50 protein-coding genes and 3 pseudogenes (2 of these 53 running past the window's edge) are annotated in these 57,671 nt (G+C 67.2%); 29 read left to right on the forward strand and 24 right to left on the reverse strand.

The window, feature by feature from the left end:
* Both GD627_RS05220 and GD627_RS05225 read left to right on the forward strand, forming a co-directional pair.
* Positions 1-590: the 3' portion of a zf-HC2 domain-containing protein gene (locus tag GD627_RS05220; RefSeq protein WP_152271575.1), read on the forward strand. Its footprint begins 343 nt before the window's first position; only the last 590 of its 933 coding nucleotides appear in the window; the start codon falls outside the window, past its left edge; its stop codon occupies positions 588-590.
* Between the two features lie 48 nt (positions 591-638).
* Positions 639-1,094 carry a twin-arginine translocase TatA/TatE family subunit gene (locus tag GD627_RS05225; RefSeq protein WP_152271576.1) on the forward strand — a complete coding sequence of 152 codons (456 nt, stop codon included), beginning with the start codon at positions 639-641 and terminating at the stop codon, positions 1,092-1,094.
* A 32-nt stretch (positions 1,095-1,126) separates the two neighbouring features.
* Here the strand turns inward: GD627_RS05225 and GD627_RS05230 are convergent, their stop codons facing one another.
* The 3 genes from GD627_RS05230 to GD627_RS05240 are packed head-to-tail and all read right to left on the reverse strand — an operon-like array spanning position 1,127 to position 4,185.
* A complete protein-coding gene (locus tag GD627_RS05230) occupies positions 1,127-2,311 on the reverse strand; it encodes an Mrp/NBP35 family ATP-binding protein (protein WP_246165316.1) in 1,185 nt (394 codons plus the stop codon).
* Positions 2,312-2,315: 4 nt separating this feature from the next.
* Positions 2,316-2,906: a DUF1003 domain-containing protein gene (locus GD627_RS05235; RefSeq protein WP_146361326.1), complete on the reverse strand. Its 591-nt coding sequence runs from the start codon at positions 2,904-2,906 to the stop codon at positions 2,316-2,318.
* Entirely contained in the window at positions 2,899-4,185 is a 1,287-nt protein-coding gene (locus GD627_RS05240) for a magnesium transporter MgtE N-terminal domain-containing protein (RefSeq protein ID WP_152271577.1), read from the reverse strand. Before GD627_RS05240 ends, GD627_RS05235 begins: the two co-directional genes overlap by 8 nt.
* A gap of 118 nt (positions 4,186-4,303) precedes the next feature.
* Here GD627_RS05240 and GD627_RS05245 point away from each other — a divergent pair, with 118 nt between their 5' ends.
* On the forward strand, positions 4,304-5,245 hold the full coding sequence (locus GD627_RS05245) for a YflT domain-containing protein (RefSeq protein WP_194265963.1): 942 nt from the start codon (positions 4,304-4,306) through the stop codon (positions 5,243-5,245).
* Between the two features lie 97 nt (positions 5,246-5,342).
* Here the strand turns inward: GD627_RS05245 and GD627_RS16760 are convergent.
* Positions 5,343-5,515, reverse strand: a pseudogene (locus GD627_RS16760) (IS30 family transposase); the annotation flags it as partial.
* 1 nt (position 5,516) lies between these two features.
* Positions 5,517-6,590: pseudogene (locus tag GD627_RS05255) on the reverse strand (SulP family inorganic anion transporter); the annotation flags it as partial.
* Positions 6,591-6,648: 58 nt separating this feature from the next.
* On the opposite strand from GD627_RS05255, the gene GD627_RS05260 reads away from it, so the two are divergent.
* The 3 genes from GD627_RS05260 to GD627_RS05270 are packed head-to-tail and all read left to right on the forward strand — an operon-like array spanning position 6,649 to position 7,468.
* A complete protein-coding gene (locus tag GD627_RS05260) occupies positions 6,649-6,828 on the forward strand; it encodes a hypothetical protein (RefSeq protein WP_152271578.1) in 180 nt (59 codons plus the stop codon).
* Positions 6,829-6,854: 26 nt separating this feature from the next.
* Positions 6,855-7,133, forward strand: a complete 279-nt coding sequence (locus GD627_RS05265) for a hypothetical protein (RefSeq protein WP_194265964.1) — start codon at positions 6,855-6,857, stop codon at positions 7,131-7,133.
* A complete protein-coding gene (locus GD627_RS05270; RefSeq protein ID WP_152271579.1) occupies positions 7,130-7,468 on the forward strand; it encodes a hypothetical protein in 339 nt (112 codons plus the stop codon). Before GD627_RS05265 ends, GD627_RS05270 begins: the two co-directional genes overlap by 4 nt.
* A gap of 199 nt (positions 7,469-7,667) precedes the next feature.
* Here the strand turns inward: GD627_RS05270 and GD627_RS05275 are convergent, their stop codons facing one another.
* Positions 7,668-8,180, reverse strand: coding sequence for a universal stress protein (locus GD627_RS05275; RefSeq protein WP_152271580.1), 513 nt, complete (start codon positions 8,178-8,180; stop codon positions 7,668-7,670).
* Positions 8,181-8,842: 662 nt separating this feature from the next.
* Here GD627_RS05275 and GD627_RS05280 point away from each other — a divergent pair.
* Positions 8,843-9,436 carry a fluoride efflux transporter FluC gene (locus GD627_RS05280; RefSeq protein WP_152271780.1) on the forward strand — a complete coding sequence of 198 codons (594 nt, stop codon included), beginning with the start codon at positions 8,843-8,845 and terminating at the stop codon, positions 9,434-9,436.
* Positions 9,433-9,810 (forward strand): fluoride efflux transporter CrcB, encoded by a 378-nt coding sequence (gene crcB, locus GD627_RS05285; RefSeq protein ID WP_152271581.1) that lies wholly within the window; start codon positions 9,433-9,435, stop codon positions 9,808-9,810. Before GD627_RS05280 ends, crcB begins: the two co-directional genes overlap by 4 nt.
* A gap of 319 nt (positions 9,811-10,129) precedes the next feature.
* Here crcB and GD627_RS05290 read toward each other — a convergent pair whose 3' ends face one another.
* On the reverse strand, positions 10,130-11,416 hold the full coding sequence (locus tag GD627_RS05290) for a DUF3500 domain-containing protein (protein WP_152271582.1): 1,287 nt from the start codon (positions 11,414-11,416) through the stop codon (positions 10,130-10,132).
* Between the two features lie 283 nt (positions 11,417-11,699).
* On the opposite strand from GD627_RS05290, the gene GD627_RS05295 reads away from it, so the two are divergent.
* On the forward strand, positions 11,700-12,281 hold the full coding sequence (locus GD627_RS05295; protein ID WP_152271583.1) for a GNAT family N-acetyltransferase: 582 nt from the start codon (positions 11,700-11,702) through the stop codon (positions 12,279-12,281).
* A gap of 468 nt (positions 12,282-12,749) precedes the next feature.
* Here GD627_RS05295 and GD627_RS05300 read toward each other — a convergent pair whose 3' ends face one another.
* Complete coding sequence (locus GD627_RS05300; RefSeq protein ID WP_246165317.1) at positions 12,750-14,333, reverse strand: aminopeptidase P family protein; 1,584 nt, start codon at positions 14,331-14,333, stop codon at positions 12,750-12,752.
* Positions 14,334-14,445: 112 nt separating this feature from the next.
* Here GD627_RS05300 and GD627_RS05305 point away from each other — a divergent pair, with 112 nt between their 5' ends.
* Positions 14,446-15,303: a PHP domain-containing protein gene (locus GD627_RS05305; RefSeq protein WP_152271584.1), complete on the forward strand. Its 858-nt coding sequence runs from the start codon at positions 14,446-14,448 to the stop codon at positions 15,301-15,303.
* Positions 15,304-15,346: 43 nt separating this feature from the next.
* Here GD627_RS05305 and GD627_RS05310 read toward each other — a convergent pair whose 3' ends face one another.
* Both GD627_RS05310 and GD627_RS05315 read right to left on the reverse strand, forming a co-directional pair.
* On the reverse strand, positions 15,347-16,243 hold the full coding sequence (locus GD627_RS05310) for a DNA-methyltransferase (protein WP_152271585.1): 897 nt from the start codon (positions 16,241-16,243) through the stop codon (positions 15,347-15,349).
* Positions 16,244-16,262: 19 nt separating this feature from the next.
* Complete coding sequence (locus tag GD627_RS05315) at positions 16,263-17,963, reverse strand: DEAD/DEAH box helicase (protein WP_194265965.1); 1,701 nt, start codon at positions 17,961-17,963, stop codon at positions 16,263-16,265.
* A 341-nt stretch (positions 17,964-18,304) separates the two neighbouring features.
* On the opposite strand from GD627_RS05315, the gene GD627_RS05320 reads away from it, so the two are divergent.
* Together GD627_RS05320 and GD627_RS05325 are read left to right on the forward strand one after the other, a co-directional pair.
* Complete coding sequence (locus tag GD627_RS05320) at positions 18,305-19,024, forward strand: ferritin-like fold-containing protein (RefSeq protein ID WP_152271586.1); 720 nt, start codon at positions 18,305-18,307, stop codon at positions 19,022-19,024.
* 82 nt (positions 19,025-19,106) lie between these two features.
* On the forward strand, positions 19,107-19,970 hold the full coding sequence (locus GD627_RS05325; RefSeq protein ID WP_152271587.1) for an SGNH/GDSL hydrolase family protein: 864 nt from the start codon (positions 19,107-19,109) through the stop codon (positions 19,968-19,970).
* 99 nt (positions 19,971-20,069) lie between these two features.
* On the opposite strand, the gene GD627_RS05330 is transcribed toward GD627_RS05325, so the two are convergent.
* The 3 genes from GD627_RS05330 to GD627_RS05340 are packed head-to-tail and all read right to left on the reverse strand — an operon-like array spanning position 20,070 to position 21,269.
* A complete protein-coding gene (locus GD627_RS05330) occupies positions 20,070-20,369 on the reverse strand; it encodes a hypothetical protein (protein WP_152271588.1) in 300 nt (99 codons plus the stop codon).
* A 12-nt stretch (positions 20,370-20,381) separates the two neighbouring features.
* The gene (locus GD627_RS05335) at positions 20,382-20,606 is read right to left on the reverse strand and encodes a DUF3107 domain-containing protein (protein ID WP_152271589.1); all 225 of its coding nucleotides are present in this window, start codon (positions 20,604-20,606) and stop codon (positions 20,382-20,384) included.
* Between the two features lie 48 nt (positions 20,607-20,654).
* On the reverse strand, positions 20,655-21,269 hold the full coding sequence (locus GD627_RS05340; protein ID WP_246165318.1) for a TetR/AcrR family transcriptional regulator: 615 nt from the start codon (positions 21,267-21,269) through the stop codon (positions 20,655-20,657).
* Positions 21,270-21,387: 118 nt separating this feature from the next.
* Here GD627_RS05340 and moeB point away from each other — a divergent pair, with 118 nt between their 5' ends.
* Positions 21,388-22,578, forward strand: coding sequence for a molybdopterin-synthase adenylyltransferase MoeB (gene moeB / locus GD627_RS05345; protein ID WP_152271590.1), 1,191 nt, complete (start codon positions 21,388-21,390; stop codon positions 22,576-22,578).
* 6 nt (positions 22,579-22,584) lie between these two features.
* Here moeB and GD627_RS05350 read toward each other — a convergent pair whose 3' ends face one another.
* Positions 22,585-23,931 carry a glutamyl-tRNA reductase gene (locus tag GD627_RS05350; RefSeq protein WP_152271591.1) on the reverse strand — a complete coding sequence of 449 codons (1,347 nt, stop codon included), beginning with the start codon at positions 23,929-23,931 and terminating at the stop codon, positions 22,585-22,587.
* Positions 23,932-24,075: 144 nt separating this feature from the next.
* On the opposite strand from GD627_RS05350, the gene hemE reads away from it, so the two are divergent.
* From hemE to hemL, 8 genes are all read left to right on the forward strand, one after another.
* Positions 24,076-25,137, forward strand: coding sequence for a uroporphyrinogen decarboxylase (gene hemE / locus GD627_RS05355; protein WP_146361357.1), 1,062 nt, complete (start codon positions 24,076-24,078; stop codon positions 25,135-25,137).
* Positions 25,138-25,140: 3 nt separating this feature from the next.
* The gene (gene hemG / locus GD627_RS05360; protein WP_152271592.1) at positions 25,141-26,646 is read left to right on the forward strand and encodes a protoporphyrinogen oxidase; all 1,506 of its coding nucleotides are present in this window, start codon (positions 25,141-25,143) and stop codon (positions 26,644-26,646) included.
* Positions 26,647-26,720: 74 nt separating this feature from the next.
* The gene (gene hemQ / locus GD627_RS05365; protein ID WP_152271593.1) at positions 26,721-27,428 is read left to right on the forward strand and encodes a hydrogen peroxide-dependent heme synthase; all 708 of its coding nucleotides are present in this window, start codon (positions 26,721-26,723) and stop codon (positions 27,426-27,428) included.
* A complete protein-coding gene (locus tag GD627_RS05370; protein WP_152271594.1) occupies positions 27,425-28,618 on the forward strand; it encodes a ferrochelatase in 1,194 nt (397 codons plus the stop codon). The genes hemQ and GD627_RS05370 overlap by 4 nt, the downstream gene beginning before the upstream one ends.
* Positions 28,618-29,577, forward strand: coding sequence for a hydroxymethylbilane synthase (gene hemC, locus GD627_RS05375; protein WP_152271595.1), 960 nt, complete (start codon positions 28,618-28,620; stop codon positions 29,575-29,577). The genes GD627_RS05370 and hemC overlap by 1 nt, the downstream gene beginning before the upstream one ends.
* A 24-nt stretch (positions 29,578-29,601) precedes the next feature.
* The gene (locus GD627_RS05380) at positions 29,602-30,465 is read left to right on the forward strand and encodes a uroporphyrinogen-III synthase (protein ID WP_152271596.1); all 864 of its coding nucleotides are present in this window, start codon (positions 29,602-29,604) and stop codon (positions 30,463-30,465) included.
* Between the two features lie 34 nt (positions 30,466-30,499).
* A complete protein-coding gene (gene hemB, locus GD627_RS05385; RefSeq protein ID WP_152271597.1) occupies positions 30,500-31,483 on the forward strand; it encodes a porphobilinogen synthase in 984 nt (327 codons plus the stop codon).
* Positions 31,483-32,814 (forward strand): glutamate-1-semialdehyde 2,1-aminomutase, encoded by a 1,332-nt coding sequence (hemL, locus tag GD627_RS05390; protein WP_152271598.1) that lies wholly within the window; start codon positions 31,483-31,485, stop codon positions 32,812-32,814. The genes hemB and hemL overlap by 1 nt, the downstream gene beginning before the upstream one ends.
* Before the next feature lie 97 nt (positions 32,815-32,911).
* Here the strand turns inward: hemL and GD627_RS05395 are convergent, their stop codons facing one another.
* The 4 genes and pseudogenes from GD627_RS05395 to GD627_RS05410 all read right to left on the reverse strand — a co-directional run bounded on the left by GD627_RS05395 (position 32,912) and on the right by GD627_RS05410 (position 36,640).
* Complete coding sequence (locus GD627_RS05395) at positions 32,912-33,751, reverse strand: MetQ/NlpA family ABC transporter substrate-binding protein (protein WP_146361373.1); 840 nt, start codon at positions 33,749-33,751, stop codon at positions 32,912-32,914.
* Between the two features lie 252 nt (positions 33,752-34,003).
* Positions 34,004-34,681: pseudogene (locus GD627_RS05400) on the reverse strand (methionine ABC transporter permease); the annotation flags it as partial.
* Positions 34,678-35,658 carry a methionine ABC transporter ATP-binding protein gene (locus GD627_RS05405; RefSeq protein WP_152271600.1) on the reverse strand — a complete coding sequence of 327 codons (981 nt, stop codon included), beginning with the start codon at positions 35,656-35,658 and terminating at the stop codon, positions 34,678-34,680. The gene GD627_RS05405 and the pseudogene GD627_RS05400, both read right to left, overlap by 4 nt.
* 259 nt (positions 35,659-35,917) lie before the next feature.
* A complete protein-coding gene (locus GD627_RS05410) occupies positions 35,918-36,640 on the reverse strand; it encodes a 3'-5' exonuclease (protein ID WP_152271601.1) in 723 nt (240 codons plus the stop codon).
* A 76-nt stretch (positions 36,641-36,716) separates the two neighbouring features.
* Here GD627_RS05410 and GD627_RS05415 point away from each other — a divergent pair, with 76 nt between their 5' ends.
* From GD627_RS05415 to GD627_RS05425, 3 genes are read left to right on the forward strand one after another with little or no spacing between them, the layout of a single operon-like run.
* On the forward strand, positions 36,717-37,115 hold the full coding sequence (locus tag GD627_RS05415; protein ID WP_210250455.1) for an MGMT family protein: 399 nt from the start codon (positions 36,717-36,719) through the stop codon (positions 37,113-37,115).
* A 12-nt stretch (positions 37,116-37,127) separates the two neighbouring features.
* The gene (locus GD627_RS05420) at positions 37,128-40,478 is read left to right on the forward strand and encodes an ATP-dependent helicase (protein ID WP_152271603.1); all 3,351 of its coding nucleotides are present in this window, start codon (positions 37,128-37,130) and stop codon (positions 40,476-40,478) included.
* Positions 40,475-43,927 carry an ATP-dependent helicase gene (locus GD627_RS05425; protein ID WP_152271604.1) on the forward strand — a complete coding sequence of 1,151 codons (3,453 nt, stop codon included), beginning with the start codon at positions 40,475-40,477 and terminating at the stop codon, positions 43,925-43,927. Before GD627_RS05420 ends, GD627_RS05425 begins: the two co-directional genes overlap by 4 nt.
* A 34-nt stretch (positions 43,928-43,961) precedes the next feature.
* Here the strand turns inward: GD627_RS05425 and GD627_RS05430 are convergent, their stop codons facing one another.
* The 4 genes from GD627_RS05430 to GD627_RS05445 form a co-directional block, all read right to left on the reverse strand.
* On the reverse strand, positions 43,962-44,651 hold the full coding sequence (locus tag GD627_RS05430; RefSeq protein WP_152271605.1) for a hypothetical protein: 690 nt from the start codon (positions 44,649-44,651) through the stop codon (positions 43,962-43,964).
* Positions 44,648-45,586, reverse strand: coding sequence for an ABC transporter ATP-binding protein (locus GD627_RS05435; protein ID WP_152271606.1), 939 nt, complete (start codon positions 45,584-45,586; stop codon positions 44,648-44,650). The genes GD627_RS05430 and GD627_RS05435 overlap by 4 nt, the downstream gene beginning before the upstream one ends.
* Positions 45,583-45,963, reverse strand: a complete 381-nt coding sequence (locus tag GD627_RS05440) for a GntR family transcriptional regulator (RefSeq protein WP_152271607.1) — start codon at positions 45,961-45,963, stop codon at positions 45,583-45,585. The genes GD627_RS05435 and GD627_RS05440 overlap by 4 nt, the downstream gene beginning before the upstream one ends.
* Before the next feature lie 182 nt (positions 45,964-46,145).
* Positions 46,146-47,525, reverse strand: a complete 1,380-nt coding sequence (locus tag GD627_RS05445; RefSeq protein ID WP_425481882.1) for a phosphotransferase — start codon at positions 47,523-47,525, stop codon at positions 46,146-46,148.
* A gap of 193 nt (positions 47,526-47,718) precedes the next feature.
* Here GD627_RS05445 and nudC point away from each other — a divergent pair, with 193 nt between their 5' ends.
* Together nudC and GD627_RS05455 are read left to right on the forward strand one after the other, a co-directional pair.
* Entirely contained in the window at positions 47,719-48,645 is a 927-nt protein-coding gene (nudC, locus tag GD627_RS05450) for an NAD(+) diphosphatase (protein WP_246165319.1), read from the forward strand.
* Positions 48,642-50,768: an ATP-dependent DNA helicase UvrD2 gene (locus tag GD627_RS05455; protein WP_152271610.1), complete on the forward strand. Its 2,127-nt coding sequence runs from the start codon at positions 48,642-48,644 to the stop codon at positions 50,766-50,768. Before nudC ends, GD627_RS05455 begins: the two co-directional genes overlap by 4 nt.
* Before the next feature lie 29 nt (positions 50,769-50,797).
* Here GD627_RS05455 and GD627_RS05460 read toward each other — a convergent pair whose 3' ends face one another.
* A complete protein-coding gene (locus GD627_RS05460; RefSeq protein ID WP_152271611.1) occupies positions 50,798-51,895 on the reverse strand; it encodes a ThiF family adenylyltransferase in 1,098 nt (365 codons plus the stop codon).
* Positions 51,896-52,054: 159 nt separating this feature from the next.
* Between GD627_RS05460 and GD627_RS05465 the strand changes: the two genes are divergently transcribed.
* Positions 52,055-52,681 (forward strand): M48 family metallopeptidase, encoded by a 627-nt coding sequence (locus GD627_RS05465; protein WP_152271612.1) that lies wholly within the window; start codon positions 52,055-52,057, stop codon positions 52,679-52,681.
* 69 nt (positions 52,682-52,750) lie between these two features.
* Here GD627_RS05465 and GD627_RS05470 read toward each other — a convergent pair whose 3' ends face one another.
* Positions 52,751-54,250 carry a zinc-dependent metalloprotease gene (locus GD627_RS05470; protein WP_152271613.1) on the reverse strand — a complete coding sequence of 500 codons (1,500 nt, stop codon included), beginning with the start codon at positions 54,248-54,250 and terminating at the stop codon, positions 52,751-52,753.
* A 264-nt stretch (positions 54,251-54,514) separates the two neighbouring features.
* Here GD627_RS05470 and GD627_RS05475 point away from each other — a divergent pair, with 264 nt between their 5' ends.
* Entirely contained in the window at positions 54,515-55,720 is a 1,206-nt protein-coding gene (locus GD627_RS05475; protein ID WP_152271614.1) for a YlbL family protein, read from the forward strand.
* A 213-nt stretch (positions 55,721-55,933) separates the two neighbouring features.
* Positions 55,934-57,671 carry the 5' portion of a UPF0182 family membrane protein gene (locus GD627_RS05480; RefSeq protein ID WP_425481883.1) on the forward strand. The gene runs 1,268 nt beyond the window's last position, so the window shows 1,738 of its 3,006 coding nt (coding positions 1-1,738); the start codon lies at positions 55,934-55,936; its stop codon lies beyond the right edge, outside the window.

Here is a 57,671-nt window from a genome sequence, read left to right on the forward strand (position 1 = left end):
CCTATATTGCCGGAAGCATCCTGGCGGTTCCCGCACAGACCGGTACCAGGGCAGCCATGGCGGCCGGGTGGGAGGAAGTTTCGGGAAACGGATCCCTCGCCGCGGACCAGCTGCAGGTGCTGCGTGCGCACGGCTGGTCCTGCCCGGAACTGGCGGATCTTGGGCTGAGCCTGGAGTCCGCCCGTTCCCTCCGGGTGCACGGGCGTCCTGCGGTTGAAATGACCTTCACCGCCGACGGAGAGCGGCTGCGGCTCGTGGAACAGCATCCGCTGCCGGGCGAGGACGGCCAGCCTGTGATCAACGCCGTGACCGGCAGGTCCGTTGCTGCGGACGGCTTTTCCGCAGCGGGGCCGCAGGCGGGCGCCGCAGTTTTCGGCTCGGATGAATATCCCGGCCAGAAGGTGGTCGCGGCGGGCAACGTCACGTACACCTTTGAGTCCAGCCTGCCCGTCAAATCGCTGCCCCGGGCCGTGGAGGAGCTGTCCATGCTCGAGTCGGCCCGCCTCGCCCGTTCCGGCGCGGATCCGGAGCCGATGGAGCGGATCGTCCGGGGACTCACCATGTTTACGCGCGCCGGCTGGAGCCTCTGACATGGCCCCAAGTGGCTCCCCGCTCCCGGGAAAAGGTAGTCTTCAAGAGTGGTAGGAATCAACGGTTACGAGTTCATCCTTCTGGCACTGATCGCCGTGGTGATACTGGGTCCCGAACGCCTGCCCGAATACGCTTCGCAGCTGGCCCGGCTGGTGCGCGAAGTCCGCAGGATGGCCTCGGGTGCACGTGAACAGCTGCGCGAAGAAGTCGGTCCGGAGATTGACGAGGTGGACTGGCGGAAGCTGGATCCGCGCCAGTATGACCCGCGGCGCATCATCAAGGAAGCACTGCTGGATGATGTCCACGACGCAGTCAAGCCGGTCAGCGGGCGGCCGTCGGCGGCGCCCGGCACATCGGCTCCGGGCACCCAGTCCCCGGGCGCTCCCAGCCCTTCTCCGGCGCCTGCAGCGGCCCCGGGAACAGCAGGCCGGCCTCCCGCAGTGAAGCCGCTGGAACGCCTCGGTGCGGGCCAGCCCGCTCCGTTCGACATCGAAGCAACCTAGGCGCCGGCCGCTAAACCGCCCCGTCTGCTGCCCTAAACCGGGCTGACTCCGAGGCTGCGTCCGGCCAGGCCGCGCGGCCGGCGTGCCAGTTCCCGGGCTATCCGCCGCAGTTCACCCGCAGCCGTCTCTCCGCTGTCCTGTGCGTCGACGGCATCCGGCGCCCCGTCCGCGCCGGCATCGGCCAGGACCACCGGCAGGCCGCCGTCGCCGCCCTCCCGAAGCGCAACGTCGAGGGGGATGCTGCCCAGCAGCGGAACGGGATACCCCAGGGTGTCGCCGAGCCGTCCGGAGACCGCAGCGCCTCCGCCGGAACCGAAGACCTCCAGGCGTTCTCCGCCGGGCAGCGCCAGCCAGGACATGTTCTCGATCACGCCGGTGACCTTCTGCCCGGTCTGCCGGGCGACGCTGCCCGCCCGCTCGGCGACGTCCGCCGCGGCGCTCTGCGGAGTGGTCACCAGCAGGATCTCGGATCCCGGCAGCAGCTGTCCGACGGAAATGGCGATATCCCCGGTGCCCGGAGGAAGATCCAGGAACAACACATCCAAGTCACCGAAATACACATCGGTCAGGAACTGTTCCAGCGCGCGGTGCAGCATGGGTCCGCGCCAGGCCACCGGCTGGTTGCCGTCCACGAACATGCCGATGGAAATGGTCTTGATGCCGTAGGCCACCGGAGGAAGGATCATCTCGTCCACACGCGTGGGCGGGCGGGTAATGCCGAGCAGGCCCGGAACGGAGAAGCCGTGCACATCGGCGTCGACAATCCCCACCCGCAGTCCCTGCGCTGCCATGGCCGCGGCCAGGTTGACGGTGACGCTGGACTTGCCCACACCACCCTTGCCGCTGGCTACGGCATACACCCGGGTCAGGGAATCCGGCCGGTTGAAGGGAATGGTCCGCACCGGATCGCCGCCGCGCAGCCGGTCCTTGAGCGCGGCGCGCTGCTCCGGGGTCATCACATCGAGGGTCACGCTCACGGCACCGACCCCGGGCACCGCGGACAGTGCCCGCTCGACGTCGGCCGTGATGGTGCCGCGCAGCGGACAACCGGCAATAGTCAGCAGAACCTCCACCGCTACGGCGCCGGAGGCATCGATGCTCACGTCCTTGAGCATCCCCAGTTCGGTGATGGGACGGCGCAGCTCCGGGTCCTGGACGGTGTCCAGGGCGCGGCGCACCTGCGCTTCCAAGGCGGAAGCCGATTCGGAAACTGGCACGGCCTTAGCGTTCCCTTCCGCCGGGATTCAGTTTCGGCATGCCGTCGGTGCTGTCCGGGGTGCGCCGTCGCCTCCGCGTTCCACCGTCCTCGCGGTCATCGCCGGCTTCCAGAAGCTCTTCCAGCAGGGAGCGGATTTCCGACCGGACATAGTCGCGGGTGGCAACCTCGCGCAGGGCGATCCGCAGTTCGGCAATTTCCCGGGTGAGGTACTCGGTGTCCATCAGGTTGCGCTCAGCGCGTTCACGGTCCTGCCGGACGGAGACGCGGTCCCGGTCATCCTGGCGGTTCTGGGCCAGCAGCAGCAGGGGAGCGGCGTAGGAGGCCTGCAGCGAAAGCATCAGCGTCAGGACGGTGAAGCCCAGGGCGGCGCTGTCAAAACGGGCCGCTTCGGGACCCCAGGTGTTCCATGCCAGCCACACGATGCAGAAGACCGTCATGTAGACCAGGAACTGCGGGGTGCCCATGAACCGGGCAAAATTCTCCGTGGCATGGCCGAATGCATCGGGGTTCGGGGAGAGCCGCGGCAGCCATCGGGTTCGTGCAGAACGGGGAGTGTCGAGGCCGGTGGTGGTTGACTTGATTTTCTCAGCCATGTGTCCTTCCCTGCTGCGTTGTCGGGCCGGTTTCATCGTTGATGCGCCAGTCATCCGGCAACAGATGGTCCAGCACGTCGTCCACTGTGACCGCACCGACGAGGCGGCCGGCGTCGCTGATAACCGGCAGTGAATTGAGGTTGTAGGTGGCCAGCATCCGCGACACTTCGCTGATGGTGGCGTAGTCGCGGACCGGTTCCAGGTCCGTATCCAGGATGTTGCCCAAGGCCTCAGGCGGTGCCGAGCGCAGCAGCTGCTGGATATGCACCACGCCGAGGTATTTACCCGTGGGGGTTTCCAGCGGCGGCCGGCAGACGTAAATGGACGAAGCCAGCGCCGGCGTGAGCTCTTCCCGGCGCACATGGGCGAGGGCCTCGGCCACGGTGGCCTCGGGCGGCAGGATCACCGGCACCGGGGTCATCAGCGACCCGGCGGTGTCTTCCTCGTAGTTCAGCAGGCGCCGCACATCCCGGGCGTCTTCGGGCTCCATCAGGGCCAGGAGCTCTTCCTTCTGCTCCTCGGGCAGTTCGTTGAGGAGGTCCGCGGCGTCGTCGGGGTCCATTTCCTCGAGGACATCGGCTGCGCGTTCGACGTCGAGGGACTGCAGGATCTGGACCTGGTCATCATCCGGAAGTTCCTGGAGGACGTCCGCCAGGCGTTCATCCTGCAGCTCGCTGGCTACCTCGATCCGGCGCTTGCCGCTCATTTCATGCAGGGCATCGGCAAAGTCCGCCGCCTTCAGATCGTCATTCTGGGCGACGAAGGACGTGGCGGCCTGGGGGCCGGTGGCGTCCCAGTGCGCAATGTCCTTCCAATCCAGGATCATCTGCTCGCCGCGCCGGCGCAGGGACCGCAGCCGGGAAGGGGAGCCGCCGCGGCGGACGAAGAGATTGGAGACATACCAGTCCCCGGCGCGGTTCTGCTCAATGGCGATGTCCTCAATGGTGGCGTCACCGCTGCCATCGCGCAGCTTCACACGCCGGTCGAAGAGTTCCGCGACCACCAGCATCTCGGCCCCGCGCTGTTCAAAGCGGCGGAGGTTGACCAGGCCCGTGCAGATGATCTGACCCGGATCCATGGAGGTAATCCGGGTGAGGGGGACGAAGACGCGTTTCTTGCCGGGAACCTCCACCACAATGCCCACGGCCTGGGGCGGCAGGCCCGGGCCGCGGTCAAGCACAACGGCATCGCGCAGCCGGCCGAGACGGTCGCCCAGGGGATCGAAGACGTCGAGGCCGAGCAGGCGCGCAATAAAGACTCGGGTTGGATTTGTGCTCACGTTCTTAGGCTACTTTGTGCCCGCTGCTAACGCCGTATTAAGAGGTACGCCGACGGGTGCCCGTTCACTGCGAGCGATACGTTGCCCTTCTTTGGCGTGGATGCGCGAGAATGGAGCAATGTCGAACCTATTTGGTGCCACTCCTCCGCACGATGCGGGCCGCAGCCTGCCGAAGGGTGAAACGGTGGGCCGGTACACGGCCTACCTCGATGCCCAGAAGGCCGTGGACTACCTTGCGGACAGCAAGTTCCCGGTCCAGCTGGTCTCGATTGTCGGCAATGAGCTCAAATCCGTTGAACGGGTGACCGGCCGGCTGACCTATCCCCGCGTGGCGCTATCCAGTGCGGCCACGGGCGCCTGGTTCGGACTTTTCGTCGGACTGGCCCTGATGTTGTTCGGGGGCAGCGCCGCAGCCATCTCCCTTATTCCGTCCATGGCCCTGGGTGCCGTGTTCTGGCTGCTCTTCGGCGTCCTGGCCTATGCCCTGCAGCGCGGGCGCCGGGACTTCACCTCCACCAGCCAGGTGATCGCCACCAGCTATGACGTGGTGGTGGCCCATGAGGCCGCCAATGACGCCCGGCAGCTGCTGCACAGGCTGCCCATGGTCGGCCAGGCAGGGCATCCGCAGTCCGCAGGCACCCGCCCCGACGCGCTGCGCCCGCCGGCCGGCGGACCGCAGGCACCGGAACGGCCCTCGGGCTGGGCCAAGCCGTACGGGAACCCCGCCCCGGACTCCGAGCCCGCCGGGCAGGCTCCGGCCGGCCGGCAGCCCGCAGCCGGAACGGATTCGGCAGCAGCCGGCCGCACCGGCACGACGCCGCGGGGCCAGTTCCCGGACCTTCCCGACGGCCGCCCGCAGTACGGTGTCCGCCGTCCCGCCCAGCCCGCCGTGCAACCGGATTCCGCGCAGTCCGGGTCCGCCCAGCCGGTCCCGGGATCAGTGCCTGCGCAGCCCGCTTCGGGGTCAGCGCCCGGTCTGGACAAGGCACCCGAAGCCTCCGGCAGCCACGGCGTGCAGCCGGGCGGCAACACCCCCGGTGACGAGCAGCCCCGCCAATAGGGTTTGCCGGCGACCGCCGGACGTCACAAGGCCCGCACCCGCTCCTTGGATTCTAGGAACCGCTGCAACACCTGGTGGCCAGGCGGTCAATAGTAAGTCACGCAAAACGCTCGGTTGGGGTTTCCCAGCCGAGCGTTTTGCGTGGACGCCGCCCGTTGAGCTGCTCGGCGACGTGTTCCAGTTCTTCGACGCTATGGACGGAGAGACCGGCGTCCTGGGGAAGTACCGGCGCAGCAACCCGTTGGTGTTCTCGTTGGATCCGCGTTCGAATCTAGTGACCGCCGCCAAGCTTTCCGGCCATGCGGGTGCGCATCAGCACGCTGGCATCGTTCAGCCCGGTAATTTCCACATGCTTGCCCTGTCGACGGTATTTCTCCGTGATCGCGTCCAGCGCTGCGATGGTCGAGGCGTCCCAGAGATGTGAGGCGTGCATATCGATGATTATTATCTGCGGGTCGTGGGCGTACTCGAACTGCGTGTACAGGTCGTTGGAGGAGGCGAAGAACAGTTCACCGGTCACCGTGTAGGTTGCGGTTTCCTTCCCGTCCCGCTTCTCGATCGTCCGCTCGACGCTTACGAAGTGGGCCACTCGGTTAGCGAAGAGAACCATTGCAGTGAGCACGCCGATGCCGACGCCGATGGCGAGGTTGTGGGTGGCGACGGTGACGACGACGGTGGCGAGCATGACGATGGTTTCGCTCTTGGGCATCATTTTCAGGGTGGACGGGCGGATGCTGTGCCAGTCGAACGTGGCGATGGATACGAAGATCATCACGGCCACCAGGGCGGCCATTGAGATCAGGGCCACGATGTCTCCGAGTGCGACGACGAGGATCAGCAGGAACAGGCCGGCGAGAAAGGTGGAGATCCGGGTGCGGGCGCCGGAGGCCTTTACGTTGATCATCGTCTGGCCGATCATGGCGCAGCCGCCCATGCCGCCGAAGAACCCGGTGATGATGTTCGCTGCTCCCTGGCCCCAGGATTCCCGGGTTTTGTTGGACCGGGTGTCGGTGACGTCATCAACCAGTTTGGCGGTCATGAGTGATTCGAGCAGCCCGACGAAGGCCATGGCCAGCGCGAAGGGGAAGACGATGCGTTGGTGAGTTTTGGCAGTCCGAAGACGATCAGCAGGCCAAGTGCGGTCAGTGGGTAGACGAGCCAGGGAACGCCGAGCAGTTCGGGAACCTGGGACTATGAAAATCAGGATCCCCAGGGCGTTGACGAAGCCCACCATGACCGACCGCGGGATGAATCGCATCAGCTTCGCCACTCCGAGCACGCCCAGAATGATCTGGAAGATCCCCGCGAGGATCACGGCGGCGATGAAGTAATCGATGCCGTGGCTTCTGGAACGCCTCTTAGTGATCCGTTCTATGAAGCCTCAAGGTTTCACGCTGTAGGAGATGACGGAGCTGCTGCAGATCGTCGACACGCTGGCCACAGCAGGTGATCATCGCGCCGAGCGGGACGAGCTCGACGCGTTCATAGCGGAGGCCGAACGCAAGCGGGACAAGCTCGCCCTCAATCTGGCTCGTGCTGAAGAGTTCATAGCCGAGCTGGGCATGCGACGAGCAGCTGGCTGATTATTGCGCCTGCGGGCCTCGGTACGGTGGCGACCTCGCTGGCTCCGGGGGAGGAGAGCTTCACGTTTCGCCTGCTGGGCCCCTTCCCCTGGCTGGGTTTCCTGCCCGGGGAACAGCGAGAGGCGTTCGCGGCGGAAATCGTTGAGGTCGCCCGTGCCTGTGCCGCGATTTCCAGTTTCGACCGGCTCTTTATTGTTCACGCCGCATGGAAAGCTACTGCCGAAGCTGTCGCTGCCGGCCACACGCATGACGACCAGCTCGATTGGCTGGATGAACCGGCAACCGTCGAAGATCCCCGCGGATGAGCCCGAGGCAAACATCCGTACCCCGCCCGCTACGCCGCAGTGAGTACCAGATCACTTTCGGCACCAGCAACGCCCAGCAGGGTGGGACGGATGTTTTAGCCACGCAGGGCAATGCCGTCGTGGCCGCCTGGGAACGTCTTACTGTCGATCCGCTGGCAGATGACACGACCTGCCACGGGATGAAGGGAGACTTGGAATTCATCACCCGCGCCGGAAAGACGCACCGGAGGCGACAGTACGAATTGAGCAACGGTGCCCGGATCTGGTTCTACGGGGATGAACGGTCAGTGGTCCTTACCGACGTCCATACTCACCACCCGAACAGCACGAAGTAACCGCCTATAAGTTTGGGGCGCCAGGTTATGGTGCCGCTCGGATGCTGTGGTGGATGCGCGGAATGAACGCGCAAAGCTGCCGGCTGTGGAGGGTGTAGCGGTGCTGGACCGGCTTGCGGGCAGATGGTGCTCCCTTTGCATACGGGGCAACCTCTGAGCGCGACTCGGTGCGCCGAGAAGCAGGATGAGTGTCTCTGATTTACTCCTCCCTTTTCCAAGGTAGGTCGGCATCGTCTATAACCGGGTGTAGCGGGACCATCACAACCGGACGGCGTTGGTGGTGGGCGAGATGCACCGCAACTGAACCGTTAAGAAACTTTTCAACTTCACCCCGGACACTGGATTCGCGCGTGCCGACCACGATCATGATCGCATCCAGCTCACCGGCCAGCCGGGCGAGTTCCTGCCCTGGACCACCCGCCAGCGCGCGGACGGACCATTTTACGGGCCGCGGGTCCAAGATTTCCGCGATTCCTGCACGCAGCCTGGGATCAAAAACCTCGGTCTTTTCGAAGGGCAGGTCCGGGTTGATGGGTGCCGACACCACCGAGCCGTCAGGCCGTTCCTCGACCTTCTCACTGGAGTCATCTACATTGGCGCAAACCAAATCTGCCCCGAAATGCTCGGCGAACGCTGCCGCTTCCTCGATCACGGCGGCAAAAGTATTCCCGATTGCGACACCGACCAGGACCTGAGGCTTGGGACTGGACATGATGTGGACTCTCCCTGTGTCGGGCCGTCGTCGGCAGTAGCGGGTTGCTGGTGGTGGCCTGAATCGCCAGATACTGCAGGGGACTCCTGCCTTCGGCGTACTAGCGGTAATGGGATAAGGACAGTCGTCGAAAAACCAACCCTCAACCGCGCGGATTGAGGGAGCGAGCGAGCATGAGAGGATGAAAGCGATACCGGTAACTTATGGTGTCACGGCGGTGGGGCTCACCGGAACCAACCTCGGCATATACGCCGACAACAGTCCCTATCTCAGCATTTGCATGCCCAGAGATAGGAAATGACGACCGTGAAATCGAACCCCATCGGCCAGCCGGTGCCACTGCTCCTGGGCGTGGGCCCAGAGCAAGAACCTGACGCCATGGAAACCGCTGCGAATCTGGCACGCGTCTTGGGTGCACGGATCGCCAGCGCCGCCCCGTACTCGTCACTGCTCAGAATCCCCCGCAGGAGGATCCTCACTCTGGGAAGGCCCGGCGTGTGGGCAACAATGATGCTGCACCCAGCGCACCGCAATACCGCTGGACACCCTTGGACCCATGGTTTTCTCACGCCCGGATGCTAAACCAAACCCGCCCCGGCGCTATCTGCCTAATGTCTCCGACCACGAAATATTTGGTGCCACCAGCACTTTGGGCACGAGGCATGGAACATCCGGACCGAAACAAGGAGGAACCTGACTTGCACGACCATGCCGGCGCCCACCCGGACGCTGCACAAGGCCGAGGCTGGCACAGCCAGTTCCCCGAAAGACAACAGATTGACACTGCGCAGCTGCCGGTCGATATCGACGGTGCAGACGACAACGCTGCGGACGCGCCTCCACCGGCGCATGTGCAATGGCGGTATGTCGCCCTCGTTGCCGCCGGCGGGGCCGCCGGAACCGGGCTGCGTCAAGGGCTGTCCCTGCTGTTTCCCCCTCCCGGGGAGGAAGGGGTCCCCTTCATCATTGCCGGGATTAATATCTTCGGTGCTTTCGTTCTGGGTTTTCTCCTTCAATCCCTGCTAAGCCGCGGCGACGACACGGGCCGGCGCCGGGCTCTGCGCTTGTTCGGTGGTACCGGTGTCTTGGGTGGCTTCACAACCTACAGCGCGTTGGCCACCGATACCGCCCTGCTCCTGCACCACCATCCCGCAGGGGCGGTGGGTTATGCCCTTGGCACCGTGCTGTTGGGTGCCGCGGCTTCCTTCGCGGGGATCGCCGCCGGGACTGCCCGAAACCGAAAGGAAAACCAGTGACACCGCTGCTCTTCGCCGGGATCTGCGCCGCGGGCGGGCTGGGCGCAGCGCTGCGGTTCATACTCGACGGGATCATCAAAGCCCGCACCCAAATTTCTTATCCGGTCGGCACCACGTTCATCAACGTCACCGGTTCCCTGCTCCTGGGAATCGTCACCGGAATGGCGGCCACCCTGCTGCTGCCCGACCCTGCAAGGCTGATCATTGGCACAGGGCTGCTCGGCGGATACACCACCTTCAGCACCGCCAGCTTCGAAACCATCCGTCTTGCTCAGGAACACCGCGTCCTGCCTGCCCTGGCCAATGGGCTCGGCATGCTTATCCTCAGCACAATTGCCGCCGCCGCCGGTTACCTGGTGGGAACACTTCTATGACCTCCAGCTGAACCAGCCGGACATACCGTTCCTCCGATCAACGAGAGTCCCGACAGTTGATAGGCCCGTACATCACCAAATCGTCCTCCCGATGACCGATCTCGATCCGTTTGTACCACTGAGGGAAGGGTTACGAACTGCTCATCAGCGGTGGTTAGTCATTGAAAACGGACCAACAGGTACTGTTCCTGCGGTTTTGTCCAGGTGGACCGGCATTTTCCGCTGTGACTCACAGTGGGGCATGTCGCTCACCCTTCGCCGGACCGCGGAATCGCCCGACAGTCCGGAGCCTGTCGGGCGCCTCCGCTCGGTTGAGAACCTAGTTCGAGGGTGGGCCACCGTTGGGCGGGGTTCCGCCGCCGGGCGGGCCGCCGCCGGGACCGGTGCCGCCACCCATACCGGAGGCAGCCTGCTGCGTCACGCTGTTGGCATAGTCGTTCGTGGGGTCGCGGTAGATGGTGTGGACGTGTCCCCAGCCGGAGGTGGACACTCCTTCGACATCTGCGCCTGCCGAGCCCTGCTGCGCTTGGAAGGCGACGTAAACGTCCGGCCCGGAGATCGAGAACGAGATGCCGTCCCCGGTGCTCATGTCGTATGTGGTCTCCCCGGACCACGCGATGACGGTGTCATCGAGTGTGGCCTCGATCTTCGCCCGGGAGTCGGCAGTGGTCTGCTCGTCAGCCATACCGGACCAATTCACGATGAGATCGAGGAGCAACTGCTTCTGCGCGTTGGTCAGATCGGCGCCGGTGAGGCCGGCTCCGGCGTCGAAATCACAGGTATCGCCAGGTGCACACATGCTGACGTCGCCCGAGGTGATCGTCGCCTGCTGTCCCTCCGTCAAGCTGTCAAAGAAGGCGAACGCATCGGTATAGATGCCGTCGAACGGCCGCACTTCGTTGCCGCCGGCGTCGGTGTAGGCGGCAGGCTGCACACCCAGGTGGGTGGGCGCGAATGTGATCGAGTCAGTAGCGCCGTCGAGGGTCGCGTTGATACCGAGATGATGGCCGCCGAACTGCACTTCGAACGCGCTGGTGTCAGACGGGTCGCCGAAGAAGGCGATGTAGTACTGGCCGAGCGACTGTTCGGTGCTGCTGCTGCTCTGCTGCAGGTACTCGTCACCGCCCATAATGCCGGACACGGTGTTGTACGCTTCGTCGCTGAGCAGCGCCTGCAGGACCGCCAATGCTGCGGTCTTCTGCTCGTCGGTCAGGTCGGCGAGATTCAGACCGGCGCGCTGGACGAAGGTCACGGGGAAGTTTGACCAGGATGTTGTTTTCGTCGCGTCGTCGTAGTCGTACAGGACCGTCTCGCGTTGCTCATCGCTCAGCGTCCCCAGGAACGCCTCAGCCGCAGCTGACGTGGAGGAAATCGTCTCCTCGGTTGTCGTCGAGGACGTCGTTCCCGCGCCAGGTTTCGGGTCCGCCGCCGTGCTGCTGCTCGTGCCACTCACCGCAGAGGGGGACGCCGCGCCGGAGGTGGAAGCGACGTCGGCGCAGCCGGTCAGGGCGAGGCCGCCTGTCAGGAGGAGTGAGACGGCCCGCAGGGAACGCCGTCGTACCAACGATGGCGCGGACAGGGTATCGGTGGTTCTGGAAGTTCTCATAGAGCACACAGTAAAAAAACCGGCTTGCCATTCGCTTCCCAGCAGCTGAGAGCCTCCTGAAAGTGGATGTCTTGTATCCGGAGAGGGACCGGCTAACGGGCGTAGACTGCTGGCCGGATTGTCGAGGCCCTCACTGTGGCTGGTTAGCACTGACCTGGACGCACTATCCGCGGAGCATCCCCCAGGCGACCCGAGTGGCCATGACGCCGTCGGGGTTCTCCGAGCGGATACGCCCCTTATCCATGGGTCGAGTGCCCGAGTGAGTCTTGATAGGCTCCGCTTCATGCCCATACTTGCCCGCCCGACGGTCACCTTTCATAAGTCATGGCTAGACGCTAAGGGAGAGTGGGGCGGCGGGCATCAGGATGGTGCGGGTATCCGCCCTGGTGATCGATTCGAAGCCATTGAGGACTTCGAAGCCTGGGTAAGGCGCCTCGCCATGCAAAACGACCCTCTTATGCTGTTCAGTGGGGTGCAAGTGAACACGAGTAGGTTCTGGGTCATTGAGCACGACACGTACCTCGGAGCTATCGAACTCCGGCACGTACTTACGCCTTTCATGTTGGAGGCGGTCGGTCATATTGGCTATAGCGTCCGGCCATCAGCTCGCGGACGTGGCATCGCAACATGGGCCCTTCAAGCCATCCTCCCTCACGCCCGCAGTATCTGCCTGACGCGGGTACTGCTTACCTGCGATGAGCAGAACCTGCCGTCAGCACGAACAATAGAGAAAAACGGCGGTGTCCTTGAAGACATACGCAACACGGAACTTGGCGTCAAGCGAAGGTACTGGATCGAACTAGCAGGTTATGCGAGCGATCGAGCAAGTGCGGAATCGAGCCGTAGCGGCAGAAACCGCGAGTAGCCCTCCAATTCTTCCTACCTCGGAGTGCATTCAGGCGGTCGATTTGGAGCGGATGCCGAATCCTGGCCTGCATGGGCCGGAATTAGGTATTTGGCAGGGTCCCGCAGAGGGCGCTTACGAGAGAGATCAGCCGGCCGTCCGGTTAAGACAGTGGAGCCTTCGGCTGCGCCGAGGGCGGCGGCTCCTGTGTGCCTGGTTGTCCTGTCCGAGGTTGGAAGAACGAGGGGCTCCGGAGGCATTGCAATGACCGCTAGAACTCGCCTTCAGGGTGCGGGCCTTGAGCGTTCTCGGCGGTCCCGTCGTTCGTTCCCCGACGGGTACCGGTGTAGGGCTGGTGCGTGTGGTGCGGTGACCGCACTGCGGCCGAGTCAGCAGGCAAGGAACCCGGCGCACCGCCCGGCAGGAACGCAGCAGGGTCCGCATCCTCTGAGGATGCGGACCCTGCCGGCGGGATGCCTTCCCGGAAGGTTACTCGGCGGCGTAGATGCCCGCCATCCAGTCCTCGACCTCGCCTGGCTTGCGCGGCAGGGCGCTGCTGAGGTTCACGGGACCGTCGGCGGTGATGAGGACGTCGTCCTCGATCCGCACGCCGATGCCGCGGTATTCCTCGGGCACCGAAAGGTCGGTGTCCTTGAAGTAGAGACCGGGTTCGATGGTGAAGACCATGCCCTCGGTGATGGTTCCGTCCAGATACAGTTCGGCACGGGCCTGGGCGCAGTCATGCACGTCCATGCCCAGGTGGTGGCTGACGCCGTGCGGCATCCACCGGCGGTGCTGCTGGCCTTCGGGGGAGAGGGCTTCCTCCAGGGGTACAGGCAGCAGGCCCCAGGCATCCAGGCGTTCGGCGAGGACCTTGACTGCGGCGGCGTGCACGTCGCGGAACTTCGCCCCCGGCTTGGCGGCTTCGAATCCGGCGTCAGCGGCGTCGAGGACCGCCTGGTACACCTTGCGCTGGACCTCGGTGTAGGTGCCGTTGACCGGCAGGGTGCGGGTAACGTCCGCGGTGTAAAGGCTCTCGGCCTCCACGCCGCCGTCGAGCAGCAGCAGGTCCCCGGCGTTGACGGCGCCGTTGTTGCGGATCCAGTGCAGGACCGTGGCGTTGTTGCCGGAGGCGGCAATGGTGTCATAGCCCAGGTCATTGCCCTCTTCGCGGGCGCGGGCAAAGAAGGCGCCTTCGACCACGCGTTCGCCGCGCGGGTGGGAGATGGCCCGCGGCAACGCCTTGACCACTTCGGTGAAGCCGTTGACCGTGGCGGCCACGGCGGCCTTCATCTGCTCGATTTCCCACTCGTCCTTGATCAGACGGAGTTCGGAGAGGGCTTCGGTGAGTTCGCCGTCGAGGGCGTCCAGGGCGCTCAGATCGGCGTTCTCCGGGTCAAGTGCGGTGTTGTAGCGGACGGTGTCCACCAGGGCATCGACCATTTCATCGACGCTGCGCAGCAGGCGGACGGAGATGCCGCCGAACTGGGGATCGCCGACGTTGTTGGTGATGGCGGTTTCCGCCTCGTCAAGGTGCCGGGTGGGCAGGCCGATCAGGCTGCTGACGGCTTCCAGGCCCAGACGGTCTCCGATCCAGAACGAGCCGTAGCGGGCGTTGGAGTAGAACTCGTCACTGTCGGTGCCGGCCAGCGGACGGAAGTACAGGACGGCGGTGTGGTTGCCGCCGTCGTCGCCGGTGCCGGGTTCCACAGGCTCCATCACCAGCACGGCGTCCGGCTCACGGTCCAGGCCGAGGCCCGTCATGTGCGCAAAGCCGGAGTGGGCGCGGAAGCGGTAGTCGGTGTCATTGGAGCGGACCTTCAGCGGACCGGCCGGGATGACCAGCCGTTCACCGGGGAAACGCTCGGAGAGGGCGCGGCGGCGGCGTACCGCGAACGGCGCCACTGCGTCGGGTGCAGGCAGCTCGCCGGATTCCGCGGCCCAGCCGGAAGACATGAACTTTTTGAAGGCTTCCGAGGAGGGGCGCTGGGACCGGTTGTTCACCCGGTCTTCAAGCGGCTGGCCTTCGGAGGGCTCGGGCAGGGGTGTCGTCGAATTCGCTTGAGTACTCACCCTTCCATGGTCTCACTGCCTCCGGGGCGGGCAAAACACTTCGGCAGAGCCGGTGACACCCCCGCCGGCGGACCGGCGCGGTGCACGGGCCGCGGGGGCGTAGATTAAGAGCGTGAAAATCGATCTGCACACCCACTCCTGCGTGTCCGACGGGACCGAGCAGCCGGCAGACGTGATCGCTGTCGCCGCCGCGGCCGGGCTGGATGCCGTAGCCCTCACTGACCACGACACGACGGCGGGCTGGGACGACGCCGCTGCGGCCGCCGAGGCGCTCGGGATCACGTTCGTGCCGGGCATGGAGGTGTCCTGCCGCAGCCGCGAAGGGATCAGCGTCCATGTGCTGTCCTATCTGCATGATCCGGCCCACCCGGGCCTGCTGGAGGAAATTGCCCGGTCCCGGGCAGCCCGCGTCTCCCGGGCGGAGCTGATGGTGCAGCGGCTTGCGGAGGATTTCCCCATTGACTGGGAATCGGTGCAGGAACAGGTGGCCCCGGGAGCGACCATCGGCCGGCCGCACATTGCCGACGCCCTGGTGGCAGCCGGCGTCGTGCCGAACCGGTCGGCAGCGTTCAGCGGCATCCTGACGGCACGGTCGCCGTATTTCGTGGCGCATTACGCACCGGATCCGGTGCGTGCCGTTGAACTCATCCGGCAGGCCGGCGGCATACCGGTCTTCGCGCACCCGGTGGCGTCTTCCCGGGGCCGGGTGGTGGGGGAGGACACCTTCTCCGAAATGATCGACGCCGGCCTGCTCGGCGTGGAAGTGGACCACCGGGATAACCCCGAGCAGGGCAGGGCATGGCTGCGCCGGCTGGCCAAGGACAATGACCTGCTGGTCACCGGATCCAGCGACTACCACGGCACCGGGAAACCGAACCGGCTGGGCGAGTTCACCACGGAGCCGGCGGTGCTGGAGCGCCTCGCGGGGCTGGGAACCGGTGCCGCCGTCGTCGGCCCCCTGCCGGGCTAGGCAGCAGACCCTGGCCCCTCGCCCGCCTGGCGCCCAGCCGGTTCTAGATACCGGCGGCAGGCAGGGGTAACCCGGTTTCGGCGGAAACCACGGTGGCCGCGGAACCCAGCCGCCGCGCCATCACATCGATGGCCTGCGGATTGGCGTCCACGCAGACGAATTTGCGGCCCAGCTTGGCCGCAACGGCGCCCAGCGTGCCGGACCCGGCAAAGAAGTCCAGCACCCAGTCGCCCTCGCGGCTGCTCGCCGCGACGGCGCGGCGCAGCAGTCCCTCGGGTTTCTGCGTGGGATAGCCGGTTTTCTCCCGGCCGGTGGGGGACACAATGGTGTGCCACCAGACGTCTGTGGGCAGCTTGCCCAGCGCCACCTTTTCCGGTGTCACCAGGCCCGGTGCCATGTAGGGCTCACGGTCCACCTCGGCGTTGTCGAAGTGGTAGGTGTCCGGGTTTTTGACATAAACCAGGATGTTGTCGTGCTTGGCCGGCCAGCGGTTCTTTGCCCGTCCGCCGTAGTCATAGGCCCAGATGATTTCGTTCAGGAAGCAGTCCCTCCCGAACAGGGCATCCAGCATCACCTTCGCGTAGTGCACCTCGCGGTAATCCAGGTGCACGTACAGGGTGCCGTCGTCAGCCAGCAGCCGCCAGGCCTGCGCCAAACGAGGTTCCAGGAACGCCCAGTAGTCCTCGAAAGCGTCGTCATAACTGGAAAGCAGTCCCTTGACCGTGCTGTAGCTGCGGCCCTTGAAGCCGATCCGGTCACCGCCGCCGTCCACGTTGCGGACCATGGTGGTCTGCTGCCGGCGCTGGGCCCGCCCCGTGTTGAAGGGCGGGTCCACGTAAATCATGGTGAAGGAGCCGTCCGGCAGGGTCGGGAGGTATTGCGCGTTATCCGCGTGTACCACCAGTGACCCGCCGTCCGGCGTCCACAAAGGGGTGCTCATGGCCGGGCCTGCGCCGCAGCTATTCGGCGGCCGGGCCGGTCTTGGGGACAACCTCGCCGTTGCGGCGGCGGGTCCGGCTGCGGCGCGGGCGGTCGGCGCCGTCCGCGGCAGGTGCAGCGGCCCGGGTTTCGGCCGGGCGGGTTTCCGGCGCCCGGTCGGCGGTCCGGGATTCGCCGGAGCGGGACTCGCCCCGCCGGGACCCTTCACGCTGTCCGCCGCTGCGGGCACGGTCGGAGCTGCGGCCCGAACCGGCGCGGCCGGCGCCGGCACGTTCCGGACGCCCGGAACCGGAGCGGCTGCCCTCGCGGGAGGAGCTGCGTCCACCGGACTTGCCGGTCTCGCCCAGATCCTCGATCTTTTCGGCATCAATGCCGGCGTGGGTGCGCTTGTTGCGCGGCAGCCGGCCCTTGGTGCCCTCGGGGATGTCCAGATCCGTGTACAGGTGCGGGGAGGAGGAGTAGGTTTCCACCGGCTCCGCCTGGTCCAGGCCCAGCGCCTTGTTGATCAGGCCCCAGCGGGGGACGTCGTCCCAGTCCACGAACGTGACGGCGGTGCCCTTGTTGCCGGCGCGGCCGGTGCGGCCCACGCGGTGCAGGTAGGTCTTCTCGTCCTCGGGGCACTGGTAGTTGATGACGTGCGTGACGTCGTCGACGTCGATGCCGCGGGCGGCGACGTCGGTGGCCACCAGCACGTCCACCTTTTCGTTGCGGAAGGCACGCATGGCCTGCTCGCGGGCGCCCTGGCCCAGGTCACCGTGCATGGCGGCGACGGCGAAGCCGCGGTCCACGAGTTCTTCGGAGAGCTTGGCTGCGGTGCGCTTGGTCTTGGTGAAGATGATGGTCCGGCCGCGGCCGCGGGCCTGCAGGATGCGGGCCACCACCTCGGCCTTGTCCAGGTTGTGCGCCCGGTAGACCACCTGGCGGATGTCCTTCTTGGTCAGGCCTTCATCGTCCGGGTCCGCGGCACGGATGTGGGTCGGCTTGGTCATGTAGCGGCGGGCCATGGCGACGACGGCGCCGGGCATGGTGGCCGAGAACAGCAGGGTCTGGCGCACGGCGGGCGTGGCAGCCATCAGGGTTTCCACGTCCGGCAGGAAGCCCAGGTCCAGCATCTCGTCCGCCTCGTCGAGGACGACAATGCGGACGTTCTTCAGGGACAGGTGCTTCTTGTTGTACAGATCGATCAGGCGCCCGGGGGTGCCGACCACGATTTCGACGCCGGCCGCCAGGGCCTCCGTCTGCGGCTCGTAGGCACGGCCGCCGTAAATGGTGACGATGCGGACCCCGCGGCGCCGGGCGGCGGTGGTGAGGTCACCGGCTACCTGGACTGCCAGCTCACGGGTGGGCACCACAATCAGGGCCTGCGGGGCGCCGGGAACGGCGAGCTCTGCGTACCCCTCATCATCGGGGCCCACCACGCGCTGCAGGGCGGGAATGCCGAAGCCGAGCGTTTTGCCGGTGCCGGTCTTCGCCTGGCCGATGATGTCGTGGCCGCCGAGGGCAACCGGCAGCGTCATGGACTGGATGGGGAAGGGGTGGGTGATCCCGGCGTCGGACAGGGACTCCACAATGTCGGAACGGACACCGAAATCGGCGAACGTCAGTTCGCGGATTTCCTCCGCCCCGGCGCTGACGGCCAGGGTGTCGGCGACCTTCAGTTCTTCGGTGCTGTCATCGGCAGTGAGGTGACGGTCGTCAACCTCGGAAAGTTCAGTGTTCAATTAAATACCGTTCAGTTTAGGCAGCGCGGGGTGCCAGGCTCGACGAGGGGGCTGTAAGAGCCCATCCCGGAGCGGATGGCACGCACGCGGTGCGTCCAGCGGAAGCCGATCGCGGGCTAACAACTGCTGGCCGCCTGTGCTCCATTGGCCACGGCGGCGGCCGAAAATTCAAGATCGCGTAGGGTTTGCGGGTCTGGTCAGTACAGCAGAAATGACAATTTCAAGGACAGACGACCGGGCATCCAATAACTACTTTCCCAGTCTACCTGCCAGCCGCTGATCGCCGCGCATCCGGGGTACGGGCGCGGCCCGCGTCGGCGCCGGCGGGTACGCTGGCGGGTATGACTAACGGGCACCATTCGGATCATCCGGCTGCTTCCGGGGCAGCCGCGCAGCACTCCGGTGATACTTACCAGCGCTTCCTGACGGACTTTTTCGGAGTGATCGCCTATGGCGAGCTGTCCGCGTTTGAACGGATGTCTTCGGATGCACGGTTTTCGCCGACGCTGCATGACCGCGCAACCCTGGGACGCCTGGCGGTGCAGGAATACGCGCACTTTGAACTGATCACGGCCCGGCTCAGTGCCATGGGCGTGGATCCGGAGGAGGCCATGCGCCCCTTCCAGGCTTCCGTGGATGCGTTCCATGACCGCACCCGGCCGGCGGACTGGTACGAATCGCTGATGAAGTCCTTTGTCACTGACGCCATCTCCGATGATTTCTACCAGGCGGTGGCGTCGCGGCTGGATGCGGAAACGAACAGCCTGTTCCAGGGACTCAAGGCCGCGGAGCAATCGGGTGAAATCCTGCTCGGCAGGCTGCGCGAAGCCCTCGCGGATGATCCGCGGCTGGCGTCCCGGCTGGCCCTGTGGGGCCGACGGCTGGTGGGAGAGGCGCTCACCCAGGCCCAGCGGGTCCTGATGGAGCGGGCCTTCCTGGGCGGGCTGCTTGATGACCAGGGCCCGGACGCCGGCTCGGTTGACGCAAAGGTCAAGTCGCTGACGGCGCAGCTGACAAGAAACCATTCGAAACGCATGAGTCTTCTCGGCCTGACGGCCTAGTCCCGGGTTACGCTTCCCCCGGACGGCAGCGGGTACTGCGGCCGGACACGGATCGCGGGGGAGTGTAGTGCGGGGGAACATATTGCGGGGCAGAACGGGCGGGACGCGTGCAGCGCGTGCCCTGGCATGGGCAGCCCTGGCGTGCCTGGTGCTGGCCGTAACACCGGTGGTTCCGGCGGAGGCGCCGGAGCGGGTTGCCGTGGCCGTTCCGCCTGCCGCCGGCGCCCGTGCCGGAGCCCTGCCGCCGCCGCCCGCGCTGCGGACTGTCCGGCCGGCGGACGCCGTCACCGGTGCGCTCATCCCGTCCGCCGGGTCCCTGGTGTACATGCCGCAGACCGGCAGGATGATGTCCGTGGTTCCGGATGTGGAAAACTCCGTCCTGGTGATCGGGGATTCGCAGGCCGGACCGCAGACGTGGGTGGGGCAGGGCGTGGAACAGGCCGGATACCATGCCGTGATCCGCGGTGCCGGCGGCACCGGATACGTCCGGGGAAACGGTGCGGTCTCCGGATACGCCCGGGCACTGGAATCACAACAGTGGCTGCTCCCGTGGGGGACGCCGCGGCTGATCCTGCTGCAGGGCGGCGGCAACGACACTGCCTACCCGGCAGCAGAGATCCGTGCCGGGGCGCTTCGGCTTATCGGGGACCTGCGGCAAAGCTACCCGTCCGCCCGGATGGTCATGGTTGGGGTGATCGGTGACGGCACCGGGCCCCGCAGCGACGTGGACCGGGTGCTTGCCGCGGTGGCCCGAGAACAGGGCATCAGCTTCCTGACGCCGGGGGACTGGTGGGCCAGGTACGGGCTGAACGGAGAGCTGCGTCCCGACGGGCGGCACCTGAGCCCTGAAGGACACCGGGTGGCCGCAGAAGTGTTCGGGCGTGAACTCGCTGCGCTGGTGCCGCCGGCTGTTCCGCAGATGCCCCCGCGGCACGCCGAGCCGTAACCGAACCGGACCGGTCCGCCGAACGAAGCAGGGGCGGTGCCGAAGCACCGCCCCTGCAGCGTTGGAACCGGAGTCCCGGCCAAGGTCAGAGATCAGAGATCAGAGACGCAGGATGCGCTCGGTCTCGGCTGTGTCGGCCCTGGCGCGGCTGCGCCCGATGAACACCGCAGCCACGATCGGCGCCAGGAGGGACACGGCCACCGGAACAGCCCAGCCGATCCAGTCCGCTTCGAAGGAAGCGGCACCCGCGGCCCGCAGCGCCAGCCAGGTGATCAGCGCAGCGGACACGGCGATGCCGGGCAGCAACAGCGCCCCGTAGAGGGCGCGGCGGCTGTCAGCCGCCCACACCGCGAAACCGGCGGCAACGGCGGTCAGCGTTACCAGGATCAGGCTGAGCATGTCCGCGGCTGGCTAGAGTGCCCCGAAACCGACCCGGCGGACTTCCTCGGCACCGATTTCGACGTAGCCGATGGAAGCACCGGGAACAACGATCAGCCGGCCCTTGATGTCCTTCAGGCGCAGCAGGGCGCCGTTGGCGAGGGACTGCTCGACGGCGTCGGCAACCTCATCGGCGCTCTGGCCTGATTCGAAGACAATCTCGCGGGCTACATTCTGAATGCCGATTTTTACTTCCACCGTGCTGCCTCCTGATTAACGATTTACGAACTAATCCGAAAATCTACTCTAGATCTCTTTGGGGAACCGGCTGATTCCGCGCCAAGCTAAACGGTAGACCAGCTCGCTGGCCGCATCGATGTCCAGGTTGCCGTCCGTTTCCAGCCAGTACCGGGCACTGACCTGCGCCATGCCGGCCAGGGCCCGGCCCAGCAAGGTGGCTTCCAGGGGGGAAAGCCTGGTGTCTTCGGCAATGACCCCGGCGATGCTGTTGGCGAACCGGGCATTGAATTCCTCAATGCGGGCACTGACCTCGGCATCATTGGTGAGGTCGGATTCAAACACCATCCGGTGGCCCTGGCTGTCCTGCGCCACGAAGCGGAAATAGGCCCGCATGGTCTCCCGGACCCGGAGCTTGTTGTCCGTGGTGGAGTTCAACGCATTCGCCAGGAACTCGGTAAGGGTGTTCAAATGGTTATCCAGCAGGGCCATGTACAGCTCCCGCTTGCCCGGGAAGTGCTGGTACAGCACGGGTTTGCTTACGTGCGCCGCTTCGGCGATTTCGTCCATGGCCGCACCGTGGAAGCCGTGGCTGACAAACACTTCCTGCGCGGCGTGCAGCAGTTGCCGGCGGCGTTCCTCCCGCGGGAGCCGAACCGGTTTGCCGGCTGCCTGGTTACTCACTGGTGGACCTCTCAACAGTTCCGGAGCACAACGCTGCGCGGACAATGACCCTTAGTTTACCTGCGGGTATTCGAAGCGACAGGGCCCGCCGCCATACCCGTGGCTTAGATTGGACTTCATGACCTTAGCAAGTGCATCCGTTCCCGCCGGCGAACTGCCCCCTCTGGTGGCGCCGGGCGGGGACCTGACCCGTGACGAAACCGAACGCTACTCCCGGCACCTCATCATCCCCGGCTTCGGCACGATGGCGCAGCGCCGGCTGAAGAACGCCCGGGTCCTGGTGGTGGGGGCCGGAGGACTGGGATCACCGGCCCTGCTGTACCTGGCTGCCGCGGGAGTGGGCACCCTGGGCATTGTCGACGACGACGTGGTGGATGTCTCCAACCTGCAGCGCCAGATCATCCACGGCGTTTCCGACGTCGGCACCCCGAAGGCGGAGTCCGCAGCCCGGTCCGTCGCGGAGTTGAACCCGCTGGTCCGCGTCAACCTCCACCGGGAACGGCTGGACAACGCCAACGTCCTGGACATCTTCTCCGGCTATGACCTGATTGTGGACGGAACCGACAATTTCGCCACCCGCTACCTGGTCAACGACGCCGCCGAAATCCTGGGCAAGCCGTACGTGTGGGGCTCGATTCTCCGTTATGACGGCCAGGTGAGCGTTTTCTGGGGCGAGCACGGTCCCACCTACCGGGATCTGTTTCCCCAGGCGCCCCCGGCGGGCTCCGTCCCCTCCTGCGCGGAAGGGGGAGTGCTCGGGGTGCTGTGCGCCCAGATCGGCTCGGTCATGGTCAACGAGGCCATCAAACTCATCACCGGTACAGGGCGGACGCTGCTGGGCCGGGTCCTGGTGTTCAATGCCCTGGAGATGAGCTGGCGCGAGCTGAAGGTCCGCCGGGATCCGCAGGCCGAACGGGTGACGGAGCTGAGCGACTACCAGGCTTTCTGCGGCATTGCGCCCGCGGAGCCGGTGCCTGCCGGAGCGGAAATCGAGGTCACGGAACTGCGGGACCTGCTGGCGGAACGCTCGGCGGGAGCACGGGACTTCGAGCTGCTGGATGTCCGTGAGCCGGGCGAACATGAGATTGTCCGCATCGACGGGGCACGCCTTGCGCCCCGGGCCGCGGTGCTGGCGGGGGAGTTCCGGCCGGACCGGGGCCGGCCCGTCTATGTGCATTGCAAGTCCGGTGCCCGGTCCGCGGAGGTGGCCGCCTACCTGCGCCGCGAGGGATATCCGCAGGTCTACAACGTCACCGGAGGCATCCTGGAGTGGGTGCGCCGGGTGGAGCCGGAGAAGCCGGTCTACTGAGCTTTACTACGCGGACTTCGGTTCGGCGCTGCCGGCTTCTCCGGCAGTGCCGTTGTCCTCCGCTGAACCGGCCGCCGTGGAACCGGAAGCGGTATCGCCCCGCTCCAGGGTGATGCCGTACAGGGCTTCCAGGCCGCGGATGTAATCTTCCTGCTGGCCGCTGGCGGCCAGTTCCCGGGCACGGACGGTGGGGACGTGGAGCAGCTGCTTGACCATGCGGCGCATGGCGAACTCCACTTCCTGGGCGGCGCCGGTGCAGCCGTGCTGGGCACGGACCTTCTCCAGCTCCGAATCCAGGACATCCAGGGTGTGCCGGCGCAGGGCCACGATAGCGGAATCCATCTCCCGGCTGAGCTGCTGCTTCGAGAAGTTCTTGGCGGCGTCGGCGACGATGGTGCTCGCCTGCTTCAGGGATTCGACCTGCTCCGCCGGGGCGGCCAGCCGGACGGATTCCAGGGTGATCAGCTCGACGCCGTCGATCTCGCGGACGGCCGGATCAAAGTCATGGGTCAGGGCGAGGTCAATGATGATCAGCGGCTTGCCGGCTGCTGCGCGGACGCGGCGGACATCCTCGGCGCCCACCTGGCTGTCGCTGCCGCTGCAGCCGATCACGACGTCGGCGCGGGTCAGGGCGGCGGGCAGGGACTGGCGGGTCAGGGGCGTTCCGCCGCGCGAGGCGGTGAAGGACTCGGCACGGTTCGAGGAGGAATAGACACTGATGTCCGTGCAGCCGCGCTCCTTGAGCAGGGCCATGGTGGCCCCGGCGTAGGCGCCGGTACCGAAAACCACCACCGACTTTTTAGACCAGTCGCGGTCTTCGGACAGGTCCGTGGCCAGGCCCAGGGCAACCGACACAATGGAAAGCCCCCGTTTACCGAGGGCTGTCAGGGCGCCAACGTCCTTGGCGGTGCGGGAAGCGGTCTGGAATAAGCGGGTGAGGCCGCCGCTGGCGGTTCCGTTTTCCTGCGCTTCAATAAGGGCCCGGCGGACCTGGCCGGCGATCTCGCGTTCGCCGACGACGGCGGAATCCAGCCCCGCGCCGACGGCAAACAGGTGCTGGGGAACGGATTCTCCGGTATTGGTGGCAAAGGAGCGCGATACCAGGTCTTCGCTCATGCCCGACTGCCGGCTGATCTGGGCAACCACGGCGGAACGCGCCGCTTCAATGTCGGCATCCGAGGCGGTTTCGCAATACACCTCCAACCGGTTGCAGGTTGCGAGGACAACGGAGCCGGAGACGGCGGTTCCGGAATCGACCAGCGAAGATGAGACCTTGGATGCGCCGGCGCTGAGCCGGGCGACAGTCTCCAGGTCTACGTCAGTGTGCGTAGCAATGAGGGAAAGTAGAACCACAGTAGGTCAATAGTAGTCACGCCCGGGAGGATAGCTTCAATCGGCCCGGCCGGAAACGGACCTTTAAGGGTGTGAGAAGGGCCACCCTGGCCGCCGGGAGGAGTCCGGTTATCGCTTGCCCGGGATTTTGGAGAGAATCAAGGTATGACTCTTAGCGCCACTCATCCCCTGCAGGATGGCCGCACGGCCGGTTCCCCCCTCATCACCGCCTACCGGGGCGGCCGGCCCGCCCGCCGCCCGGTCTGGTTCATGCGTCAGGCCGGCCGCTCCCTGCCTGAATACCTGCAGGCGCGGAAGGGGATCGGCATGCTGGAGTCCTGCCTGCGGCCCGAACTCGCCGCGGAGATCACCCTCCAGCCGGTGCGCCGCCATGACGTGGATGCGGGCATCTTCTTCTCCGACATCGTGATCCCGCTGAAACTCGCGGGCGTGGACGTGGACATTGTTCCCGGCGTCGGCCCCGTCCTCGGATCCCCGGTGCGGACCGCCGCCGACGTCGCCGCCCTGCCCCGTCTGACCGAGGAGGCGCTGGAACCCATCCGCGAGGCCGTCCGGCTGACCGTCGCCGAACTCGGAGCCAAACCGCTGATCGGATTCGCCGGGGCGCCGTTCACCCTGGCCGCCTACATGGTGGAGGGCAAACCGTCCCGCGACCACCTGGGCCCGCGCACCATGATGCACGCCGATCCGCAGGCCTGGCAGGCGCTGACCGCCTGGGCAGCCGACGCCTCGGGCATGTTCCTGCGCGCACAGCTGGAAGCCGGGGCCAGCGCCGGGCAGCTCTTCGATTCCTGGGCCGGGTCCCTGGGCCTGGCCGACTACGTCCGGCACGTGGCCCCCGCATCCTCCCGGGCACTGGACCACGTGCGCGGCCTCGGCGCACCCCTGGTGCACTTCGGCACCGGCACCTCCGAACTGCTCGTGGCCATGCGCGACGTCGGCGTGGACGTGGTGGGCGTGGACTACCGCCTGCCGCTGGATGAAGCCAACCGGCGCCTTGGCGGGACAACGCCGCTGCAGGGCAACATCGACCCTGCCCTCCTGAATGCACCCTGGGAAATCCTGGAAGCGCATGTCCGCGAGGTCCTCGCTGCGGGGGCAGACGCTCCCGGGCACGTGGTCAACCTGGGCCACGGTGTACCGCCGGACACCGACGCCGAAGTGCTGACCCGGGTGGTTGAACTGATTCATTCCGTGGAGCCCTAACCCATGCCTCACCGTTTCCTCGCCCGGCCGGAGAAAGCAGCCGGCACCTCCGGAGCACAACTTCCGCCTGAAACGCCCGCAGGACCCTCGGCCGTCGTCGTCGGCGGCGGCATCTCCGGCCTCATCGCTGCCCGGGACCTGCAGCGGGCGGGCCTGAGCGTCACCGTGCTGGAGGCCTCGGACCGGTTCGGCGGCTGCGTCGGGCGGCACAGCGTGGCCGGCATCGAGCTGGACAGCGGTGCGGAGTCCTTCGCCACCCGTTCGCCCGCCGTTCCGGAACTGATTGCCGAACTGGGGCTGGCCGACGCGGTGGTGGCCCCCAACCCCGCCGGATCATGGCTGCAGCTGGCAGCGGAGGACCTGCCCTCGGGTGCGCAGCGGATGCCAAGCAGCGGACTGCTCGGCATCCCCGCGGACCCCCGCCACCCCGACATTGTCCGTGCCCTCGGACGCACCGGAGCGGCCCGGGCCGCCATGGACAGGATCCTGCCGGTCGGCTCCCTGAACCGGCGCGGATCCATGAGCCTGGGCGAGCTGGTGCGGACACGGATGGGTGACGCCGTGCTTCGCCGGCTCGTCACCCCCGTTGTCGGCGGCGTCTATTCCTCCGACCCCGACATGCTCGACGTCGATTCCGTGGCCCCGGGACTGCGTGCAGCGCTGTCCCGGCACGGCTCCCTGGCCGCGGCGGTCGGCGCCATGCGTGCCGCAGCCCCGGCCGGATCGGCCGTGGCCGGGCTCCGCGGCGGCATGGGCCGGCTTACGGATGCGCTCGTCTCCGATCTGGAAGCCACCGGTGCCCGCCTGCGCACCGGCACCCGCGCCGAATCCCTGGCCCGGAACTCCGGGGGGTGGCTCGTCCGCTGCAGCGACGGGCAGGAACTGGCCGCCGATGCCGTGGTGGTTGCCGCCGAAGGGCCTGCCGCCGTCGACCTGATGGCTACCGCGCTGCCGGAAATATCGGCCTACCGGCCGCAGCCGGGACCGGGCGTCGCGTTGGTCACCCTGGTGGTGGACCTGCCGGAACTGGACGCCATGCCGCGCGGCACCGGGGTGCTCGTGGCCCGCGAAGCGGAAGGCGTCGATGCCAAGGCCCTGACCCACGCCACCGCCAAATGGCCGTGGCTCGCCGATTCCACCGGGCCCGGAACCCATGTGCTGCGCCTGTCCTACGGGCGGGCGCTCTCCCCGGAGGATGCCGCTGAGGAACCCCGGCACGTAGAGCGCGAGGACGAGGATCTCTTCCGGCAGGCCGTTGCCGACGCGTCCGGGCTGCTGCAGGTGCGGATCCAGGCCGACGACGTCGTGGGCTGGGACGTTGTCCGGTGGGTGGGCGCGCTGCCCTCCGCCGTCGTCGGGCACAAGGACCGGGTGGATGCCGTCCGGGCCGCGGTGGCCGAATCGCCGGGGCTGGAAACGGTGGGCGCCTGGCTGGCCGGCACCGGACTGGCGGCGGTCACTGCGGACACCCGGACCAGGATGGCAGCGCTCGCCAACGCGCTGCTGTGATCTTCAGCACTTTCTACGGCTTGTAGAAGTGCGGTGTTTCGACTTACCTATATGCAAAGGGCAGACTGTTATACATGAGTGAGACGATGGACCGCAGCGCCGCAGCAGCGGCCGGCAACGAAGAGCAGTTCTTTACCCTCTGGACCGTTTTCAAGCGGTCCTCCACCCCCAAGGCCCCCGTCTCCGACGGCGCTGTTGATGCCTTCGAGGCCCTCACCAAGGACCTGGCCGCCACCAACGTGACTCTGCGCGGGCTTTACGATGTCTCCGCGATGCGCGTGGATGCCGACGTGATGGTCTGGCTGCACGGAAGCGCGCCCGAAGCGCTGCAGGCAGCCCTGCGCCAGGTGCGCCGGACCGAGCTCTTCGCCGGCACCGAGATCGCCTGGTCCGCCATGGGCGTGCACCGCGATGCGGAGTTCTCCAAGAACCACTGGCCGTCCTTTGCCCGGGGGATCGACCCGGAAACCTGGATCTGCGTCTACCCGTTTGTCCGCTCCTACGAGTGGTACCAGCTGCCGGCCGAGGAACGCGGCAAGATGCTGCGCGACCACGGCATGCTCGGCCGCGAATTCCCCCAGGTCCTGGCCAACACCGTGGCCTCCTTCGCCCTCGGCGACTGGGAATGGATCCTGGGCCTGGAAGCCCCCAACCTTGTCGATCTCGTCGACATGATGCGCCACCTGCGCGCCACCGAGGCCCGCAACCACGTCCGTGAAGAAGTCCCGTTCTATACCGGCCGGCGTATCCCGGCCGCCGAAGTTGCCGAGGTGCTCAAATGACATCAGCTGTTTCCAACGAGCCTGCGTTCGACCCGTTTGAGGGCGTGGACGAGAACGGCCGCATGGCCCCGAAGCATTACGATGCCATCCTGCTGGCGTCCTTCGGCGGCCCCGAAGGCCAGGAGGACGTCATCCCGTTCCTCCGCAATGTCACGGCCGGCCGCGGTATCCCCGACGAGCGGCTGGAAGAGGTGGCCACGCATTACCGCGCCAACGGCGGCATCAGCCCCATCAATGAGCAGAACCGGGCGCTGAAGGCTGCCCTGGAGGCAGAGCTCGCGCGCCGCGGCGTCGACCTGCCCGTGCTCTGGGGCAACCGGAACTGGGCGCCGTACATCAAGGACGTCCTGCAGGAGGCCTATGACACCGGCTACCGCCGCATCCTCATGGTCACCACCAGCGTCTACTCCTCCTACTCCAGCTGCCGGCAGTACCGCGAGGACCTGGGCATGAACCTGCTGAAGACCGGGCTGGATAAGAAGCTGCAGGTGGACAAGGTCCGCCAGTACTTCGACCACCCGGGCTTCGTGGAACCCTTCGTCGAAGGAGTCCGCGAATCGATCGCCAAGGTCCGCGCGCAGCTTGACGGCAAGGGCATGACGGACGGGAAGATCGAGATTCTCTTCTCCACCCACTCCATCCCCACCGCCGATGCTGAAGCCTCCGGTCCGCGCGACCGGGAGTTTGAAGAAGGCAGCGCCTACGTTGCCCAGCACCTGGCCAACGCCCGTGCCATCATGGACCGGATCCCCGAAGCCGCCGGCATGGACTGGCAGCTGGTCTACCAGTCCCGCTCCGGCGCCCCGCACATCCCCTGGCTGGAACCGGACATCAACGACGCCATTGCCGAACTCCCGGCCAAGGGTGTCAACGGCGTGGTGATTGTTCCGCTGGGCTTTGTCAGCGACCACATGGAAGTGCTCTGGGACCTCGACACCGAGGCCATGGACACCTGCAAGGAGCTGGGCCTGGCCGCGGACCGCACGCCGACCCCGGGCGTCCACGAGACCTTCGTCTCCGGCCTGGTGGACCTGCTGCAGGAACGCACCCTGGAGAACAACATTGCCATCCGGCCTGCCCTGACCGAGCTCGGTCCCTGGTACGACGTCTGCCGTCCCGGCTGCTGCGCCAACCTGCGCGGCGAGAAGCCGACCATTGCCGGCGCCGACTCCACCGTTGGTGTCGAATAGTGGCGCATTCGCCCGTCCTGATCGGCACCCGCGGCAGCGCCCTGGCCGTCACCCAGACCACCACCGTGGCCGAAGCGCTGGCAGCGCTGGGCGGTTTCGAGATCGACCTGGTGCGCGTGCGCACCGAAGGTGACGTCAACCGTGCGGCACTGTCGCAGATCGGCGGCACCGGGGTCTTCGTGGCCGCACTGCGGGAATCGCTGCTGCGCGGAGACTGCGACGTTGCCGTGCACTCGCTCAAGGACCTGCCCACCGCTCCGGCGGACGGACTGGTCCTCGGGGCAATACCGGAACGCGTGGACGTCCGCGACGTCCTGTGTGCGCGTGACGGACTGACCCTGGCACAGCTCCCGGCCGGAGCGAAGATCGGCACCGGCTCGCCGCGCCGTGCAGCCCAGCTGCGGGCCGCCCGCCCCGACCTGGAGATTGTGGATATCCGCGGAAACGTGGACACCCGCCTCGGCCGCGTCGCCGGCCTGGTGGAGGGCGCCCCCGGTGACCTCGATGCCGTGGTGCTGGCCGCCGCCGGGCTGGCGCGCCTTGGCCGGCTGAATATGGTGTCCGAGTACATCGATCCTGCCGTGATGCTGCCCGCCCCCGGCCAGGGGGCACTGGCAGTGGAATGCCGCGCCGCCGACGCCGGCGACGACGGACAGCTCGCCAAGGCACTTGCCGCCTATGACCATCCGGACAGCCGCCTCACCGTGGCTGCCGAGCGGGCCATGCTGGGCCGCCTCGAGGCAGGCTGCACCGCTCCCGTCGGTGCGCTGGCCCGCGTCGGCAGCGACGGCATCACCTTGGAGGCAGTGGTCTGCAGCGACGACGGCACCCGCCTGATGCGCCGCACCGCCGTCACGGCCGAACGCACCGAAGACGCTGCCCGGGCCCTCGGCCGGCAGGTTGCCGAGGAGCTGCTCGCGGCAGGTGCCGGGCAGCTCACCGACCTCCCGGCCAGCTGATGCCCGGCTTCGGGAGCTGCTGAGATGGCAGCCAAGCCGCAGGGCCCGGACCTCACCGGACTGTTCGTTGTCCTTCCACGCACCCCGGACCGGGCCTCGGCCATGGTCCGGGAGCTGGAGGGCAGCGGCGCGTCCGTGGCGCTGATGCCCCTGATCGATTTCCAGTTCCCCGCGGACACCGACCCGTTGGACCGTGCCCTGAATTCGCTGAAGGCGGGCCGGTTCGCGTGGGTGGTCTTCACCAGCGTCACCACCGTCCGCGCCGTGACCCGGCGGTGCGCCGCACTGGGCATCCGCCCCGACGCGCTGGTACCCGCGGATACCCGGATCGCGGCCGTCGGTGCCGGTACACGGCAGGCGCTGGAGGAAATCGGCGTCGATATCGATTTCCTGCCGGACACGGACCAGTCCGCCCGCGGCCTGGCGGCGTCCTGGCCGGACCCCTCAGGCTCCGACCCGGAAGGCGGGGACCTGCGCGTGCTGCTGCCGCAGGCCGACATTGCCGATCCGACCCTGCATGACGCCCTCACCTCCCTCGGTTGGGACGTCCGCGCCGTCACCGCCTACTGCACCGTGGACTATCCCGCCTCCGGTGTGCGCTTCACGCCCGCGGTTTCCGCCGAAGGCCTGCTGGACCCGGAAGCGTTCGCCGCCTCGGCACCCGCCGGACCGCGCGCCGTCGTCCTCACCTCCCCGAGCATCGCCCGCCGGTTCGCGCGCAGATGCGAGCCGGTCCCCGCCGGAACCCTGCTGGTTGCCATCGGTGACAGCACCGCCGCCCGGATGCGGGAACTGGGCCTGGCCCCGGACGCTGTGGCGAAGCAGCCAACCCCGGCGGGAATAGTCCAGGCACTGTCCATTGCTATGTCTACGGGTCCTACTCCCTAGTTCCCCATCGTTACCGGAAGGCAGAATTACCCTCATGAGCTTCCCCCAGCGCCGCCCCCGCCGCCTCCGCACCACCCCCGCCATGCGTCGGCTGACCGCGGAATTCCGCCTGGATCCCGCCGAGCTGATCCTTCCGGCCTTCGTCCGGGAGGGCATTACCGAGCCCAACCCGCTCACCTCCATGCCCGGCGTCGTGCAGCACACCATGGACTCCCTGAAGAAGGCCGCTGCCGAAGCCGTGGACCTGGGCGTAGGCGGCATCATGCTCTTCGGCATCCCCGCCGAGCGCGACGCCGTCGGCAGCGCCGGCACGGATCCCAACGGCATCCTCAACCGCGGCATCGCCGCCGTCCGCGAGGAAGTGGGAGATGAGCTGGTCATCATGAGCGACGTCTGCCTGGACGAGTTCACCGACCACGGACACTGCGGCGTGCTGGACGAAAACGGCGTGGTGGACAATGACACCACCCTGGAAATCTACGGACGGATGGCCGTGGAGCAGGCCCGCGCGGGCGCCCACGTCCTGGGCCCGTCCGGCATGATGGACGGCCAGATTGCCGTGATCCGCCAGGCCCTGGACGAGGCCGGCTACACCGACGTGTCCCTGTTCGCCTACGCCGCCAAGTACGCCTCGGCGTTCTACGGCCCGTTCCGCGAAGCCGTGGACTCCCAGCTCAAGGGCGACCGCCGGACCTACCAGATGGACGCCGCGAACCGCCGCGAAGCTCTCGTCGAGGTGGAACTGGACCTCGAGGAAGGCGCCGACATGGTCATGGTCAAGCCGGCCATGAGCTACCTGGATGTGCTCGCCGACGTTGCTGCCATGTCCCCGGTCCCGGTGGGCGCTTACCAGATCTCCGGCGAGTACGCGATGATTGAAGCGGCCGCCGCCAACGGCTGGATTGACCGCCGCCGGGCCATCGAAGAGTCCGTGCTGGGCATCAAGCGGGCCGGCGCCAACATGATTCTCACCTACTGGGCCACCGAGCTGGCGGCCTGGCTGAAGGAAAGCAAGTAATGTCCTCACCTGTCTCACCGTCCTCCAACGAAGAACTCTTCGACCGTGCCCGGGCCCTGATGCCCGGGGGAGTGAACTCCCCGGTCCGGGCGTTCGGCTCCGTGGGCGGCACGCCCCGCTTCATGGTTTCCGCCAAGGGACCGTACATCACGGATTCCGAGGGACGCGAATACGTGGACCTCGTCTGCTCGTGGGGTCCCGCCCTGGTGGGCCACTCCCACCCCGACGTCCTGGCGGCCGTGCACGCCGCCGTAGACAACGGGCTGTCCTTCGGCGCGTCCACCCCGGCCGAGGCCGAGCTGGCGCAGCTGGTCATGGACCGGGTGCCGGCAGTGAAGCGCCTGCGCATGGTCTCCACCGGCACCGAAGCCACCATGACCGCCATCCGGCTGGCCCGCGGCTACACCGGCCGGAACCTGGTCATCAAGTTCGCCGGCTGCTACCACGGCCACCTCGACGGGCTGCTGGCCTCCGCCGGTTCCGGCCTGGCCACGCTGGCGCTGCCCGGCTCGGCCGGAGTCACCGCGGCCACCGCCGCGGAAACGCTGGTGCTGCCGTACAACGACGTTGCCGCCGTCGAAAAGGCGTTCGCTGAACACGGCGCCGATATTGCCGCCGTCATCACCGAAGCCGCCCCCGCCAACATGGGCGTGGTCACCCCGGACGAAGGCTTCAACGCTGCCCTGTCCCGGATCACCGCCGCCCACGGCGCGCTGCTGATCCTGGACGAAGTGCTCACCGGGTTCCGTACCGGCCCGGCCGGCTACTGGGGACTGACCGGGGCACAGGAAGGCTGGACCCCGGACCTGTTCACCTTCGGCAAGGTCATCGGCGGCGGCATGCCCGTTGCCGCCCTCGGCGGCCGCGCCGATGTCATGGATTACCTGGCGCCGCTGGGCCCGGTCTACCAGGCCGGCACGCTCTCCGGTAACCCGATCGCCATGGCCGCAGGCGTCGCGACACTCAAGGCTGCCACGGCCGAGGTCTACGCCACCGTGGATGCCCGCTCCGCGGAGCTCTCCGCCGCCGTCTCCGCCGAACTGGACAAGGCCGGGGTGGACCACAGCATCCAGCGCGCCGGCAGCCTGTTCAGCGTCGCCTTCGGCACCTCCGCCACGGGCGTGCACAACTACGAGCAGGCCCAGGCGCAGGAGGCCTTCCGCTACCGGCCGTTCTTCCACTCGATGCTGGACTCCGGCGTGTACCTGCCGCCGTCCGTGTTCGAGGCATGGTTCCTGTCCGGTGCCCACGACGACGCCGCGATGAACCGGATCTACGAGGCGCTCCCGGCCGCCGCGAAGGCCGCAGCCGCCGCGCAGCCGGAGCAGTAGGGGCAGCCGGAGCAGTAGGGGCGCCGCCCGCCCGCAGACAGCAAAAACCCCGCACCTCCCTTGAACGGGAAGTGCGGGGTTTTGTTTTGCTGCTCAGTTAGAAAGCCGCTGTCACATCACCGTTCGGCCAGGTCTCTTCAATGAAGGCCTTGGTTTCGGGGGAGTGGAGCAGTTCCTCGAGCTTGTCGATCCGGGCGTCCTTGGCACCGGTCTTCCAGACAAGGAAGTTCGCATACGGGTTGTCTTCCGCGGATTCCACCAGGAGGGCATCATCCGTGCTCAGACCGGCTTCGAGGATGTAGTTGCCGTTGATGATGGCCAGATCCACGGTGGGGTCACCGAGGTCATTGACCAGCAGCTCGGGCTGGTTTTCCTGGAAATCCAGACCCTTGGGGTTCTGCTCGTCCGTGAGCGTGAGCACCGAGGAGTCATCGGCGATGTCCTGAACGAGGCCGGCTTCCTCCAGCATCTTCAGGGCACGTGCCTGGTTGGAGGGGTCATTGGTGACCATCACCCGGGCGCCGTCGCCGATGGAGGACACATCCTCATGCTTCTCCGAGAATGCAGCGTAGGGCTCCACATGGATGCCGGCGCCGTGCTCGAACTCGTAGCCCTGGCTCTCCATCTGGGATTCCAGGTACGGCAGGTGCTGGTAGTAATTGACGTCGCTGTCGCCGTCGTTGAGGGAGATGTTCGGCGTGATGTAGTCGTCGAACTCCTGGATCTCCAGCTCCAGCCCGGCCTCTTCGGCAAGGTTGTCCCGGACAAACTCCAGGATCCGGGCGTGCGGCGTCGGGCTGGCGCCCACGGTGAGGGTGACCGGGTTTGCCGGGTCCAGGCTCTCCACGGCGCTGGGGGTGGAATCGGATCCACCACAAGCCGTCAACGCCAGAGCCGTGGCCACACCGGTGGCAACGAGGGTTAGTGCTTTACGCATTGAATGCGTTTCCTTTCACGTAACCCCGGGAAGCGGAACGCCGCCGCCCGGGGGAGGTGCAGCTAGCGGCTACTGGCTGCAGATCCGCAGGGGTCCGGGCCGGGCCCGGACCCCTGGCAAAGAGTTGGCCTAGACCCCGGCGCGGTCGGTTTCCCGGTCGGCTTCACGGGCCGCAGCGGCGGGGGCAGGTGCGGGAAGGGGATCCGGCGCGGCGGTGGCCGGGCGGCGGCGCCGGCCCGATCCTGCGGCGGACCGGTGGTCCACGCGCCGGGACGCGTAGTCTCCGGCCAGCTGGATGACCTGTACGAGGGCCACGATGATGATGATCGTGACCACCATGACCTGGGTGTCAAAGCGCTGGACGCCGTAGTTGTACGCCAGCCGGCCCAGACCGCCGCCGCCGACGATGCCGGCCATGGCGGAGTAGCCCACCAGGGTCACCAGCGTGGTGGTCAGCGCGGCAACGAGGCCGGGCAGGGCCTCGCGCAGCAGCACCTTGGTGACCACCTGCATCTTGGTTGATCCCATGACCAGGGCTGCGTCGATCTTGCCGCCGGAGACGTCGCGGAGCGCGTTCTCCACCAGGCGGGCAAAGAACGGGATGGTGGCGATGCTCAGCGAAACGGAGGCGGCCACGGGGCCGATCGAGGTTCCGGTGATGAGGCGTGCCAGCGGAATCAGGGTGACCATCAGGATGGCGAACGGCACCGACCGGGTGATGTTGACGATGATGTCGCTGACAATCCGGTTGGTGATCTTCATGGGCAGCAGGCCTCCGGGGGCGCTGACATGCAGGAACACGCCCAGCGGCAGGCCGATCAGCAGCGTGAAGAACCCGGAGATCCCCACCATCTGGAGCGTCTCGAGCACGGCCTCCGGCAGGGCCTTGGTGATTCCGGGGTTGTCGAAGAGTCCGGTCAGGAAGGTCATGCTGCCACCTCCACGGTGACGCCCTGCAGGGCGAGGTATTCATGGACGGCAGCCATGTCGGTGTGCGTATCCAGCTGGATGCGCAGCCGTCCGAAGCGGGTGCCGGCAAGCAGTTCCACGCTGCCGGCAAGGACGTTGACGTCGGTGTCGAACCGGCGGGTCAGCGCGGACAGCACCGGATCGGACGTGGTCTGGCCCGTGAACAGCAGTTCCAGCACCGGCCCGCCGGGCGACGGCGGAGTAACCGGCAGCGGAATCAGCTGCTTGGCCAGCCGGCCGCGCAAATCCGAAGCGACCTCGCGCAGCGGGCCGTGTTCCACCACGCGTCCGGCTTCGAGCAGGGACACCGAGTCGCAGATCCGTTTCACCACGTTCATTTCATGCGTGATGATCAGGACCGTCAGGTTCAGGCGGCGGGTCAGATCCGAAATCAGGTCCAGGATGTCATCCGTGGTCGCCGGGTCCAGGGCGGACGTCGGTTCGTCACAGAGCAGGACGTCGGGGTCGGAGGCGAGGGCACGGGCAATGCCCACACGCTGCTTCTGGCCGCCCGAAAGCTGGGCGGGATAGGCGCCGGCGAAGCCCTCCAGGCCCACCAGCTTCAGCAGCTCCTGCACCCGGGCATCGATGACGCCCTTTTTCGTGCCCACGAGTTCCAGCGGATGCGCGATGTTGGCGGCGGCTGTGCGCGAATCCATCAGGTTCGCGTGCTGGAACACCATGCCGATGCGGCGACGGGCGGCGCGGATCTCGGAGTCCTTGACCGCCGTCAGTTCACGGCCGTCAATCGTGACGGAGCCCGACGTCGGCCGGTCAAGCAGGGTCAGGCAGCGGACCAGGGTGGATTTTCCGGCACCGGAGTGGCCGATGATCCCGTGGATCGACCCCTTGGGCACGCTCAGGCTCACGCCGTCCAGTGCGGTGACCGTCCGGTCGCCCTGCCGGTAGACCTTGCGAAGGTCGGTAACTGTGATCATTCGTCCTCGTCATATGCGATAAATGGCCGGACCGAAGCATGCATGAACGGGGCACGGTTCTGCGTCGTGCCCGGGATGCCGGCCGTGCGGAGGGTGTCTGCCAATCTCGTGGCGCGAGACGGAACGCGCGTTTCTCACGCGGGTACGCCTGGGGCGCCATCAGCGCCAAACACAGTAACCAGTATCGCATGAGGGCTGACGCGGCCCGGCCAAAGTGACGGCCTGTGAAGGAGGTGCGCAGGCGGCGGCAGCCCGGGGATCAGGCGGGGTCCAGGACGGTACCGGGTTCCCGGTCCGGTGCGGCCCGCAGCGGCCAGCTTCCGTCGATGACCGCTTCCGGGTCCCGGCGCCGCAGGTATTCCTGGAAGCTGGCTGCCTGGCCGGCAGCCCAGCCGATCTGGGACTCATGCAGGGTGCGGGCATCGCCCTGGAGCTCCGGATACTTCTCCGCCAGAACCGCTGCCACGGACAGGGTGGCCGCTACATCGGCGGCGGACGTGTGGGCGTTCTCAAAATCCACGCCGTAGTGCGCGGCCATGGCCGTGAGGGTGCGCTTGCCGCGGCGGAACCGGTCCACCTGCTTGTCCAGGATGTATGGATCGATCACGGGTAGCGGGCGGGGAGCCGTCAGCCCGAACCGCTCGCATTCGCGGGCCAGGACGGTGAAGTCATAGCAGGCGTTAAACGCCAGGACCGGGATGTCTGCGGCGAACATGCCGGCCAGCACCTCCGCCACCTCCGCTGTCACCGCGGAGGGGTCCCCGCCCTCCGCCTGGGCACGTTCGTTGGTGATGCCGTGGATGGCTGCAGCCTCGGCCGGGATCGGAATCTCCGGGCAGGCCAGCCACTCATGGTGCTGCAGGGTTTCGCCGCGCCCGTTCACCAGGATGATGGACGCGGTGACGATCCGCGCGGTCTGCGGGTCCCGGCCCGTGGTTTCGAGATCGAAGGCGGCCCGGGGAAGTTGATGCCAGCTGTTCATGGAACAAACCTATCCGGGGGCAGTGACATTCCCTGAAATTGGCAGGGGGCCCGGAGCCGTCGGTACCCTACTGGATATGCGCAGGGACTACGCCGATGCGGTGCTGGCTGTGGCCGATCTCATACCGCCCGGCCGGGTGCTTTCCTACGGCGACATTGCCGAACTGCTCGACGCCGGCGGCCCCCGGCAGGTGGGTGCGGTGCTGTCCGCGCGCGGCAGCGAGGTGTGCTGGTGGCGCGTGCTGAGGTCCTCGGGCGAGCCGCTCCGGGGTCGCGGGCTGTCCGCCTGGGAGCACTACCGGGAGGAGGGCACCCCTGTGCGCGGAACGGCGGACGACGCCGGCGCCGGGTACCGGGTGCGGATGGAGGGCGCCCGCTGGCAGCCGGACGAAGCGGCATGGAAACGGCTGGACATGCTCCGGGCAGCCCTGCAGGTGCCCGCCCCGCCGGATAACAGGAATGTCAGAGGGACATGATGAAGTGGAACCATGAACGTTGAACTCCAACTCGTAGGACCGGCCGCCGGTGCGTCAGCTGCGCCCCGGCTCAGCGCGGACCAGCAGGCCGTCGTGGACCTGCCCACGGGAAGCGGCCCCGTTCTGGTCCTCGGCGCCCCGGGCACGGGCAAATCCACCGTCCTGGTGGAAGCCGCCGTCGCACGGATTGGACGCGACGGACTGGACCCGTCCCGCCTGCTGATGCTGGCCCCCTCCCGGCTTGCGGCCGCCGGGCTCAGGGACGCGCTTTCGGCCCGGCTGCAGGGAACCCTGAGTACCGCACCCGCCCGCACCTGGGCTTCTTACGCCTTTGACCTGATCCGCCGCGCCAAGACCGAAGGCCGGCTGCCCTACCTCACCCGGGCCCCGAAGCTTCTGTCCGGTGCTGAGCAGGACGTCATCATCAAGGAACTGCTCGCCGGACACGGCCAGCAGGGGGTGCCGGAACTTCCCTGGCCGGACAGCCTGGATATGGCCCGGGGTACCCGCGGCTTCCGGCAGGAAATCCGCCAGCTCTTCGACCGGGTGATCGAGTACGGCATCTCCGCCGACGAACTGCGCAGCCTGGGGCAGCGGTACGGCCGCCCGGACTGGGTTGCGGCCGCCGGGTTGTACGCCGAGTACCGGGACGTCCTGGACCTGCGCATGCCCGAGTCCTTCGACCCGGCAGGCATCATTACCTCGGCGCTGAACATCCTGCACTCGGATCCGGAGTTCCTGGCCGCAGAACAGGAGCGCCAGCAGGTGGTGCTGGTGGATGACCTGCAGGAAGCCAACCCCGCCATCCACAGCCTGTATGCCCTGCTGGCAGGCACCGGAGATTCCATCGCGGCCGCCTGCCCCGACACCGTGGTGCAGGGTTTCCGCGGTGCGCGCCCGGACCTGGTGGGCAGGCTGGCCGAGCGCTTCGACGGCCGGCTGCAGACCCGTGTCCTGACGACCTCGCACCGCCTGACCGGCTCCCTGGCCGGGGCCTGGACCCGGACCGCCTCCCGGATTTCCGTGGTCGGCTCCCTGCCCTCCTACCGCACCGCCGTAGCGGACGCCCGGTCCGTCGGGAAGACGCCCGGGAGCGGCAGCGCAGCGCAGACCCGGACAACCCCGGAACCTGACGCCGCAGCGGACTCCGCCGGCCGGGCCTTCGAGCTCAATGCCGCCAACCCCGCAGCGGAAACACCGTCAGCACCCGCCGCGGGCACCGCCGAGGCACACGTCGTGGACACCCCCATGCACGAGCAGCGCTATGTGGCGCAGCGGATCCTGGAGGCCCAGTTGCTGCAGGGCCGCTCGCTCGAGGACATCGCCGTCATTGTCCGGACCGGCGCCCAGCTGGCCGCTCTCCAGCGCTACCTCACGGGACAGGGGATTGAGGTCAAGGTACCCGTTGCGGAACGGGCAGTGCGGGATGAAGCCGCCGTCCGCCCGCTGCTGGACGCCTTCGCCGTCGTGCTGGATCCGGAACTGCTCACCCCCGAGCTGGCCGTATCCCTGCTGACTTCACGCATCGGCGGCGCGAGCACGCTGGAACTGCGCCGGCTGCGGCAGGCGCTGCGCCGCGAAGAGCGCAGCGCAGGAGGCGGACGGACCAGCGACGCACTGCTGGTCGAGTCCCTGCTGGACCCCGAATCGGAGTCCGGGCGGGCACTGGCCGGGCTGAGCTGGGATGCGCGTCCGGCCGCCCAGCGCATCTCCGCGATGCTCGCCGCAGGGAGGGAAGCCGCCCGCGAACCCGGCGCCACCGCGGAGACGGTCCTTTGGGCCCTCTGGTCCGTCTCCGGCTGGTCCAAGCGCTGGGCGGAAACGGCCCTCTCCGGCGGCCCCGGTGCGTCCCGCGCGGACCGGGACCTGGACGCAATCATGGCCCTGTTCCAGACTGCCGAACGCTATGTCGACCAGCTGCCCGGCTCCACGCCGGCCCAGTTCCTGGATTACCTCACCAGCTCCGAACTGCCGATGGATACCCTGGCCGCCCGCGCGCAGCGGCGCGAGGCCGTTGAGCTGCTCACCCCGGCCAGTGCCGCCGGCCGGGAATGGCCGATGGTGATTGTCGCCGGAATCCAGCAGGACGTGTGGCCCAACCTGCGTCTGCGCGGCGAGCTGCTGGGGAGCGGGGAGCTGGTCGCAGCCGTGGAGCACGGTGACAACTTCCGTGCCCACCGCAGCCCGCTGACGCTGATGCAGGCGATACGTTTCGACGAGCTGCGCAGTTTCTCCACCGCCATTTCGCGGGCGAGCGAGGTGCTGATCTGCACCGCTGTCTCTTCCGAGGACGAACAGCCCTCCTCCTTCCTCGACCTGGTGGCACCGTTGGCGCCGGGTACGGAAAAACGTCCCCGCACCGAAGTGCTGCGGCCGCACACGCTGCGCTCGCTGGTGGCCGAACTGCGCCGGTACGCCCAGCAGCCCGACGAAGATCCGGACTTGGCCGCCGAAGCAATCCATCACCTGGGCACCATGGTGAACCATCCCGTTCCGGTCCCGGGAGCCCACCCGGACAAGTGGTGGGGACTCGCGCCGCTGTCCAGCACCGCCGCGATCCTTCCCCCGGACGCACGGATCCCGGTGTCGCCGTCCAAGGTTGACGCCGTGCTGAAGTCCCCCCTGAGCTGGTTCGTCTCCGCGGCCGGCGGCGAGCAGGCCACCGACTTCGCCCGGTCCCTGGGCACCCTGGTGCACTCCATTGCACAGGACATGCCTGACGCTGCCGGCAGCGAATACGTGCAGGAACTGCAGAAACGCTGGCCGTCCCTGGGCATGAAGGACAACTGGGAAGGGCAGATGGATTACCAGCGGGCCGAAACCATGGTCCGGAAGCTGGCTGAGTACGTCATCACCATGCGCCGCAGCGGCCGATCCCTCGTCGCGGTCGAAAAGGACTTCGAGGTGGAACTGCCGGTGGAGATCGACGGCGCCGTCCGGACCGCGCTCCTGCGGGGCCAGATTGACCGTCTGGAGGTCGATGAGGACGGACGGTTGTTCATCGTGGACCTGAAGACCGGCAAATCCGCCCCCAAAAAGGACGATCTGCTGGCCCACCCGCAGCTTGCCGCGTATCAGGAAGCGGTCCGCGAGGGGGCACTGCCGGACGCACCCCCGGTGCCCGGGGGCGCGGCCCTGGTGCAGCTGGGCACCACCAACAAGGGGGTGTCCGTGCAGGAACAGCCGCCCCTGGACCCGGAGGACACCACGGCACGGGAGATGGTCCGTAAGGCGGCCGCCTTAATGTCCGCGGCATTCTTTGAAACGGTCCATGATCCGAGCCGCAGCGGCTTTGGCGGCAACGGCTGCCGGCTGCCCGAAATCTGTCCCCTCTGTGCTGAAGGAAAGCAGGTCACCGAGTGAGTGCGTCCGTAACCGACGAGGTACCCGGCGGGCTGCCGCAGGCCGCGCCCGTCCCGAAGTACTCCGCCCGGGAGTTGGCGGAACTGCTGCACACCGATCCAAACTCGCCGGTGCAGTACCCCACCGAGGACCAGATCGGCATCATCGAAGGCCCCCTCGAACCCCTGCTGGTGATCGCCGGTGCCGGATCGGGTAAGACCAAGACCATGGCGGACCGGGTGGTCTGGCTGGTGGCCAACGAGCTGGTCCGGCCCGAGCAGATCCTGGGGGTTACCTTCACCCGGAAGGCGGCCGGCGAGCTTGCCTCGCGCATCCGTGCGCGCCTGAACCTGCTCTACTCGCGGCTCGACGCCGGACCGGGCGGCGCCGCGGACCCTGACACAGCCGGAGACGGCGAGGAACGGATGGAACCGAGCGTTTCCACCTACCATTCCTATGCCAACGGGATAGTGAACGACTACGGCCTGCGTATCGGTGTGGAACGCGATTCCGTGATGCTGGGCGGCGCACAGTCCTGGCAGCTGGCCAATGAGGTGGTGGAGGCCTACGCCGGAGACTACGAGCACTTCACCGCTGCCAAATCCACGCTGGTCGGTGCGGTGCTGCAGATGGCCGGTGAATGCTCCGAGCACCTGCGCACCCCGGCCCAGGTCCGTGCCGAACTCGCTGCCCATGTGGACGCGGTCTCTGCCCTGCCCTACCAGTACGGCAAGCCGAAGGAGCCCACCCAGGCGGCCCGGAAGCTGATCAACCGGCTGCGGACGCGCATCTCCGTCACGGAGCTGGTGGAGGCCTACCAGCGCGCCAAGGCGGAACGCAGGCAGCTGGACTTCGGCGACCTCGTGGAACTGGCCGCCCGGATTGCGGCCACCATCCCCGAGGCGGTGGAGATGGAACGCACCAAGTACAAGGTGGTGCTGCTGGATGAGTTCCAGGACACCTCCCACGCACAGATGGTCCTCTTCTCCAAGCTGTTCGGCGACGGCCGGTCCGTCACCGCCGTCGGGGATCCCCACCAGTCCATCTACGGGTTCCGCGGTGCTTCCGCCGGGCAGCTGGGCACCTTCCGGGAGAAGTTCCCCCTGTTCACCGACACCGGCCGCGAACTGGCGCCGCTGGCGAACCTGTCGATCGCCTGGCGCAACTCCACCTCGGTGCTGGCTGCCGCCAACACCGTGTCCGAACCGTTGAACGGCGTAGCTCCGTGGCTCAAACACCAGCGGCTGCCGCATGTGCCCGAGCTGCAGGCCAGGACCAACGCCCCCGTCGGCGAGGTGTACCTGGGCCGTTACCTGAGCGACGTGTCGGTGGAACCCGGCAAGGACGTGCCCGGACGGATCCTGGGCGAGGCCGAGGCCGTGGCGGAGCAGGTGGCCTTCCACCGGAACCGGGCCTTTGAACGGGACGAACGCAACCAGCCCGTGCGGCCCACCGTGGCGGTGCTGTGCCGGGGGCGCAAGCAGTTCGAGCCGATCCGCAGGGAACTGGAGCTGCGCGGCATCCCGGTGCAGATTGTCGGCCTGGGCGGGCTGCTGTCCACACCGGAAGTTGTTGACCTGCTCGCCGTGCTGCGGGTCCTGGGCGATCCGGGACGTTCGGATTCCATGCTCCGGATCCTTGCCGGAGCGCGGTGGCGGATCGGGCCGGCGGACCTGATGGCGCTGGCGGACTGGTCCCGGCATCTGGTCCGGGTCCGTGAGCGGGCCGTCCGGGTGGCCGACGCCGCCGATATCCACGGCCCGGACGAAGGCCCGGACCCTGTGGTGGAAGCGGACCTGGTGGAGGCCGGCAGCCTCGTCGAAGCCGTGGATTCCCTGCCGCGCCCAGGGTGGATCTCCAGCGCCGGGCGGTCCCTCTCCGAGGAGGGCCTGAGGCGCCTGACCCAGCTGCGCAACGAGCTGCGGGACCTGCGCGGTTTTGTCGGCGAGGACCTGACCACGCTGATCGGCGAGGTGGAACGCCGGATCCTGCTGGACATCGAGGTGGCGGCGAAACCCGGCGTCACCCTGCACGAATCCCGGCGGAACCTTGATGCGTTCATCGACGCTGCGGCCACGTTCAGCTCCTCCGCGGAACGGGTGGACCTTGCCGCGTTCCTCGCCTGGCTGGAAGCGGCGAACTCCGAAGAAAACGGCCTGCCCGTCACGCCGCTGGAACCGAGCCGGGAAGCGGTGCAGCTCCTCACCGTCCACGCGTCCAAGGGTTTGGAATGGGACATAGTGGTGGTTCCCGGATTGAACCAGGCCTCGTTCCCCAGCGATAAGGACTCGCGCTGGAGCAGCGGGGATTCGTCCATCCCGTGGACGCTTCGCGGGGACAGCCTGGACCTGCCGGAGTGGGACTGGGAACAGGTGGACCAGAAGTCCTGGCTGGAAAGCGAAAAGCTCTTCAGCGAAGATGCCAAAGGCCACGCGGAACGCGAGGAACGGCGGCTGGCCTATGTGGCGTTCACCCGTGCCAAGTCCGTGCTGATCTGCACCTCCTCCGCCTGGGGCGGCGGACGGTCCAAGCCACTGGGAATCTCTCCGTATCTGCAGGTCCTGTATGACCTGGAACAGGCCGGTGCCGCGGGGTACCGGCTCCTGCACTGGGTCCCGTCCGAAGACGAAGGGACGGAAAACCCTGCCAATGCCGAGGCGGAGCGGGCCATGTGGCCGGTCGATCCGCTCGGAGGGCGCCGGGCGGCGATGGAAACCGCGGCTGACGCGGTGCTGGAGTCCGCGGGACGCCTTGCGGCAAACACCGGAAGCCGGGAGCAGGGACCCGGACGCTGGAGCCGGGAAACGGAGCTGGTGCTGGCCCGGCACCGGCCGCCGAACGAAGTGGTGCAGGTGGAACTGCCGGCCCACATCTCGGCCTCCATGCTGGTGGACCTGTTGGACGACCCGGCCGAGGTCACCCGGCAGCTTCGCCGGCCGGTTCCCCGTCAACCGGGCATGGCCGCCCGCAAGGGTACGGCCTTCCACGCCTGGGTCGAGGAGTTCTTCGGCACCAGCGGGATGCTGGACATCGACGAGTACCCGGGGGCTGCCGACGCCTACGTGGACGAGGCCTATCAGCTGGAGGACATGATCGCTACGTTCGAGGCCTCGGACTGGGCACAGCGGACGCCTGCCTTCATCGAGGTGCCGGTGGAGACCAAGGTGGACACCGTCGTCGTCCGCGGCCGGATTGACGCGGTGTTCCAGGACGCGGACGGAACCTGGGACCTGATCGACTGGAAAACAGGTGCCCCGCCGTCGTCACAGAAGCTTGACGTGCGGTCCGTCCAGCTGGCTGTCTACCGGCTCGCCTGGGCACGGCTCAAGGGGGTCCCGTTGGAGAAGGTGCGGGCCGCGTTCTACTACGTGGCTGCCGACAAGCTGATCCGGCCCTACAACCTGGCCGGGGAGGCCGAGCTGGAGGAAATCATCCGGGAGGCAGCCAAAACCCCGTCCGCCGGGTTCTGATCCGGCGGACGGGGTCGGTGAGGGGAACCGGGGGTCAGGGCACGGCTCGCCGAAGCGTGGCGTACGACGTGAGGGCAAGCAGCGCACCGGTGGCAAGCACCCAGCCGGCGAGTGACAGCGGCGTCAGTTCCACTATCCAGGCGCCGACGGAAGCCCAGGCCTCCCGCCAGGTGATCAGTGCGACGATTCCCAGCAGGACGGCGCCGGCACCCACCAGTGCTGCCGTCAGTCCAACCGTCCGCCACCGCTTGTAGATGGTCGAGCTCCAGAAGCCCAGCAGGAACAGCAGGATGGTGACCGCGAAATAGAAGAGGATCTGGGTGTACCAGGCGCCCTCGGCAATCCACGGGATGGCGAAGATGGCGCCCTTCATGCCCCAGCCGTCGGTCGCCTGCTCCACCAGCCCCAGTACCCAGTACAGGACCGCGAGAGCCAGGGCGACCAGGGAGAACAACCCGATCGTGCCGATGTAGAAGGCACGCCGGCTGACGCTGAGGGCCTGTGAGAAGGGGAAGAGCAGGGTCATGGACTGGATGCCCAGGGCAAAGAAGTACCACATCACGGCCTGCCCGGAGCCCGAAATGATGTTCGAGGCATCGCCCGGGATCATCGCGAAGATGGCCAGCGAAATCAGCGTGGAGGAGGCCAGGATAATCAGCGGAATCCACAGGTAGATCCATTTGTTGGTCAGCTGTATCCGCGCCACGGCTACTGCACGGTTCATCGGAAGGCCTCCAAGCTGTCGGTTGCTGCAGTGCCGGACGGCTTCTCTGCGCCATCTGCCTGCAGCGTCTTGCGGACAATGAGTTGCTGCAGGGATACAGGTGTCAGCTGCAACCCAAGCTCAGCGGCCTCCCGACGCCCGGCGTCGTCGAGCCGCTGCTCCACCGTCGCCGAGACGAGGGACCCCAGGGCTTCGCGGTGCAGCACCGGATACCCGGCGATGAAGGCCTCGACGACGTCCGCCGTGCCGGTGATGGTCACGGCACTGCCCCTGATGTTCTCCGCGTCGTCATTCAGGACAATCCTGCCGCTGTCAATCACGATCACATGCTCCAGAAGAAGCGCGACCTCGTCGATCAGATGCGAGGAAAGCATGATGGTGCGCGGATGTTCGGCGAAGTCTTCGACCAGCCGGTCGTAGAAGATCTGCCGGGCCACGGCGTCCAGCCCCAGGTAGGGTTCGTCAAAGAAGGTGATGTCCGCCCGCGATGCCAGTCCGAGAACCACTCCGACGGCGGACAGCTGGCCGCGGGAAAGTTTCTTCAAGCGCCGCTTGACCGGGATCGAGAATTCCTCCGCCAGCGAGGCGGCGAACCCGGCATCCCAGTTGGGATACAGCAGCCCGGCCGATGCGAAAGCGTTTGCAGCGGTGAAATCATCCGGGTACTTCTGCGATTCGCGGACGAAGCACAGCCGGCGCAGCACCCGGTCGTTTTCGAAGGGGTGTTCTCCGAAAACCCGTACCTCGCCGGAAGACTCAAAGCCCTGGGCCGTGAGGATGGACATCAGCGTGGTTTTGCCCGCCCCGTTGCGTCCGAGCAGCCCGTAAATGCGGCCGCCGGCGATATCCAGGTCAACATTGTCGAGCGCTAGCTGGTCCCGGTAACGGCGTGTCAGGTTCCGGGTTTCTATCACGTTCGCGGTGCCGGCAGTCATGGCGCCATGCTCCCTTCGGTGTCGACGGCGCTGCGCTGAATCAATCCGGCGAGCTGGGTGCCGTCAATACCCAGCTTCCGCGCTTCGATTGTCAGCGGTCGGACGTACTGCTCATAGAACTGTTCCCGCCGCTTTTTGAGGACGGATTCCCTGGCCCCGGGCGCTACGAACATGCCGATGCCCCTGCGCTTATAGAGGATTCCCTCATCCACGAGGAGATTGATGCCCTTGGCCGCCGTCGCCGGGTTGATCCGGTAGAAGGCTGCGAACTCATTGGTGGAAGGCACCTGGCTTTCCTCCTTGAGGGTTTCGTCAAGGATGTCGCCTTCGACGCGTTCGGCGATCTGCTGGAAGATCGGCCTGCTGTCATCTATCAAAGCGGCTCCCGTGTTTTCCTCCCCGGGACCCAGGTGCGGGACCGAGTGGTTCGCTACTTGCTTGGTTCATTACTGATGTAACTAACCTAGAGCCGGAACCGGGACATGGCAAGGGGGTTGATGAAAGAAAAACGGTGCCCCGCCGGAAATCGGCGGGGCACCGGAGTGCGGAGTAGGCCCGGTTACTTGTCCGGAACCGGCGTTAGGGGGATTGCGGTCGTCTCGGTGCCGGCAGCATCGCCGCCGGTTGCGTCCGCATCCTCATCTCGGCTGGTGGACGCATGGTCCGCGCCGTCCGGAGAGGCGCCCGCGTTCCGATCCGTGCCGGTCTGTGGGCCCTTCCCGGAGACGGATTCCGCACGGAGCGACGGGGCACGATTCGGTTTGGCCACCCCGCGGCCCGCCGGGGTGACTGTCCTGGGTGCCGATGCTGCGGAACCGCTGCCGGCTGCAGTGCCGTCGGCGGCCGCACCGGACACCACGGGAGCAGTGTCCGGAGCGATGGGGACGACCGTAACTTTGGCGGCCGGCTGGACAGCGGCAGCCGCTGCCGCAGCGCGGGCCTCGGCTGCCCGGGCTTCCGCAGCGCGGGCCTCGGACGCCCGGGCCTCGGACGCCCGGGCTTCGGCAGCGCGGGCCTCGTCTGCACGCCTGTCGGACGCCTCCTGTGCCCGGACATCCTCCTCGAGGGTGCCGAGCATTTCGACGGCTTCGTCCACCATGACGGAGTTCTCTGCGGCGACACCGCGCACCAGCCACTGGGCGAGGGCAAATTCCGCGGACAGTGCTGCGCGGCGGATCAGATGCGGATCTTCGGGGTCCTTGCTCGACGCCAGGTAGGCGGCGTGCACGTTCTCGGTCAAGCGGGGGTCATTCGCGGCAACCAGCCACGCAAAATCATCCGCCGGATCGCCGACCCGGAGATCGGTCCAGCCGGTCACGGCGCTGACCCGCTCGCCGCTGAGCAGGATGTTGTCTTCATGCAGGTCGCCGTGGACCACGGTGGGCTTGAACCGCCAGAGCGAGACGTCCTCGAGCGCGTGTTCCCAACGACGCAGCAGGATGGAAGGGATCTTGCCGGTGGTCGCAGCCTGGTCCAGCTCGTTCAGCCGCCGCTGGCGGAACTCGTTCGCGGTATAGCTCGGCAGGTCCGCGGAAGTGACCAGTTCACGGGGGATGGCGTGGATGGCTGCCATCGCGCGTCCAATGTCCGCGGCCACGGAACGCCCGGACGTCACGAGTGAATCGATGCTGCGGATAGTGCCGGGCAGGTGCGAATACACAAAAGTGCATAGATCACCCTGGCGGACGGTCCCCGCCACGTACGGCAGGGCGAACGGCAGTTCGGCCCGGACCGCGGGCACAAACGTGCGCAGTACCAGCAGTTCGGTCTCCAGGCGCATGCTGGCCTCGAGATGTTTGGGGGAGCGGACGCGCCATCTGCGGCCGGCGTCGTCGATCAGCAGCGCAGCGTCAAAATCCGCAGCGTCGTCCGGGGAACCGGCAACGCCGGTAGGGCTCAGCCCTGGGACGGCAGCGCTGGCCATTGCAGCCAATTCCATGGGGGTCCGTTTCACATGTTCAACCGTAGGGGCAGATGTGCTCTGAATAACCATTGGCGGGCGGCGAGTCGCCTAAACCGTGAGGAAAAACTCAGACCGGGCGCGACATCGGGGGCCAACTACAGTTTGGGGGGAGGGAGTCAGTACGGTAGGTGGTATGAGTATCCCGGCACCGGCAGCACACGTTTCTCCCTTGGGTTTGTTACCGCTGGCCCGGACGGCCGTGGACCGGGGGTCGGACCGCCGGGTCGACCCGGACCATTTCGAGACCATCCGCGCCGACGCCGGAACCCGCGTCATGTATTTGGCCGGCAACCGCGCCCTGGTCCGTGACGGCGTCCTGGTGCTCCTGGATCCGCCGGCGAAGGGCTTCGGGGATGATCCCGTGTATCTGGGCCGGACCCTTGAGCACGCCCAGGTTCCGCTGGGCACCGACATCGTGCTGATGACTTTGCCCGAACCGGATCCCGCGCTCGCCGTCGACGGCGCCGTCTGGGTCAGCCTGCGCGAATCGGCCACCGACCTGGGCGGGCTGGACGCCGGACTGTTCGTCGAGGCAGCGGCAGTCGCCAACTGGCACGCCGTGCATACCCACTGCCCGCGCTGCGGGGCGAAGACCGTCCCGGAACAGGGCGGATGGGTGCGCCGCTGCCCTGAGGATGACAGCTCCCACTTCCCGCGCACCGACCCTGCCATCATCGTCGCGGTGGTTGACGAGGAGGACCGCATCCTGCTGGGCTCGGCGGCCGCCTGGGCCGGCAACCGGTATTCCACCCTGGCCGGTTTCGTGGAGCCCGGCGAGTCCCTGGAAGCCGCAGTCATCCGCGAGGTTGCGGAAGAGTCGAACGTGGTTGTCCACAACCCGCAGTACCTGGGGTCGCAGCCGTGGCCTTTCCCGTGTTCACTGATGCTGGGTTTCACGGCCCGGGCCGTGACGACCGAAGCACGGGCCGACGGCGTCGAAATGTCCGACGTCCGCTGGTTCAGCCGCACCGAACTCGCCGAAGCCGTGCTGAGCGGCGAAATTACCATTGCAGGCCCCATTTCCATCGCACGGAACCTCATCGAGCGCTGGTACGGCGGGACCATTATTGAACCGGAGGCCAACGCCCGCGCATGAGCAGTGAATCACCCGAAGAACGAATCCTGGCAGGGCTCGACGACGAGCAGCGCGCGGTAGCCACCACCCTCACCGGTCCGCTCTGCGTCCTGGCAGGGGCCGGCACCGGCAAGACCCGTGCCATCACCCACCGGATGGCCTACGGCGTGGCCACCGGCGTCTACAAGCCGCAGCAGGTGCTGGCGGTGACCTTCACCGCCCGCGCCGCGGCGGAAATGCGGACCCGGCTGCGGGACCTCGGCTCCGGCGGCGTGCAGGCCAAGACATTCCACGCCGCCGCCCTGAAGCAGCTGCAGTATTTCTGGCCGCACACCGTGGGCGGAGCGATGCCCGGGCTGCTGGACCACAAGGCCCAGATCATCGCAGAAGCCGCCCGGCGCCTCCGGCTGTCCACGGACCGCGCCGCGATCCGGGACGTGGCAGCGGAAATCGAATGGGCAAAGGTTTCCATGCTCACCCCGGACAGCTACGTGAAGGCAGCCGCGGACCGGGAACCCCCGGCAGGATTCGACCTGACTGCCATCTCGCGGATCTTCCAGTCCTACGAGGACGTCAAGGTGGACCGCAACATCATTGATTTCGAGGATGTCCTGCTCATCATGGTGGGGATCCTGCAGGAGGACGAACGGGTGGCGGCAATGGTCCGCGATCAGTACCGGCACTTCGTCGTGGACGAATACCAGGACGTTTCGCCGCTGCAGCAGCGGCTCCTGGACCTCTGGCTGGGATCCCGCGACGAACTCTGCGTGGTGGGCGATTCAAGCCAGACCATCTACTCCTTCACCGGTGCCACCCCGCGGCACCTGCTCGACTTCACCACGCGGTTTCCGGGTGCCGACGTCGTCAAACTGGTCCGCGACTACCGTTCCACACCCCAGGTGGTCGGTCTGGCGAACCGCATCCTGGCGGCCCGCACGGCCGAAGGGGAGCGGAACCGGACCGCACCGCCATGGCCCACGCCGCTGGAGCTGGTGGCCCAGCGGCCGGCTGGCCCGGAGCCGACGTTCACCGAATGCGCCGACGACGAGGCCGAGGCAGCGCACGTAGCGTCCTCCATCAAGGCGCTCATGGCGCAGGGCGTCCAGGCCAGCGAGATTGCTGTCCTTTTCCGCACCAACGGGCAGTCCCAGGCTTACGAACAGGCGCTGGCCTCGGCCGGCGTCGGCTATCAGCTCCGCGGCGGCGAACGGTTCTTCGCCCGGCGCGAGGTCCGCGACGCAGTGCTGCAGCTGCGCGCCGCGTCACGTTCCGTGGGCAACGAACCCGTGCCGCAGCTGGTGCGGGACATTCTGGCCTCGCTGGGCTACACCGCCGAGGCCCCGGCAGGCGGCGGCGCCACCCGCGAGCGGTGGGAATCGCTCGCCGCTCTCGTAGCCCTGGCCGAAGAGCTGCAGGCCACCCGGACCCGCGATCCGGACAGCATCTTCACGATGCAGGACTTCGTGGCCGAGCTCGAAGAACGGGCCGCCGCCCAGCACGCGCCGCGGGTCCAAGGGGTCACCCTCGCATCCCTGCACTCTGCGAAGGGCCTGGAATGGGACGCCGTGTTCCTGGTGGGGCTGAGCGAAGGCCTGATGCCCATTTCCTTTGCCGATACCCCCGAAGCCGTCGATGAGGAACGGCGGCTGCTGTACGTCGGGATTACCCGTGCCAGGGAACACCTCTCCCTGTCCTGGTCCACGGCCCGGACGCCGGGCGGACGGGCCAACCGGAAACCCTCACGGTTCCTGGACGGGCTGCGGCCCCGAACTGAACGGGACGCCGGCCGGACCGCCGGCCCGGCCCGGCAGACCCGGCGGAAGCCCGCCGGACCGGCAAAGTGCCGCATCTGCGGCGTCCTGCTGACGACGGGTGCCGAACGCAAGGTCGGGCGCTGCGGCGACTGCCCCGTGACCTACGAGGAAGCCACCTTCGAAGCGCTGCGCGAATGGCGCCGCGAAGCAGCGTCCGAAGCCGGCATCCCCGCTTTTGTGGTGTTTACCGACGCCACGCTGGTTGCCATTGCCGAAGACCGCCCGCCGTCCCTGAACCGCCTGGCCACCCTGCCGGGGGTGGGACCGTCCAAACTGGAGCGGTACGGCGAGGCAGTCCTGAAGGTGCTGTCGGAGAGCGCCGAAGCCTAGCTCCGGCGCTCCCCGGCCCGGCCCTGCGGCTATGCCACCCGGGTCCGGCGCTGCAGCCGGCAGCCGCAGGCGGGATGGTAGTCCAGCTTTTTCAGCTGCGGGTAGCCGTCGGATGTCCGCAGCTGCAGGACCGCGGAGAGCACCGCCGGCTGGTTAATGCCGTCCAGGAATACCAGTGCGGCCATGGCGGCAGCTCCGGCGGCGATCACGGATCCGGACAGCTCCTCTCCCTCCGGACCCGACGGCGCGGCGGAGGACGCGGAGGGCGCGGAGGAGGCGGATGCCTGCTCCTGCCTTTGTCCAAGGGCGCCGGCGGCGGCATACCAGCCCGGATCCGTGTCTGCCCGGTGCCGGTCCAGGCATTCCAGGCACGGCGTCAGCCCGGGGACCACCAGCGGTCCAATGTCCCATCCGGCTTCCTGCGCGGTCACTATCAGCCGCGGAACGCTGCCGTCGCCCTGCTCCTGCTGCCGTTCCGATGCCGTGGAACCCACCGCACGGACGGTGACTGCGAGATCCACCGAGGCTGGGACCTGCCCGCCCCGGACGGCGGACACGGTCAGCACCTGGACAGTGGGGTCCACCCGGAACAGGTGCCGTTTGACGGCAGCGGCGCGGTTCATCCCGATGTCCGTCATGGCGTAGGCAGCGCCGACGTCCGCCGGGGACACCACCGCCGGGTCCGCCAGCATCAGGGTTCCAATGCCGGCGGAGGCAAGGGTTCGCGCCAGCAGGGCACCGGCACGTCCCAGCCCGTCAACGGACACCGCCGCCGTGGCCCGCCTCCGGATGGATTCTTCACCGTTGACCCGGTAGGCGGAGGAGAGCCGCTGCGAATCGGGGAACAGGCGTTCCGAACGCAGCGAGGGGATGGGGTCCGCTGTACCGTCATGGGGTACCAACAGCGGGTCCAGAACCTGCAGCAGCGAAGCGGCACGCTCCGGAGGCAGGGACAGGCCGGCGGCCGCTTCCTGCTCCGTCCCGTCCGGAACCCCCTGGCGCAGGACCGCCAGAAACGCGGCGTCTGCATCCTGCAGGTTGCGCAGCAGCAGGGACCCCGGGCCGATCCCCAGCTGCCGGGCACCCGGTGAAACTTCGAGCACATGAATTCCAGGATTGATCCGCATGTCCGGCTCCCTCGCTCTGGTCCTTCCCGCCGGCGTCTTCCGGGTCCGGCGGCACAGCCCGTTCGGCCGGGCAGGTGACCATGCTGGCACGCCGGACCGGAGCGCACGGGGTTATCCACAGGCTGCAGAGGTGTCGGCGGCGGCCGCTACGCTTGGAATATGCCTTCCCCTCAACAGATCGTTGATGCCGTCATCCCGGCCGTAACCAGCAGCGGAATACCCATCCAGGTACGCCGGTCCGCCCGGCGCAAACGGACCGTCAACGCAGTTTTCCGGGACGGGGTCGCCCTGATCTCCATTCCCGCGCATTTCTCCGCCGCGCAGGAAGCGGAATGGGTTCGGAAGATGGTGGCGCGGCTGGAAGAACGCGTCGCAGGTGAGGCGGATCCGGAGGCCGCTGAGGGGAACCTGATGCTGCGTGCCCGCGGACTGTCGCGGACCTATTTGTCCGGACGGGCCCGCCCCCGGTCCGTCCGCTGGGTCAGCAACCAGAACTCGCGCTGGGGATCCGCCACCCCGGCCAGGGGAACCATTCGGCTGTCCGACAAACTGCAGGGCATGCCCCAGTGGGTGGTCGACTATGTGCTGCTTCATGAACTCGCGCATCTGCTCGTGCCCTCACACGGTCCGGCCTTCTGGCGTCTGCTGGAAAGCTATCCGCAGACCGAGACCGCCAAGGCCTTCCTCTCCGGTGCCGCTTTCGCCAGTGCGCGCGGCCTGCGGGGCGAAATGGGGGAGGACACCGGGGACGCGGGGGAGGACACCGGGGAGGCAGAGGAGGATTGACGGCACGTTAAACGCAACTACTCCAGAGGCTGCTGCCTCTGGAGTAGTTAGGGGGACGTGCTGGCCGGACTAACCGACGCCGGGCCTGTCGTCCCCGCCGTTGCCGGTCCCGTCGTCACTGCCGGGTTCATCATTGCCGCCGGTCCCGCCGTCAGAGCCGGATTCGTCGGCACCGCCGTCGGTGCTTCCTGCCTCGGGGGCGTCGGAAGCAGTCTCTTCGGATGCCTCCGCCGGAGTGTCGAATCCGCCGTCGAGCAGGCGCTTCAGTGCAGCATCAACATCGGAGTCGGCAGCTTCCAGCAGCTCCCGCCGCCGGCTGAAGCCCTTCGGATCGTCCAGGTCCTCGGACGTGGGCATCAGGTCCGGGTGCTGCCAGATGGCGTCGCGGCCTTCAATGCCGCGTTCCTCCGTCAGGTGTGCCCAGAGGGCGGCGGCATCGCGCAGCCGCCGCGGACGCAGCTCCAGGCCCACCAGGGAAGCGAAGGTGTGCTCTGCGGGGCCGCCGCTGGCACGTCGCCGCCGGATCATTTCGCGCAGGGCACCCGCCGAGGGAAGGTTTGCCGTGGCGGCTGCGGTGACTTCGTCCACCCAGCCTTCCACCAGGGCCAGAGCGGTCTCCAGCCGTTCCAGGGCGGCGTCCTGCGCTGGGGTGCGCTGGGGCTGGAAGACCCCGCCGGAAAGGGCGGACTGGATGGATTCCGGGTTGGACGGATCAATGTCCCGGGCGGCTTCCTCGATCTTGGACATATCGATGTGGATGCCGCGGGCGTAGCTTTCAATGGTGCCGAACAGATGCGATGCCAACCAGGGGGCCCGTGCGAAGAGACGGGCATGCGCAGCTTCGCGGACCGCCAGGTACAGGCGGATCTCCGCTTCGGGGACATCCAGCCCTTCGCCGAACGCGGCAACGTTGGCAGGCAGCAGCGCCATGGTTCCGGCGGCCAGCGGCAGCCCGATGTCGGTGGAACTGACTACTTCCTTGGACAGTGCCCCCACTGCCTGGCCGAGCTGGATGCCGAACATCGCCCCGCCCATGTTCGCCAGCATGGAGGATGCCCCGCCCATCATGGACTTCATCTCTTCGGGCATCTGCGTGGTGATGGCGTTGGAGAGGGCTTCGGAGATGCTCACGGCCACAGGTTCGGTCAGGCGGCGCCAGGAATCCATGGTGGCTTCCACCCATTCGGCCCGGGACCAGGCGCGGCCAAGGCCGGCGGTGGAGGCAAAATCGGTGGCGGGGTCCAGCCAGAGCTCTGCCAGATGCAGCGCCTCGTCAACCTCGCGGGCTTCGGTGGGGCCGGTGGACGGGTCGCTGCCGGTGGCCGCCACCCGCCGGGCGTTGTCCTTGGCGAGCTGCCAGTTCACGGGCCCGTCCGAGGAGGCACTGAACATGGCCTGGACCTGCTGGAAGATCATCGCCATCGCGTTGGGGTCCGAGGGCAGTCCGGCGGCCTTGGCCAGCTCGGAAGGATCCATGCCGCCCGCTCCGCCGGCGCCGAACAGGCGCGCCAGCATTTCGGACAGCGGATCCTGCGGGTCGTCCCCGCGGTCGGATGGATTGGAGCTCATGGAGTAACCACCGGTCCTGTGGAAGAAAATAAAGCGGAAAATTCGGCCTTCGATGCCCGGCAACCGCCGAGCATATTCCCCTTACGTTACCGGCAGGGGCCAAGCCCTGTCCCGCACGGCCTGTTTCGTTCGCTGTCGGCAAAGCCTGCCCTGCACGGGCGGGGCGGGAGCCGGGCGTAGGCTTGCAGGGTCGGCAGCCCGAAGGCGGGCCCGGCTCCGTACAGCACACGAGACAGCACCCGAGCGCAGGAAAAGGTTGGTCAGTTGCGCCCCTCCCATGACGACAGCAGGACCCCGGCGCACGGCAGCCCGGACACCCCCGCATCCGGGGAGCCCGTCCCGGCTCCGCTGCCGGACGGCAGCTATTCCGTCTATCCGTACCAGGGCCTGGGCGCCGGACGCCCGGGACCGGCGAAACGCACAGCCCGGTCCCGCGCCATGCTCGTCGCCGGAGCGCTCGCCGTCGTACTCGGTGCTGCCGGCCTGCTGCTGCCGGCGCAGTACGTGGTGGAGTCCCCCGGGCCGACGTTCAACACGCTGGGCAGCGCCGGGGACTCGGAGATCATCCAGATCGAGGGGCGGCCGAGCTACCCCACCGACGGTGAGCTGGACCTGACCACGGTCTACGTTTCCGGCGGACCCAGCACCAACATCAGCATTTTCCAGGCGCTGGGCGGCTGGGTGGACACCAACGACGTCGTGTACCCCACCGAATTCCTCTATGCGCCGGGAACCACCAGTGACGAGGTGGATGAGGAAAACGCCGCTGCCATGACGTCGTCGCAGGAGGCCGCCACCGCCGCTGCCCTGACGCACCTCGACATCGGATACACCCAGGAACTCACCGTTGCCGCCGTGGTTGAAGGCGCACCGGCCGAAGGCGTGCTGCAGGCCGGAGACACAGTGGTCGCGGTGGGGGACACCCGGATCGACGGCATCGACACCCTGCGGTCGGTACTGAACGACGGCGGCGGCACGGCTGCCGAGATCACGGTGCGGCGGGACGGGAACGAAGTGACCGAATCCGTGACGCCGCGGCAATCCGACTCCGGCACGTACCAGCTGGGCATCGAACTGGCGACGTCCTTCGAATTTCCCTTTGACGTCAGCATCGGCGCTGGAATGGAACAGGTGGGCGGACCGTCGGCGGGAATGATGTTTGCGCTGGGGATCGTGGACCGGCTCACCCCGGAGTCCATGACGGGCGGCAAACACTTCGCCGGGACGGGCACCATCGACGCGGCGGGCAACGTCGGCCCCATCGGCGGGATCCGGCAGAAGCTCATCGGGGCGTCCGACGCCGGCGCCGAGTACTTCCTGGCGCCTGCGGACAACTGCGGCGAAGTGGTCGGACATGTTCCCGACGGCCTGGACGTGGTGCGTGTTTCTACCCTGGACGAGGCCATCAACGCCGTCGAAAAGCTTGCTGCCGGCGGGAGTGCAGCGGACCTGCCGCAGTGCACCCCCTAGTGGCAGGGGCCCTGCCGTAGTTACGATCGGGACAAGGTTGCCTGCGGCATCCGGTCGAAGTGGCCGCCGCGGAGTAATCCAAGGCAGAATGGTTCAAAGGACGGCTTCCGGGCCATCCGGCGGGGATCTGGACGGTGAATCAAGACCCGAAGATGCTTCCGCCGGTGCATTCCGGAAAGGCCGCGAGCCGACGCACCGAACGATGAGGTAACTGTGACTTCCGGACCAAACGGCCCATTTTCCCCACCCGGCGCGGCCACGGCCGTCGGCAGGCGACGGCGGCGCAGCCCGCTGATCGCCACGCTGATAGTTGTTGCCGTTCTGGTTATTGGCTTTGTGTATTTCTCCCAGGTATATGCAAACATCCTCTGGTACGACCAGCTGGGCTACCTGGAAGTCTTCGTCAAGGAGAACCTGACCAGGATCGCCATGTTCCTGGCCGCCTTCGTCGTGATGGCCGCCGGCGTGTTCGCCAGCATCCGCGTTGCCTATACCTCGCGGCCGATCTATGCGCCCGACAGTGCCCTGCAGGACAACCTAAACCGCTACCAGGCCCAGCTGGAACCGGTCCGCAAACTGCTCATGATCGGTATTCCGATTGTGGTGGGCGGCTTTGCCGGCACAGCCGCGATGTCCATGTGGCAGCAGGCCCTGCTCTTCTTCAACCGGCGGGACTTCGGCAAGACCGATCCGCAGTTCAACATGGACTACAGCTTCTACCTGAACACCCTGCCGTTTATCGGTTTCCTCGTGGGGTTCCTGATCAGCGTCGTCGTCATCGCCGGTATTGCCGGGCTGATGACCCACTACCTTTACGGCGGTATCCGGCTGGAGGAGAAGGGCGTGTTCGTGAGCCGCCCGGCCCGCATCCACCTGGCCGTCATCGCCGCTGCGTTCCTGATCCTGCAGGGCATCAACTTCTGGCTGGACCGCTACGACACGCTGCTGAGCACCTCCGGAACCTGGACCGGTGCCCTGTACACCGACGTTGAAGCAGTCATCCCGACGAAGGCCATCCTGGCCGTTGCTTCGGTCATTGTTGCCGTCCTGTTCATCCTTTCGGCGATCATCGGCCGCTGGCGCCTGCCCATCATCGGTACCGCCATGCTGATCATCACGGCCATCGTGGCCGGCGGTGTCTACCCGTGGATCGTCCAGCGCTACCAGGTCCAGCCCTCGGAACTGAGCCTTGAGCGCGAGTACATCCAGCGCAACATCGACCTCACCCGCGAGGCCTACGGGCTGACCGACACCGAGGTCATCCCCTACGACGCCACGGTGAACGCCAACCCCGGAGCCCTCGCCCAGGACGCCGGCACCACTGCCAACATCCGGCTGCTGGACCCGAACGTCGTCTCGGACGCGTTCGGCCAGCTGCAGCAGTTCCGCCAGTACTACCAGTTCCCCCAGACCCTGAACGTGGACCGGTACGAGATCGACGGCGAGATACAGGACACCGTCATTGCCGTCCGCGAACTGAACGTCGGCGGGGTGCCCAGCGGCTGGGTCAATGAACACATCCTCTACACGCACGGCTACGGCGTGGTGGCGGCACGCGGTTCGACCGTGGGGCCGGACGGCAAGCCGAGCTTCATGGAGTCCGGGATCCCCTCCACGGGCGTCCTTACCGACGGCGGAGCCTACGAGCCGCGGATCTACTTCGGGGAGAACTCCCCGCAGTACTCGGTGGTCGGTGCCCCCGAGGGCACTGCTCCGGTGGAAATCGACCGGCCGCAGACGGGTAACTCCGAAGAGGAATCGCAGACCACTTTCAACGGCGAAGGCGGACCCAGCGTCGGCAATCTGTTCAACCAGCTGGTTTACGCGATCAAGTTCCAGTCCACCGAGCTCCTCCTCGCGGACGCCATCAACGAGGAATCGCAGATCCTGTATGACCGGGACCCCCGCGATCGGGTGGAGAAGGCTGCCCCGTACCTGACAGTGGACAGCA

The sequence above is a fragment of the Arthrobacter yangruifuii genome (assembly GCF_009192775.1).
Lineage (GTDB): Bacteria > Actinomycetota > Actinomycetes > Actinomycetales > Micrococcaceae > Arthrobacter_B > Arthrobacter_B yangruifuii.

Bases quoted from the DNA above. Each gene is read 5' to 3' on its own strand.
- GD627_RS05280 (WP_152271780.1), top strand. From the start codon at position 8,843: ATGGAACATCCGGACCGAAACAAGGAGGAACCTGACTTGCACGACCAT.
- GD627_RS05395 (WP_146361373.1), bottom strand. From the start codon at position 33,751: ATGCGTAAAGCACTAACCCTCGTTGCCACCGGTGTGGCCACGGCTCTG.
- GD627_RS05420 (WP_152271603.1), top strand. From the start codon at position 37,128: ATGAACGTTGAACTCCAACTCGTAGGACCGGCCGCCGGTGCGTCAGCT.
- GD627_RS05415 (WP_210250455.1), top strand. From the start codon at position 36,717: ATGCGCAGGGACTACGCCGATGCGGTGCTGGCTGTGGCCGATCTCATA.
- hemB (WP_152271597.1), top strand. From the start codon at position 30,500: ATGAGCTTCCCCCAGCGCCGCCCCCGCCGCCTCCGCACCACCCCCGCC.
- GD627_RS05275 (WP_152271580.1), bottom strand. From the start codon at position 8,180: ATGTCCAGTCCCAAGCCTCAGGTCCTGGTCGGTGTCGCAATCGGGAAT.
- GD627_RS05380 (WP_152271596.1), top strand. From the start codon at position 29,602: ATGGCAGCCAAGCCGCAGGGCCCGGACCTCACCGGACTGTTCGTTGTC.
- hemQ (WP_152271593.1), top strand. From the start codon at position 26,721: ATGAGTGAGACGATGGACCGCAGCGCCGCAGCAGCGGCCGGCAACGAA.
- GD627_RS05270 (WP_152271579.1), top strand. From the start codon at position 7,130: ATGAGCCCGAGGCAAACATCCGTACCCCGCCCGCTACGCCGCAGTGAG.
- GD627_RS05410 (WP_152271601.1), bottom strand. From the start codon at position 36,640: ATGAACAGCTGGCATCAACTTCCCCGGGCCGCCTTCGATCTCGAAACC.
- GD627_RS05330 (WP_152271588.1), bottom strand. From the start codon at position 20,369: ATGCTCAGCCTGATCCTGGTAACGCTGACCGCCGTTGCCGCCGGTTTC.
- GD627_RS05435 (WP_152271606.1), bottom strand. From the start codon at position 45,586: ATGACTGCCGGCACCGCGAACGTGATAGAAACCCGGAACCTGACACGC.
- GD627_RS05260 (WP_152271578.1), top strand. From the start codon at position 6,649: ATGACGGAGCTGCTGCAGATCGTCGACACGCTGGCCACAGCAGGTGAT.
- hemG (WP_152271592.1), top strand. From the start codon at position 25,141: ATGCCTCACCGTTTCCTCGCCCGGCCGGAGAAAGCAGCCGGCACCTCC.
- GD627_RS05470 (WP_152271613.1), bottom strand. From the start codon at position 54,250: ATGAGCTCCAATCCATCCGACCGCGGGGACGACCCGCAGGATCCGCTG.
- GD627_RS05430 (WP_152271605.1), bottom strand. From the start codon at position 44,651: ATGAACCGTGCAGTAGCCGTGGCGCGGATACAGCTGACCAACAAATGG.
- GD627_RS05370 (WP_152271594.1), top strand. From the start codon at position 27,425: ATGACATCAGCTGTTTCCAACGAGCCTGCGTTCGACCCGTTTGAGGGC.
- GD627_RS05295 (WP_152271583.1), top strand. From the start codon at position 11,700: ATGCCCATACTTGCCCGCCCGACGGTCACCTTTCATAAGTCATGGCTA.
- GD627_RS05245 (WP_194265963.1), top strand. From the start codon at position 4,304: ATGTCGAACCTATTTGGTGCCACTCCTCCGCACGATGCGGGCCGCAGC.
- hemE (WP_146361357.1), top strand. From the start codon at position 24,076: ATGACTCTTAGCGCCACTCATCCCCTGCAGGATGGCCGCACGGCCGGT.
- GD627_RS05460 (WP_152271611.1), bottom strand. From the start codon at position 51,895: ATGCGGATCAATCCTGGAATTCATGTGCTCGAAGTTTCACCGGGTGCC.
- GD627_RS05455 (WP_152271610.1), top strand. From the start codon at position 48,642: ATGAGCAGTGAATCACCCGAAGAACGAATCCTGGCAGGGCTCGACGAC.
- GD627_RS05310 (WP_152271585.1), bottom strand. From the start codon at position 16,243: ATGAGCACCCCTTTGTGGACGCCGGACGGCGGGTCACTGGTGGTACAC.
- GD627_RS05405 (WP_152271600.1), bottom strand. From the start codon at position 35,658: ATGATCACAGTTACCGACCTTCGCAAGGTCTACCGGCAGGGCGACCGG.
- GD627_RS05320 (WP_152271586.1), top strand. From the start codon at position 18,305: ATGACTAACGGGCACCATTCGGATCATCCGGCTGCTTCCGGGGCAGCC.
- GD627_RS05445 (WP_425481882.1), bottom strand. From the start codon at position 47,525: ATGGAATTGGCTGCAATGGCCAGCGCTGCCGTCCCAGGGCTGAGCCCT.
- moeB (WP_152271590.1), top strand. From the start codon at position 21,388: ATGACCTTAGCAAGTGCATCCGTTCCCGCCGGCGAACTGCCCCCTCTG.
- GD627_RS05235 (WP_146361326.1), bottom strand. From the start codon at position 2,906: ATGGCTGAGAAAATCAAGTCAACCACCACCGGCCTCGACACTCCCCGT.
- GD627_RS05290 (WP_152271582.1), bottom strand. From the start codon at position 11,416: ATGAGAACTTCCAGAACCACCGATACCCTGTCCGCGCCATCGTTGGTA.
- hemL (WP_152271598.1), top strand. From the start codon at position 31,483: ATGTCCTCACCTGTCTCACCGTCCTCCAACGAAGAACTCTTCGACCGT.
- GD627_RS05465 (WP_152271612.1), top strand. From the start codon at position 52,055: ATGCCTTCCCCTCAACAGATCGTTGATGCCGTCATCCCGGCCGTAACC.